The organism is Mucilaginibacter sp. (assembly GCF_041088075.1).
GTDB lineage: Bacteria > Bacteroidota > Bacteroidia > Sphingobacteriales > Sphingobacteriaceae > Mucilaginibacter_A.
On the sequence record NZ_JBGCVY010000044.1, the window covers coordinates 57672 to 113864 of the forward strand.

The window sequence follows — 56193 nt, forward strand, 5'->3', positions numbered from 1 at the left end:
CCGCTTAAATTTTCGGAAATCAATTTAAATTTAATGCGCGGCATCAAACAGGTTTTTGACCCCAACGGCATATTAAATCCAGGCAAGATTTTTTAGTGGGTAAAAACAGTATCAGGGTTTGATATTGAAAGGCTAAGCGCAGTTTAAGTTTTTTTGTTAAATGTATAAGTACCGTTAACTTGTATATCCAATTTAAAAATTGTATGAATCACATGAAACAACTTTTTACTTTGGTTATCATTTTTTTCAGTCTTAATTGCATTGGTCAAACTTATTCAAAAAACGACTTCTATCCTTATCCAATATCAAAAGTACCTGCCAAAGAATGGGAGAAGTTAGATATTGCAAAAACTAAATCTTTTTCGGTTTTTATAAATGCTGGTAAGTTGAAAATTGTGAAAGACAAACCATTGCCTGCTGGCATCGAATATGCTTTTGCAAACGGTAAACTTTTAGCTTTTGATTGTGGCGAATGGGGCGGTGGGCTGTATTACAAACCGTTTGATGCTTCTAACGGAAGCTTTGTTGTGAATGGTCAAAATAAAAAAGCAACTAATGAAATTGGCAGTTATGATTTTATACTACCCGCTAAGGATCCAACAAGAAATTTAATAAAGGACAAATATGTTCGCGTTGCATCAGGAAATACTAAAGCTATCATCCCTTATAAAGATTATTGTCTGTTTATTCAGGGACTTGCCCATATGTCTGAAAATTACGGCTCGCTATCCAAGCTTACTGTTCAAAAAGATTCTTTTACTGTTTCTAAAGTTTTGGATTTAGATGCTGCACCTACTACCATGACTGTTTATAAGGATAAGATTTTTATTCTTACTTATAATAGTTTTTATTGTATCAACAAACAGAAGAAAGAGTTAATATTGAACAATCTTTTTTGGAGAGGGTTGTATCCGCATTCTATTGCTGTAATAAATGAAAGAAACATTTACATTGGAATATACGGTGGTTACGCAAAAATTAATTTGCCAAAAAAAGAATTGAAGCTATTTATGTATAACAAGCAGTAATTTAAAATTTTTTCTGAAATGGGAAAAAACTGCATTAAGGAAATCAAGGAATTAACAATCATGTGATGTATCAAACAGGTTTTTGATCCCAACGGAATTCTAAACCCGGGCAAGATTTTTTTAGTGGGTAAAAACAGTATGCCGGTGCTGTTTCTTTTCAGGAAAAAAAACATACCGTTCAAGGCTTGGCGAAGGACTGGAAATAGAAATCCTTCAGCCGAAACCAAAGTTAAATTTATAATCAAATGTGATGCTTCTTTTACCGGCCAGTTTTGTTCCGTCTGCCGGAACTGAGACAAAATAGCAAAACAAAAGTTGATGTTTATTACGTCCGCCAGTTTTTTGCCAAACCAATGTTGGGCGACGCCTTTCTTTATGTTAGTTGAATATATTCGTTTTCAAGCTTGACGTTGAAATTTATTTCCGCTTTCAAAGCTTTAAACACTTTTAAAATAGTATCAATTGTTGCACTGTTTGCACTACTTTCAAGTTTAGATATTTGCGATTTTTGAACACCGATCAGTTTGCCTAATTGTTCCTGGGTCAGATTACGTTCTTGTCGCGCCATTTTTATCATTCGTCCCAAAACGTCCATGCGAAGTTCATACTCGTAATTATCCCTGTCAATAGTTCCAACTTGTCCGATATATCTGTCTTTCATTTCGGCAAGCGAATATGATTTCATTTCTTTTTTAGCCATAATTATTTTTTCTTTTTGTTGTTAAAATATTCTTCCCGAATTCGTTCGGCTTTATCAATTTCCTTTTGAGGAACTTTATTGTCTTTTTTTACAAACCCGTGAGTTGCCAACACTAACGTTTCAGTAGATCCAGTTTTGTCCCAAAATGCAAGAAGCCTGTTTTGATTGCCAAAATATTGACTTCTAAATTCCCAGATTTCATCTTTTAGTTTTTTAAATAGTTTTGGGTCATTCGTCTGTTCTGCCAAGTCAATATTGTAAAATACTTTGCTTGCAGATTTTTTGTCGAGTTTGGCAATAAACTCGTCAGCTTCTTCTAAAAATCTTGTTTCAAAATATTTCACTCAATTAGTTTTCACCAAAAATAACAAAAGTTTCTAAATTTAGAAACTTTAATAGTCGATTGTTTATTACGCTAGGTTCTTAAAAGGGACGCCCAACGGTTGCATTGCCAGTGCCGTTTGTGCTTAAAAATCATACGATAAAAGAAGCATCGCTAAAGCAACAACGTTTTGAGAAATTATTTAAACTTTTTTTCCGTGCCGATGCTTCTTTTACCGCCTAAAAATCTAACTGTTTAGTTTTCTGATTTATCATAAGCAGGCAAGCACCAATTTTTGCCTGGTAAAAGAAGCATTGGCATTTTGATTGTATAAATTTAAACTGTTGCGTAAATTTAAACAACTTCAGGGCAAACCGTTTTAAGCGGGTAGCAAGAAATGTAAAAATTGGATTACAATGATGGCCAAACAAGCTGATTTTCTAAAAAAGAAGTTAATATGTTAATCATATGATTAACTATTTTAAAACATATAAGTTATTTTGTGCTTAAATGAAGTAATACCTGATCCTGTTATGCATTTTAACATAAGTAAAATTTACTGCATCCTGTTCTTTACGTTCTGCTGCCCTTATATTTTAAAAGCACAAACAGCACGGGATTCCCTTTCGCCGGTTGTTTCTTTGCAGGAATGTATCCGATATGCTTTAAAAAACCAGCCTGTTTTGAGGCAAACACAGCTTGACCAGGAAATCAACGAACGCAACATTGATATTGCTTTGTCTGCCTGGTTGCCGCAGCTAAACGGGACTGGTAGTTTGCAGCATTATTTTGAGCTGCCTACCTCGGCTTTTCCAAATACCGCCGGCGGTACTACGGTTACGCGTTTGGGTTTGTACAATAACTCTACGCTTACGCTTGGTGCAAGCCAGGTTATCTACAACAACGATGTGCTGTTGGCTTCGCGCGGTGCAAAATATTCCAGGCGTTTCTACCAGCAAAACACACAAGTTAGCCAGGTTAATACTGTTGCCGATGTAAGCAAGGCTTTTTACGATGTGCTGCTTTCCCAAAAACAATTGGACATTATCAATGCGGATATTGCCCGTTTGCGGCTTGCTTTAAAAGATGCTTATGCGCAATACCAGGCCGGTGTGGTAGATAAAATTGATTACAAACAGGCCACCATCGCTTTAAACAATGCTTTGGCCAGTTACAAAGCCACCCAGGAAGCGGTAAAATCAAAGACGGCCGTTTTAAGGCAATTTATGGGGATTACGGCCGAACGGACAATTATGCCAGTTTATGACAGTGTTCGTTTGGAACAGGAAACCCACATTGATACTATGCAGATGCTGGATGTGCGGAACCGGCCGGAGTACCAGCAATTGGAAACCCAGCGCAACCTCCAAAACTTAAATGTAAGTTATTACAAGTGGGGGTTTTTGCCATCTGTGGGTGCTTTCGGAAACTACAATGTGAATTTTTTGAACAACCAGTTTTCCGACCTGTACAACAAAGGATTTCCTAACTCTTTGATCGGGCTAAATTTAAGCATCCCTATTTTTCAGGGAACGCGCCGTTTGCAAAATTTGCGCAAGGCCAGGTTGCAGGTAGATCGCGCCGATTTAGATATCGTAAACCTGCATACCCAAATCAACACAGAATATGAGCAGGCATTGAGCAACTATAAAAGCAGCTATTTTGATTTGCAGACTTTGAAACAGAACGTGGATTTGTCGCGTGATGTGTACAACGTCGTTTTTCTGCAATACCGGGAAGGCATCAAAACTTATTTGGATGTGATTGTGGCACAGTCAGACCTGCGCACTTCCGAATTAAATTATAACAATGCGCTTTTTACCTTGCTTTCCAGCAAAATAGATTTGCAAAGGGCTTTGGGTTCCCTTTCGGTTAATTATTAGAATTTATCTACCTCATGAAAAATAAATATACCACGCTTGTGCTGTTAGTTGTTTCAGCTACCTGGATATCCTGTTCCAAATCACAAAAAAAGAGCACGGCCATACCGCCAACGCCGGTAAACGTACAGGCTGCCGAAAAAACAGACGCTACTTATTACGACCAATTTGCAGGCACTGTAGTTGCTTTAAACAGTGTTGAACTGCGCTCTCAGGTTGCCGGTTTTATTACCGGTATTTTTTTTAAGGAGGGAGACGTAGTCCCGAAGGGGAAAATCTTGTACGAGATAGACCGCCGCTTGTATGAAGCCACGTACCAGCAGGCGCAAGCCAATTTGGTAAGCGCGCAGGCCAGCCTTAACCGGGCGCAAAAAGATGCAGACCGATATACACAATTGCTGAAACAAGACGCAGTTGCACGCCAGTTGGTAGATAATGCCATTGCCACTTTAGAAACCAGCCGGAGCCAGGTAGCTGCTGCTGCGGCAGGTGTGCGGTCGGCCAGGGCAAATTTAAGTTACTCCATTATCAAAGCCCCTTTTACCGGCCGCATCGGTATTTCGCAAGTGAGGTTAGGGGCTCAGATTAGCCCGGGCAGCACCTTGTTGAACACCATTTCATCCGAAAACCCGATTGCGGTAGATTTTGTGGTAGATGAAAGTAACATCAGCCGTTTTGACCAGTTGCTGAATAAACGCGTAAAACAGGATTCGACCTTTAAAATGGTTTTGCCTACCGGCGAAACGTATGCCTATCCGGGCAAAATAGCGGTTATAGATAGGGGCGTAAACAACCAAACCGGGACCATCAAAGTACGCGTACGCTTCCCAAACCCAAAAGACAAATTGGTTGACGGTATGAGCTGTTCGATCAATGTATTGAACAAAGCTTCCGGCGATCAGGTAGTTATCCCGAACAAAGCGGTGGTAGAGCAAATGGGCGAATACTTCGTTTACCTGGCCAAAGATACCATTGCCAAGCAAATCAAAGTAAAAACCGGGCCGAAAGTCAACAGCAACATTGTTATTTTGAGCGGCATCAAAGAAGGCGACAAGGTCATCACCGAAGGTTTGCAAAGGCTCCGCGATGGCGGCCATATCACTTTGGGTGCACCAAAACCGGCACCGCAAGGCCAACCAGGCAAATAATTTTTAAAAAAGACTTAGTAAAAGCATCAAATGATTGCAGAAACTTTTATACGCAGGCCCGTAACCGCTATGGTTATCTCCTTGGTTATCGTGATTGTGGGTTTATTGGCCATGAGTTCTTTGTCCATCGGGCAATATCCAGAAATTACCCCTCCAACCGTAAACATTACCAGTACTTACACCGGTGCCGATGCCCAAACGGTAGAGCAAACGGTGGCCACACCAGTGGAAGTGCAGGTAAACGGAACGCCTGGCATGACTTACCTGACCAGTAACAGTACCAGCAACGGGCAAATGAGCATGACAGCCAATTTTGAAGTAGGTACAAATATTGACATAGCCACGCTGGATGTACAAAACAGGGTAAGTATCGCCACGCCTACCTTACCGCAGGAAGTGCAGCGTTTGGGCATAACCGTGCGCAAAAGAAACCCAAGTATTCTGATGCTGGTTGCCTTGTTCTCACCAAAAGGGACACATAATGTTACTTTTTTGGACAACTACACCAATATTTTTATTAAAGATGCCTTGGGCAGAACCAAGGGTGTGGGCGATATTTTTACCCGTGCCGATGATTTTAGTATGCGTATCTGGCTAAAGCCCGACAAGCTTTCTCAATTGTCTATTACGCCGGCACAAGTTACGGCCGCTTTGCAGGAGCAAAACGTGCAGGTAGCTGCCGGAACGGTAGGGGCGCCCCCGCAAAAAAACTCTCAGGTGTATGAATATACTGTTTTTGTGAAGGGAAGATTGGTGAAACCGGAAGAATTTGGAAACGTCATCGTTAAAACTGATCCGGCTACCGGTTCTATTGTTTATTTAAAAGACGTGGCACGGGTAGAACTGGGCAAGTTTAACTATACGGGCAATTCCTTTGTGGATGGAAAAAGGGCTTCCTACCTCTTGGTTTACCAGGCACCGGGCAGCAATGCGCTTTCTACTGCCGAAGGTGTTTATGCCATGATGGCCCAGCTTAAAAAGCAGTTTCCTGCAGATGTGGATTACGTAGTGCCTTTCGAGTCGGTTTCAGTGGTGCAGGTTTCTGTAAAAGAAGTGGTTGAAACCTTAGTGATCGCTTTGGTCCTGGTGATTATTGTAGTGTACCTGTTCCTGCAAAGCTGGCGTGCCACTTTAATCCCGGTATTGGCCATCCCGGTTTCCATCATTGGCACTTTTATATTTTTTATACCGCTCGGCTTTACCATCAATACTTTAACCCTGTTTGGTTTTGTGCTGGCGATAGGTATCGTGGTGGATGATGCCATTGTGGTGGTAGAAGCCGTACAGCAACACATGGACGAGGAGGGCATGTCGCCAACGGATGCCACTTTACAGGCCATGAAGGATATTTCGGCCCCGGTAATTGCCATTGCTTTGATCCTTGCCGCAGTGTTTATACCGGTTGGTTTTATCCCGGGGATTGTAGGCCGCTTGTATCAGCAATTCGCCATTACCATTGCTATTTCTGTGCTGATCTCTGCTTTTGTTGCTTTGTCTTTAACACCTGCTTTATGTACGCTGATTTTAAAACCGACCAATAAGGACAAAAAGTCTTCGTCTTGGTTAGACAGATTTTTTAAGGTGTTTAACGATTGGTTTGAAAGCGTTACTTCCCGTTACCGCAACGGGGTTGACAAAGGTATCCATCATGCAAAATTTGTGGTGATTATATTAGTCTGTCTCATTGTTGGGGCCTTGCTGCTGTTTAAAAACAAACCTTCCGGATTTATCCCTACTGAGGATGAAGGCAGGATCTACATCACTTTTGATTTGCCGGAAGCTTCTTCTACCACCCGTACGGTTGCGGTGATTAAACGGATGATGGGCATACTGGACAGCATACCGGGCGTAGGGCATTACGCCGCATTGGGCGGGTTAAATGCGGTTACTTTTGCCAATAAATCAAACAGTGGTACTATTTTTTGCTCCCTTAAACCCTGGGACGAACGGAAAGACAAATCGTTGCAATTGACGGCAATGGTTGCCAAACTGCAGCAAAAATTATCGGTGATAAAAGAAGCAAGTATTGTGGTTATCCCTCCGCCAGCCATACCGGGCTTAGGCAATACGGCAGGTTTCTCTTTCATCATCGAACAAAAAGAGCCAAGTACGGATATCAAAGGCTTTGAAGGCGTAATCCAAAATTTTGTGGCCGAAGCCAATAAACGGCCTGAAATTTCCAGGGCTTTTACCTTTTTTACAGCCCGTACACCCAGTTACCAGTTGGAGGTTGACCGTGAAAAAGCCAAAAAAATGGGTGTGCTGGTTTCTGATATTTTTAGCGCATTAGGAACTTATTTGGGAAGTACTTACGTAAACGACTTTACCATTTACGGCCGTAATTTCCGTGTGCTGGAACAGGCAGATTCCACTTATCGTACCGATATAAAAAACCTGGGGCAATATTTTGTGCGGAATTCGGCAGGAACAATGGTGCCTTTAAGTACGCTTACTTCTTACAAAGTTATAGAAAGCGCCCCGCTTATTTCCCATTACAACCTGTTCCGGTCTTCAGAAATTGATGGCGGCTCGGCACCGGGCTACAGTAGCGGCGATGCATTAACTGCCCTAAAAGAAGTAGCGGCCAAAACTTTGCCGCAAGGTTATGGCTACGAGTTTTCGGGTTTAAGCCGGGAAGAACTGGCTTCCGGTTCCAAAACCATCTACATTTTCGGCCTGTCCATTATGTTTGTGTTTTTGTTCCTGGCCGCGCTATACGAAAGCTGGTCGGTTCCTTTTTCCGTTTTGCTGGCCGTACCGATCGGTGCTTTTGGCGCCATTTTGTTTCTAACGTTTGTGCCGCATATTGATAATAATATTTATGCCCAGATTGGGTTGATCACGCTGATCGGTTTGGCTGCCAAAAACGCGATCCTGATTGTGGAGTTTGCCAAAGAAAGGGTGGACAAAGGCATGGACCTGGAAGAATCAACACTGGAAGCCGTAAAGCTGCGTTTGAGGCCGATTATCATGACTTCGCTGGCTTTTATACTGGGCGTTTTGCCCTTGGTGTTTGCAAGCGGGGCAGGTGCCCAATCGCGGCAAACCATTGGTTTTACAGTTTTGGGCGGGATGTTGGCCGCAACCTTGCTTGGTATTTTTATTGTGCCGGTTTTATATGTAATTATTACCAAGTTTGCCTACGGGAAGAAAAAGCTGGAAGAAATGAAAGCCAATTACAAGCCCGAAGAGCATAAACACCCTTAAGCCACACCAATTTTTAGTGCATAAAAGGAGCATCAGGTTATGGTGCTCCTTTTTTATTTTGAAATCAAGTTGTCTGGTTTTTTTCCGGAAATCTGCTTTTCCATTGATGCTTCTTTTACCGGGTAAAATTTGGTTTTCTAATTTGAAGTTGTTTAAACTTAATTCTCTGGATGCTTCTTTTATGGCATAAAAATAAAGGACACACCCCTGGCCCCTCTCGAGAGGGGAACCTGTAAACGACGCCTTTCCAAACGTTGGAAAGATAATAAGCTATGCTTCCCCTCTCGAGAGGGGCAAGGGGTGTGTCTTTTAAAACCTACGTATGGATAAAGTAATTGATAACAAAAGTTTAAATAACTCATTTGTTAATTGCACACCAATTTTTACCCGATAAAAGAAGCATCTCATTTTTTATCGTACAAAGTCAAAACAGCGTCCTTAAAAGTATAAACAACTTCAATAACCCGTTTCATTTCTAATTAAATTCTGTTAGATTTATCAGGTCTGTTGGCCAGCCAATTACCAATTATCAGCAGCACGGTTTTACAGGTGGGGAGATGAAATTTCATACATTTTTTATACTTTTTTTCATTTTAACAACGGTCAAGGTAAAAGGCCAGGGTTCGGGCTGCCCGGAGAATATTGGTTTTGAAATGGGCACTTTGCAAAACTGGCAATGTTATATCGGGAGTATTGACAGGCTTAACGGTGCCATCACGGTAGCGCCTTCTGCCCCTGTTCCCGGCAGGCATACCGTACTTAAATATGCCCCCAACCAGCTCGACCCTTATGGCAAATTTCCGGTTACCTGCCCCAACGGAAGCATTTATTCGCTCAAATTGGGCAATGACAATACCGGTGGCCAGGCCGAAAGGGTAAGCTACACTTTTACAGTGCCCAACAATAGTATATACAGTATCATTTATAATTATGCTGTGGTGTTTCAAAACCCCGATCATGCCGTTTGGGAACAGCCCAAATTTACGGCCCGTGTTTTTGATGTCGCTTCTAACCAATACGTCAACTGCGGTTCTTTTGAATTTGTTGCCTCATCGGCCCTGCCTGGTTTTCAGCAAACTACAAACAGTGTTTTTTATAAACCCTGGTCGCCCATCACCATTAATCTTTTTGGTCTTCAGGGAAAAACGCTGCGTTTAGAATTTACAACCAACGATTGCAGCCGTGGTGGCCATTTCGGTTATGCTTATATTGACGTAAACGAGAATTGTGCATCGCCCATCACTGGAGAAACTTATTGTGCCGGCAACTCGTTTGTAAAGCTATCGGCACCGGCCGGTTTTAAAGAATATTACTGGTACACCAACGATTTTTCTAAAGTATTGGGGACTTCAAATGTGCTGACAATTTCGCCCGCGCCGCCAGACCAAACCCAATACGCGTTAAGGATAGTGCCTTTTCCGGGTTTGGGTTGCGAAGATACTTTGCATACCACCATCCATGCTTCGCCGGATATTCTCACTTTGAATGTTAAACCCTCTGTTTCCGGTTGCCAGTCCGGCATCAGTTTAAAAAACCCAAGTTTGACGGAGGGCAGCAGCCCGAACTTAACTTATTCGTATTTCAACGACCCGGATGCCACGGATTACGTACCTGACCCAACCCAAATCACCACCAGCGGGACTTATTATATCAAAGCGGTTAATGCGGCCGGTTGCTCTGATATTAAACCCATTGAAGTTAAGCTGGAAAACACGCCTTCGATTATCGTCAATGATCCCGGCCCGGTTTGCCAGCCTAATAAAGCAGATATTACACAAGCTAAAATAACTGCAGGCAGCAGTACAGCCCTCACTTACACGTATTGGAAAGATAAGGACGCAACGGTGCCTTTAAACACGCCTCAAGCCATTGATTCTGCCGGGACTTACTATATAAAAGGGACAAATACTATAGGCTGTGCAGCAATTGTACCGATAAAAATAGTGATCGGCATCCAGCCAAAGCTGGTTGTTAAAAATGTAGTGGCTTGTCTGTCGGTTGATTTAACCAATGCTACGCTGGTGGCCGGAAGCGATGCAAACCTGACCTATTCTTACTGGAAAGATGCCGCCGCTACAATCGCCTTGCCATCGCCCGACAAGGTAACCACCAGCGGCACTTACTACATCAAGGCAACCAATGCAACGGGCTGCCCGAAAGTAAACCCGGTTTCGGTGCAGGTTTATTCGCTGCCGGTTTTTACCTTAAATCCTGCTGTCAAGGTTGTTTTTCCGGCTTCGGCCGATCTTACAAAGGCACATACCGGCAGCGATAGTTTGGTTTACACGTATTGGAAAAACCTGGCCGCCACCGAGGTTTTAGACAATCCGGCCGAGGTTAAAAAAAGCGGTGTTTATTATGTTGAAGCCACCAATAAAGCAGGATGTACGTTGGTTTTGCCGGTATTGGTAACGATTGACCCGCCGCTGCCGGTCAAAATAGTTGCGCCCAATGTTTTTACCCCAAACAATGACGGAACGAACGACCTGTTCAAGATTAGTTACGAAGGCGCATTGCAATTGAAATATTTTAAGATTTACAACCGCTACGGCCAGCAGGTTTATGAAACCAAGCAGTTGACCGATTACTGGGATGGCAACTTTAACGGCAGCAAAACGCCAACCGGCACCTATTATTGGGTTTTGGAAGGCGTTGATACTTATCGGAAAGAACGTGTGCTGCGTTCGGGTTCGATAACCGTGATCCGTTAAAACAATTTTTGAGGCATGAACAAGATTGCTATGCTTCTTTTACCACCTAAAAATCATTGGGTATTTGGTTTTGGTTTTTTTTAAGCTGATGCAAACACACCAATTTTTACCGGGTAAAAGAAGCATCGTGCTGTCATCCTGAAATTTTTTTCAGGATCCCTCTTCCAAAATCGAACCTTTCTGATGGGATGCCGAAAAAATTTCGGTATGACAAAAAATATAAACGTTTGATTTTAAGGCGATAAAAGAAGCATTGAATTGTCATCCTGAACTTGTTTCAGGATTCCTCTTCCAAGATCGAAACCTTTCTGATGAGATGCCGAAAAAATTTCTGCATGACAAAAAATAAACGCTTGATTTTTATGTGGTAAAAGAAGCACTAAATTGTCATCCTGAACTTGTTTCAGGATCCCTCTTCCACGGTTGTAGCCTTTCTAGTGGGATGCCGAAAAAATTTCGGCATGACAAAAAATAAACGCACTGATTTTTATGTGGTAAAAGAAGCATTGAATTGTCATCCTGAACTTGTTTCAGGATCTCTCTTTCACGGTTGTAACCTTGCTTATGGGATGCCGAAAAAATTTCGGTATGACAAAAAATATAAACGTTTGATTTTAAGGCGATAAAAGAAGCATGGTATTATTCTCTTATATCAACAAAACAACTACCGAAACAATCTTTTATATTTGCACCAACACAACAGGAAATGGTGTCTTCCTGCATCGAACCGCCAATATTGGCTGATGGCGCCTGCAAACAATGCTTCTTTTATGAGGCAAAAAATTGATATGCAGGCATGTTTCCATTAAAAAAAAACCCTTCCGTTTATTTCATCCTTCGGCATTTATTAAAATGGACGGTTTTTATCACGCCATTGGCAGCCGCAATCGGTTCGCTGGTCGCGCTTTTTTTGTGGTTGATGGATTGGGCAACGCAGTTCCGTTTTCTGCACCCCTGGATACTGTTTTTACTGCCTGTTTCTGGTATTGTTATTTATTTTTTGTACCGCTTTGCCGGAAAAAATGCAGCGGCAGGCAACAATTTAATTATTGATGAAATACACCAGCCCGGCGGCGGCGTGCCTTTCCGGATGGCGCCTTTGGTATTGATCGGCACCATCATCACCCATTTATTTGGCGGCTCGGCCGGAAGGGAAGGCACGGCCGTACAAATGGGCGGCAGCTTGGCCGCTTTATTGGCCCGAAAAGCAAAATTCAGCGAAGCAGATGTGCAGATAATTTTGTCCGCTGGGATTGCTGCCGGTTTTGGCGCCGTTTTCGGTACGCCATTAACCGGTGCTGTTTTTGCCATGGAAGTTTTGGCCATCGGCCAGTTAAAATACAACGCTTTGCTGCCTTGTTTAATGGCTGGTATCATTGCGGATATCACTTGTTCGGCCTGGGGAATCCATCATACGCAATACCAAATCGCTGCTTTTGCGGCAACACACCAAATTGCTTTTATTAAAATTGATTTTTTGCTGACCCTGAAAGTCATCCTGGCCGGAATTGCTTTTGGGTTGGCCAGCCAATTGTTTGCCAAACTAACACACACTATCCAAAAAACGGCGGCCAGTTTTATCGCTGTTAAATGGCTTATTCCGGTTGTTGGCGGCGTACTGGTGATCGCGCTCACTTATCTTTTAGGCACCCGTGATTATCTGGGCATCGGTATCGTTTCCGATTATCCAAACGGTGTTTCTTTGGTTAACGCTTTCCATGCCGGCGGCGCAACTTCCTGGAGCTGGTTTTGGAAAATCCTTTTCACCGCCATTACTTTAGGCACCGGTTTTAAAGGCGGCGAAGTAACGCCTTTGTTTTTTATCGGGGCTACTTTAGGCAATGTTTTGGCTGTGTTTTTTGGCGTCCCCGTTGATTTGCTGGCCGGTTTAGGTTTTATTGCCGTTTTTGCCGGCGCCACCAACACGCCTTTGGCCTGTACCTTAATGGGTGTCGAACTTTTTGGCGGCGGCAATTTGTTGTATTATGCGATTGCTTGTTTTACGGCTTATTATTTTAGCGGGAAAAGTGGGATTTATAGTTCGCAAAGGATGGTGGTGGAAAAGGTGGGCGTGGAGGTTTGAAATAAGTATTTGATTGCCAATTTTGTCTCAACTATCAGTTTCTATCTTTATAATTTCCAATATCTGATTATGAAATTCGGGAATAATTTGCTCAACCACTCCCCATACTGCCCAGAGGTCAACACCAATATAATCATGAATCAATTTATCACGCATTCCTGCAATTTTCTTCCATTCAATCGCTGGATATTTTGATCGAAATTCTTGCGTTAAATGTTTAGTTGCTTCACCTATAATTTCTAAGTTTCTGATGACTGCATCTTGTATTAATGGTTTGTTCAAAAACTCATCTTTGTTTATTTGATAAGTATAGTTTCGAATCTTATTAACACAATCCAAGATATGGTTTAAATAAATAAGTTCGTCCTTCTTCATTTATTTAGAACTGGTAACGAAAGTAAAACTAAATCTTTTTCTATGTATTTCTTTAATTCCGGATTCAGCGATCTTAAAGTGATTAAATCAACTTCAATTCCAAGAACTTCTGTTAAGTCTTGTTCTAAACCAATTATTTCTAAAAGATTTAAGTCTTGTTCAAAATCAATTAAAATATCCAAGTCGCTGTCTGGTTGATTTTCTCCACGTGCAAACGAACCAAAAATACCAACCAGTTTAGGATTGAACTTTGATGTAATCTCTAGAATTTGATTTTGTTTAGTTACAGAAAGCATTGTTAAGGTTGTGTAAAGGTTTTATTATGAAATAAGATCTTGACCATGGGTTATAGCATACTTTATACTTTCAACAATAACTTGTTTTTTCGCCTCATTCAGAAAATCTTTTAAAAACCTTGTTCCTTGTTTAGTTAATTTAGCCCAGCTTTTAGATAAATTCTTTACGATCCAAGCTTTTGATTTATTAGTTAAATTTTCGCGTAATTCAATTATATCATTTTTTATTTCTTGAATTTGAGAAGCATTCGATTCGTTTTGATAGTTCTCAATATTATTTTCAATATATTCTAAATGTTCGTCTAACAAAAGTATTTGTCGAGGTGTAAGAGGATTACTATTAGCATCTTCATCAACTAGTTCAAATTCACTAAAGTAGCTTTCTGTATAAGAATTTATAATTGGATCATCAAAAAAAGATTTTACTTTATTGTAGCTGTTTAATAATTCTAACCATGCGTTAAAGTGAGGTTGTAAATCTTTTACTTCAATCCAAAATTGTTGATTTTGAGTGTTAGTTTTTGATATAGGTTTTTTGTCTAACAATATCTTATGTATTCCACTTTGTTGTTTTTCATATTTATCGATATTAAAATAAAAAGAAGATTTTTCATCGCTATCAATTATTTTTAATAATTTATCCTCAGGGTTGATGACATTAAAAGCATTCCCTTTAAGGTCAACAAAACTTTGCAATGATTCTAAAATTATTAACGGAAAGTCTTTTTTGTTCATCTTGATTAAATGTTTAAATATTTCACCCTTACCCCTTCACCACTTCCCCCCAAGCATGGGCCATTAATTGCGCACCGGCCAAACTTGGATGCACGCCATCACCAGTCCAGTAAGCGCCGGGGGCAGATTTAACCGCTTTATCAAACACCGATTGAAAGGGGATAAAAGCAGCATCAAAAGCCTGGGCCATATCGCGGGCGGCTTTTTGGTATTCCGGGAATTCGGGGTACCAGGTTTTGTCCACCGCTTTTACATCGGGCACGGCAAAAGGCTCGCAGATGATGAGTTTGACGTTGGGCAAAGCTTTTTTGGTGCGCTCCAGCAGGGCTTTAAAATCGTTCCGGTAAATTGCTACGGTGCCGTTGTAATGGCCGTCGTGCTTGTGCCAGTAATCATTTACGCCGATCAAAATGCTCAAAACATCAGGTTTCAGGTCGAGGCAATCGGCGTCCCAACGTTCGGCCAGTTGGTAAACTTTGTTGCCGCTGATGCCTTTGTTGTACACTTTCAGGCTTTTCTCGGGGTACTTAAACAACAGTTCCGAACCGGCAAACATGGCATAACCGTTGCCTAAAGCCGAAGGGTTGTTCGGGTTTGGGTCGTCTTTTTTCCGCCCCGAATCCGTAATCGAATCGCCCTGAAAAAGTAGGGTGTTGTTTTGCCCGATGGCAACTTTGCCCACTTTGGCTTCTGCAAAAGCGGACGTTACAATTTCCGTCATGGCCAAGGCCGAAACACCTGCAATGGTTCCGCCTTTAATAAAATTTCTGCGTGTGTAGTTCATGGTTAAATTTTAAAATTGGTTTATTTTTTGGTTCATGGTTGATAGACAATAGTTCATGGGTCATAGTTCATACACATTTGCAAAAACCATTAACCATGATCCATTAACCATGAATCAATGTCTCTCAACTTCCAAACACTTAAAAAAGGCCGATAAAAACAGTATGGCTGTTTGTGTTTTTAAAATTGCCAGAATTAAGTTTAGGTTTTGCTTACAATCATACAGAAATGTTTTTTAAGTTTTCTGATAATTTGGATCGAGTTGATCTTTGGATTAAGCGTTTTGTTGGGTTTCGTTTGCGTTATCCAATTAAAACCAGCGGTGGCATTGACTAAAATTTAGGTGCTAAAAGAAGTATGGGGAAGAAGTCGGGAAAGTCCGGAAGTCGGGAAAGTCCGGAAGTTTGGAAGCGCAAAACTCTAAAATTGCAGGTATTTGACAGGGGTTGTCATTTCGACCAACGGGAGAAATCTTATTTCAACCAGAAAAGCCGGACAACTTTGAAGAAGATTTCTCCCTGCGGTCGAAATGACAGCGCGCCTATCGGTCTTGCGGTTTGCCATGCTTCTTTTATGCCTGTTAATTTGGTAAGGCTTTGTTCTTTTGATTCGAAGAGAGAAACCTTTTTTCAACAAGAAAAGGTATTTTGCTTTGAAGAAGATTTCTCCTATCGTCGAAATGACAGCCATGTCGGTCTTTTCCGACTTTCCGACTTCCAGACTTTCCGACTTTTTTCTAACTAAAACCGCTCAAACGCAGAGAAAAAGAAGTTGCCTTCAATCTGTGCGTTTTCATCAGAATCAGAACCGTGGACTGCATTTTTTTCGATGGATTCTGCAAATTCTTTACGGATAGTCCCTTCTTCGGCCTGCGCCGGGTTGGTTGCACCGATCAGTTTACGGAAACTTGCCACCGCATCGTCCTTTTCTAAAATAGCTGCTACAATTGGCCCGGAAGACATAAAGCCAACCAGATCTTTATAAAAAGGGCGTTCAGCGTGTACCGCATAAAATTGGCCGGCCAGTTTGGGCGATAAAGCAGTGTATTTTAAGGCTACGATTTTAAAACCAGCCTGGGTTATTTTATTTAAAATAGCGCCAATGTGCTGGTTTGCAACCGCATCCGGCTTAATCATCGTAAAAGTTTTGTTGGTTTCCATAGGGTAAGTTTGTGTATTGAAGGGCAAAAGTAGGTTTTTCGGCAGGAAACCAAAACCAAGTTGGAATAAAAAAGCCGTGAATCCATTTATTTATTTAGCTTTGCGTTCCGTTTTAAAATAGTAGATGTTGAACCTTGCCGAGCTGAAGGAATTACTGGCCCAGCCCCAAAAAATTGTGATCACCACCCACCATAAACCTGATGGCGATGCGTTGGGTTCTTCGTTGGGTTTGTACCATTACCTTAAACAAAAACAGCATCAGGTACAGGTAATTACGCCAACGGATTATCCCGATTTTTTACAGTGGATGCCCGGAAACGATGACGTAATGATCTATACCGAAAAAAAAGAACAATCGGCCGCTTTGATCGAACAAGCTGATTTGATTTTTTGCCTCGATTTCAATTCCCTTTCCCGTATCAACGAAATGGGCGAATTGGTGCAGCTTTCATCAGCCAAAAAGATCATGGTTGACCATCACCTCGACCCTGAAAATTTTGACGATTTCCGGCATTGGCGCACTTCTGCCTCTTCTGCCGCGCAACTGGTTTATGAATTTATAGCCGAACTTTTAGGTGATAAAAACAGTATCACCGCCGATATTGCAACCTGCTTGTACACCGGCATCATGACGGATTCCGGTTCTTTCCGTTTTCCAACCACAACTTCAACTGTTCATCGCATTGCGGCTGATCTGATTGATTTGGGTGCAGATAATGCCACTATTCATGAATTGGTTTATGACCATGCCAGCGAGAACCGTTTGCGTTTTCTTGGTTTTTGTCTGAGTGAAAAACTTGAAATTCTGCACGAATACAATACCGCTTTAATTACCGTTAGCAAGGCTGACTTGAACCGTTTCAACATCAATACCGGCGATACGGAAGGCATTGTAAATTATGCTTTGTCCATTGAAGGCATCCGTTTGGCGGCTTTTATCATCGAGCGGCCGGACAAGATCAAGCTTTCGCTGCGTTCTTCCGGTACTTTTCCGGCAAACGAAATCTGCAAAAAGTACTTTCATGGCGGCGGCCACCGGAATGCGGCGGGCGGGCAATCAGAAAGTACTTTGGAGGAAGTCATCCATCAATTTAAAACCCTTTTACCCGAATATAAAAATCTTTTAACACAATAAACAATGAAGAAAAACTTAGTTTTTTTAACAGTTGCAGCACTTGCCTTTGCAGGCTGTAATGGTGGCTTTAAAAAAGGCGATAACGGTATGTTGTACAAAATTTATACCGATGCGCCAGGTCCAACAATCAAGGCCGGTGATTTTATAAGTGTGAATGTAATTGCCAAAACAGATAAAGATTCTTTGTTGGTTAGTTCGTACGATCAAGGCCGGGCATCTAATTTACTAGTACAAAAACCGATGTACAAAGGCGATTTATATACCGGTTTGATGATGCTGAGCCAGGGCGACAGTGCAACTTTAAAAATTGATGCCGATACTTTGGTTAAAAAAAGCGGCCAACCAAAACCTCCGGGCTTTAAAGGCAAATACTTCGTTTATACCTTAAAAATTGAGAAAGTAATACCGAGGGGCAATTTGGACGACAAAGCTTTCCAGGCAAAGGTTGGCGAGTATTTTAAAGCCGAAGGGGACAAAGCCAAGGCTGCAGAACCTGTAAAAATTAAAAAATACATTGCCGATAACAACCTGAAAACGATACAAACGCCTTCCGGGTTAAACTACGTGATAACACAAGTGGGCAGCGGCGAAAAATTGGTGCCGGGTGATACAGCGGTAGTTGATTACACCGGAAAACGTTTAAACGGAAAAGTGTTTGACACCAGCATCAAAGCAGTTGCAGAAAAAGTTGGCCCTCCGCTTTATGATAAAATGCGCCCTTATCAGGCTGCTAAAATCCCGGTTGGCCAAAAAGCCGTTATCCCGGGTTGGGACGAAGGCTTGCAGTTGCTGAACAAAGGCGAAAAAGCTACGTTCGTCATTCCTTCTTCTCTGGCTTACGGCGAGCAGGGTTACGGCCCGATTGCCCCTTTTACGCCTTTGGCTTTTGATGTGGAAATAAAAAACATCATCCACCCAAACCCGAATGCGCCAAAACCAGTGATGCCGCAAATGCCGGGGCAGCAGGCACCACAAAGCCCACCGGTAAGATAATTCAGTTTAAAAAACACTTTACCAGCCTCCGCCCAAAACGCGGAGGCTTTTTCAAAATATATGCAACTACGTTATTTCGTTTCCGCCTTTTTGATTTTTGCTTTTGGCGGATTATCTCAGGCACAAAACACTTTGAAAAACACGGCAAAAGGGGCAAGGTATCAAATTATTGATGCACATCCCGGCGACCGCATCAAGCTGAACGATGTCATCACTTTTAACCTCGCTATTAAAACCGAGCGCGATTCTGTTTTGATGAGCAGCTACCAGCGCGGCCAGCCTTTTACCACACAGGTTCAGCCTTCAAAAACCGTAGATGATTTGATGGACATTTTCCCGTTGCTGGCGGCAAAAGACAGTGTTCGGATTTTAATCCCTGCCGATTCTTTGTTCAAAGGCCACGAGCAAGACCGCCCGCCGTTTTTAAGCGGCAAAAATGCTTCGGTGGTTTATCTGCTTAAAATCGAAAAAGTACAATCTTTGGAAGAAGCCATTGCCGAGCGCAAAGCCGCCGAAGCTAAAGCCAAAGAAGCGTCCGAAAAGCTGAAAACAGAAGAAACCTCAAGGATTGCCAAATATGTTGCTGCTTTAAGTCCGGCTCCAAAAGCTACGGCTTCGGGTTTATATTATCAAATCATCACACCTTCTGCAAAACCAAAACCTTTGCCTGGGGATACGCTGCTGGTCAATTATATCGGCCGTACGTTGGATGGCAAAGTTTTCGACACCAACTTAAAAGACGAAGCGCAAAAAGCAGGCGTTTTACAACCCGGCCGCCCGTACGAAGCTTTTCAGTTTGTGGTAAAAGCCGGACAGGTTATCCCGGGTTGGGACGAAGGTTTTTTGTTGCTGAACCAGGGGTCCAAAGTGCGCCTCATCATTCCTTCCAAATTGGCTTATGCCGATCGTGGCGCGGGCAATGATATTCCGCCTTACAGTCCGCTGGTTTTTGATGTCGAATTGTTGAGCATCAAACCCGGCAAACATCCGGCGGTTGCTAAAAAAACACCGGTAAAAAAAGTATACGGCAAAAAATCGGTTAAAAAGCCGGTTTCAAAAAAGAAAAAATAAGCAAAACATGCCTTCTGCAAAAAACAGGAGGCATTTTTATTTAGTTTTGAAGCGATGGTTTTGACCGATACACACACCCACCTTTATTACGAAACCGATGCTGCCAAGCAAAAAGAAATGATGCAGCGTTGTTTGGATAACCAGATCACGCGCTTATTTTTGCCCAATGTGGATGCCGCTTCGGTGCCGATGGTTGCTCAATTAGTTCAAAATTATCCGCAAAACTGTTTTTCGATGTTGGGCTTGCATCCGTGCAGCGTTACCAAAAACTGGGAAACGGAGTTGGAAACGATTAAAGCATCCTGGAACCAAAACCAGAAAAGTTATGCCGTCGGCGAAATCGGGATTGATCTATACTGGGCGCAGGATTTGCTGGCCGAGCAGCAGCAGGCTTTTCGCACCCAAATTAAGTGGGCAAAAGAAGCATCGCTGCCCATCGTGATCCATTGCCGTAATGCTTTCGATGAAGTTTATGCCATTTTGAAAGAGGAACACGACGAAAAACTGCGTGGTATTTTTCATTGTTTTTCGGGAGATTTGCAGCAGGCCAACCAAATTATCGAGTTGGGTTTTTACCTCGGCATTGGCGGCGTGGTTACTTATAAAAACGCCGGTTTGGATAAAGTGGTGCAGCAAATTGCGTTGGAACATTTGGTGCTGGAAACCGATTCACCGTATTTGCCGCCCGTTCCTTTTCGCGGAAAACCCAACGAAAGCGCTTATTTAACTTATATTGCACAAAAAGTAGCCAATTTGCACCAGCAACCGGTGGAAATGATAGCCGAAACAACGACCTTTAATTCAAAGAAAATTTTTTGGGTTTAAGGTGGAAAAATTTAACCGAAATGAACACATCACGGGGCCAACGCTAAACATGACGAATATCCTCATCATTTATACAGGCGGAACGATTGGTATGGTTAATGATCCGGCCACGCAAATGCTGCGCCCGTTTGATTTTAACCAGATCATCCTTAACGTGCCCGAACTGGCGCGTTTAAATTACCGTTTAACTGTTCATTCTTTCAACCCAATTATTGATTCTTCCAACATGAAACCCGCAATTTGGGTAGAGATCGCTTCTTTAATTGAACAAAATTACAACGATTACGAAGGTTTTGTCATTTTGCACGGTTCTGATACCATGGCTTTTACGGCTTCGGCCTTGAGTTTTATGCTGGAAGGGTTAACCAAGCCGGTTGTTTTAACCGGTTCGCAATTGCCCATCAGCCAAATCCGTACCGATGCCAAAGAAAACCTGATCACATCTTTGGAAATTGCAGCTTCACAAAAAGACGGAAAAGCGTTGGTGCCCGAAGTTTGCATTTATTTTGATTCGCAATTGTTCCGCGGAAACCGTTCCTTCAAATACAATTCTTCTAAGTTTGAAGCTTTTCGCTCGCCCAATTATCCCGTTTTGGCCGAAGCTGGCGTTCACCTCAGCTTTAACGAAGCTTTTATTTTGAAGCCGGTAGAAAAGCCTTTTCAGGTTCATAAAAATATGTACACCGATATTGCCGTGCTAAAACTGTATCCCGGCATCAGCCAAAAAACGGTGGAAAGCATTTTAAAAGCCGATGCCAAAGCTTTTGTGATGGAAACTTTTGGCGCGGGCAATACCACAACAGATGATTGGTTTATCAAATCTTTAAAAAAGGCCATTAAAAAAGGTAAGATAATCCTGGATATTTCGCAATGCAAAGTGGGAACGGTTGAATTAGGCCGGTACGAAACCAGCACGCAGCTAAAAGATATGGGCGTTTTGAGCGGTTACGATATGACTTTTGAATCCGCCGTTACCAAACTGATGTACCTGCTTGGCCGGTATCAAAACCCTGCCGATATTACCCGTTTGGTAGAAACGCCTTTGTGCGGCGAAATTACCATTAGTTAAACGCCATGCTTCTTTTACCACCCTTTTTTTAGGCTGATAAAAGAAGCATGGCAAATCAAACTGAAAATCCATACTATTGTTAACAATTTTCAAAAACTTAAAAAAGATAAATTATGCGTTGGTTAGGACGTGAGGAAAGTAACGATGTTGAAGATGGCGGATCGGGCGGTGGCGGCGGCCGTGGGTTAGGTATTGGCGGCGGCATTATCGGTATTGTAGGTTTTGTGATTTACCTGTTTACCGGTTATAACCCTACACAATTGTTGAACCAGGTTGGCGGAGATCAGCAGCAAACCACAGAGCAATCTGCAGCACCATCAAGACTAAGCCAAAGTGATAGTACAAACCTGCACTTTACGAGAGTGATCTTAAAAGATGTTGATACTACCTGGATTAAAATTTTTGCTGGTATGGGAAAAACATTTGTAAAACCGAAATTAGTCCATTTTCAAAACGAAGTTGATGCTTCGGGCTGCGGCATGGCCAGTTCGGCAACCGGACCGTTTTATTGCCCGGCCGATCGTAAAGTTTACCTTGATTTTGGCTTTTTTGATGAATTGAGTAACCGTTTTCATGCAGGTGGCGATTTTGCAAAAGCGTATGTGATTGCGCATGAAGTTGGCCATCACGTACAAAATTTACTGGGCGTTTCTGCCAAGATGGACCAGATGCGCGAACAAATGAGCGAAACGGATTACAATAAAATGTCGGTCAAGCTGGAATTACAAGCTGATTTTTATGCCGGTGTTTGGGCGCATTACGAAGCGCAAATGAAAAACAGCGATAACCAAAGTGTGATTGAGCCCGGCGATATTGAATCTGCTTTGACCGCCGCGAATGCCATTGGCGACGACCGTTTGCAAGAAGAAGCCACCGGGCATGTTTCGCCGGATTCTTTTACGCACGGCACATCGGCACAACGGATGTACTGGTTTAAAAAAGGCTACGAAACCGGCGACATCAGGCAGGGAAACACTTTTGCCGAAGGTGCTTTGTAAGAAGTTCTACAAAAAATCAACAAGCACAAAAAAAGGATATTTCCAAACGGAAATATCCTTTTTTTAATTTTTAAAGCTACAATTACAATGGTGTAATGGTAGATGGATAAGGATGCGCCATCGAAGTTGCCGGTTCGTTGGTTTCGTCCATATCATCAATTATCTTTTTAATTTCACAGTTTCCGCTGATGCCGCGGTGCAACAATGCCGCGCCAATACCAACTTCGGTTAAAGCCAGTATCGGGTGAGAAAACAGGTTGAAAATACCTTTGATAAAGATATAACCACCAGTTCCAACAGAAATAATCCGGTCGGTTTTGCCTACGTTGGCATTTGGGTTTTCAGGTAATAACGTGTCTTTTAAAGTGCTTGTTACTTTTTTAAACTCGTCGTTTATAGGCGATATGGTGTCTTTTACCGTATCCGTTACTTTTTTAATCTCGTCGTTAATCATAATAAATGGTTTTTAATGATCTTATTTAACAACCTTAACAGCAGGAACGGTAGCAGGTTTTAATAAAAAGAAAAATAGTTAATATAGAAGTTGTTTAAACTTTTAGGGCTTCGTTTAAATTTGCAGGATAAAAAAACGCAATTCTTCTTTTACAGGGTAAAAATTGGTGTAGGCGTTGAATAACCAGAAACCTGATGACCCGAATTTTAGGTGATAAAAGAAGCATCAACCTAATTGTTGTTCAATCAAACCAATCAATTTTTGTGGCGTAATGTCCACACCGTTTGCAACTACCTGCGCTTTTAAATAAATTGGTTCGCGTTCGGTTAGTTTTTCGGTGATGTATTGCAGCAGTTCTTCGCCGGTTTTTTGTTGTAAAAGCGGCCGTTCTGTTTTGGCATTGTTCAGTCGTGATGCAATAACTTTTGGCGGAACCTGCAAATAAATTGTAGTGCCGTGCTGCTTCATCCAATCCAGGTTATCAAAAAAACAAGGCAAACCGCCGCCGGTAGAAATTACGGCATTTTCTGGATAATCGGTATTTTTTAGCAAAGCCGATTCTGACTGCCGAAATTTTTCTTCGCCATAAACTTCAAAATACTTCGCGATGGTTATTTCTTTTTGCTTTTCGAAAACCTCGTCCAGGTCAATAAAATCAACTTTTAAATGCGAAGCTAATTTGCGCCCATGCGTAGTTTTGCCCGAACCCATAAAACCGATGAGAAAAATAAGGCTCATTTTGGTTTTCTTCTTTTGTACATTACAACGGTGATGACAAGGATGATAAGCTCGCCGGTTACTGCGGGCAAAAAAAAGACTGTCCACATGGGTTGTGTGGGTTGCGGCCAGATGAACCAAAAAAGTAAAGCCAAAAGGTAAGAAAGCAGGAGCGAAACGATCAGGATAAAAAATATTTTTCTTCGGGGATGGCTTTTCCGCAGCAGCAACCATTGGATCAAACGGCCAAGCCAAAACGTGCAAATGCCCAACAGCAGCAACAGCACGAACATTTGGGGGAAATACATTTGAGCGGGTGCGTCCATCTTAATTTAGTTTTACATGAAGGAAAATATCCGCCACTTGATGATAATTAATATTATAAACCACTTCTTTTATCTACCCAAATGTAATATCTCCAATTATTATTAAATGTAGTATCTTTCATAATTGTAAGCGAATCCGGATCACCAAATACAATTATTTTTCTTTTGCGCCAGCTAAGTCTATGACTAATATCTGATTGGGTCTTTTTGTCAAAACTTCTTTTTAAAATGATTTCAATTGTACTGTCTTTTGTTATTGAAAATCCGTCTATTTTGTCTTTTCCTAATGTGGTAAATATTTTGTTGATGGAAGGATAGATATTCGAAGGCATATTTTCGAGTGATAATCCTTCGGCTAAATGACTCTTTGGTACGTAGTTTTTAAAGAATTCATATTGATAATCACCTTGCTGTTTTTTGGTTACTTTGTTCCCTTCGTGATAATCAATAATATGCTGACTGTTTCTAAACTTAAAAATTGTGTCTAAATTCAAAAAAACAATATTTTTTAGTTTTTCATATTGAGGCAGATTTGCAATCAGGGTTTTATCAAAAGGAGTTTGTTGGAGAAGAGTTCTTAAATCTTTTTTATTTTGTGCACAAGCTGAAAAAGAAATCAGAATAATAAATAACATGAAATATTTTATCTTTTTCATTTGATGTTTTGAATCGTGATGCTTCTTTTAGCAGATAAAAATTCAGTTTAGTTTTACCCTCGGGTCAATCCAAACATACAACAAATCAACCAGCAGGCTGATCACTACAAAAATAAAAGCGATAAACAAAATCGCGCCCATCACAACGGGAAAATCCGAAGTTTCCAGCGCATCAACCGTTGCTTTTCCCAAACCGTTGTAGCCGAAAATATATTCCACAAAAAAAGAACCGGCCAGTAGCGAAGCAAACCAGGTTGCAATGGCCGTAACCACCGGGTTCAAAGCGTTTTTTAAAGTATGTTTATAAATGATGCTGTTTTTATCTAGTCCTTTTGCTTTTGCCGTTCGGATATAATCCTGACCTAAAACGTCAAGCATAGCGTTCCTTGTAAGTTGCACAATAATGGCCAGCGGACGTAAACCTAAAGTTACCATCGGCAAAATGAGGTTTTTCCAGATGATCACTTCACCTTTAAACGGATCGTAACCGGTTAAACTGCCCGACATATTGAGGCCGGTATATTTGCTCAGCACAAAACCAAAAACCCAGGCGATGATGATCCCAGCAAAAAAAGAAGGCGCAGAAATACCGATGATGGAAAAACTGACAGCCAATTTATCAATCCAGGTATTTTGATGAACGGCAGCCATCACCCCTAAAAATATACCGATAAAAGAAGCAAAGGCCATGGCGGTTGTGGCCAGGATCAACGTGTTTGGAATGACACCCAGCAAAGTTTTGGCCACATCTTTTCGCGTTTGGTAGGAGCGGCGCAGGTAAGGCCATTTTAGCGCAATAACGTGGTTTTTGCTAATGCTGAACAACTTTATATAGCCATATTTTTGCTGCTCTTCTTTGTTGTTTAAATGAAAGCCAATTGGCGAAAGATCATTCAAATAATAAGCAAACTGTACAGGAATGGGTTTGTCCAAACCAAATTCTTTGCGTACGGCTTCTAAAGATTGCACATCGCTTCTTTGTCCCTGCGTCATCCGTGCCGGATCGGCAGGCAAAACATTGAACAGGAAAAACACCACCACAACCACGCCCAGCATCACGGCAAAACCGTACAGTAATTTGCGGAGGAGGTAGCTGATCATTTGGTTAAAACTTTCTCAATTTGTGTTTTAAACCAATTGGTTTTGGCGAGATCATTTTTGTTTAGATTTTGCCTTTCCGGGATTTGTTTTCCGTAATCCTTTGCCGGGAATACTTTGTAAAAAGTTTCAAAATCAGTAGAATCAAACATTTCCCTAATAGTTTGATTACTTGGTCTGATTGCTTTTAGCTTCGCGACATTCTCGTTTTCTCTGTAAAAAGGATAGCTGTCTCTGGCAACCATCAATCCCATCAATATATTGTCTCTTATTGTCTTGTTTTCGATTCTTATAGAATTCAAATAGTTGTCTTTGTTAAATTCTCTATCATTACTTTTGAAGTATTCTTCTAAATTCTCCGGATGGAATAATTAGATTTCAATTGAGTAATAATATAATATTAACAAGTTTTTATATCGATGAATTAAATCAAGTCTTTCCTCATCTGTTAAATAATCCCGGTCGATCAAACCCTTGTAACTTGGATTATTCTTAGTCTTGTAAAATACATCTGCTTTGTTTTGGGCATTGAAAAAAATTGTATCTGTAATATTTAAACTATTATAAATCGAAGTATCCGTATTTTCTGAAAAAACAATCCTTTTGCCTTCAAAAACTTTTGACAAAAACTCTTTGCTTACCGCAATTTCAAATACATCAAAGTTCTTTTTTGGCGAAGGCACAATCACTTGCGAAACATCAAAGTTTAAATTGTCAAAATCAATAATGGCTGCATGTTCCGCTTCGTTTGCATATTCTATAAAACCTAAAGAATGGCTGGCTGTCCACAATTGGCAATTTTCCGGAATCCAATTTTCGGTTACTTCTTTTAACAGGTTTTTTTGAAGTTGGGTGTTGAGGTGAAGGTCAATTTCATCTAAAAAATAGATTGTATCCTGGAAATATTCTTTTCTGGTTAAAAGATTGAGTAGAATATTGAAAATTTCTTTTTCACCGCTGCTAAGTAAATTATAAGGAATTGTTGAATATCCTTTTTTAAATAATATTTCAGCAGTATTTCCATCCAAAGGAGGTTTAAACGAAATTAACTCGATCTTTGTGTTGTCTTCGATTCCAAAAATATTTATAAAAGCTTTATTTATAGGATTAATATAACTTTCAATAATTTGCTCTGTTGAATAGTTACCTTTAAAAACATCTGTTAGAATTAAAGAAGCTACTTTTTCAATATCATTTTCGAATCTATCATCACGATCAATAAAAGTATCGGGGCGATCTCGGTCATTTTCGAAAGATATATTTCCTTGTCCTAAAGCTGTTCGTGTTAGTTTAGTAATTTGTCTATTGCTTGTTCTTCCATAAAAAGTATTGTAAGGAAATTGACCAACTTGCGATACTAACCTACTATTTGAAAATTTTAAACTATTATCAAAAAATATATTGATATAGTAATTTTCAGATTTATTCTTTTCATAATATCCATGAGGTGGTTTTGGGTTTGTAGGTTCGATATAAACATCATGTCTTATAACTTTATTAGCAAACTCAAACGCATCAAAAACAGAAGATTTACCGGAACCATTCGTTCCAATTAACAAAACCAATTTTACCGGTTCAACCAATGATGTCAAATCAATCGTTAAATCATCAAAACGTTTAAAGTTTTTTAATTCCAGTTTGGTAATCTTCATAATTCAAACTACTGTTTCCCAATATATTTATCCACCAACTCGTCATAACCAGGCAGATTGTGGTAATGCCATTTGCCAATCACCGTTCCGTTTTTTAGCAACAAAACACCGGGATTGGCACGGACCATGGTTTTAAGCGGAACGCCATCGGCATAAAAAATTTCCATAAACAACTTGTGTGCTTTGCTGAAAGCTTCTGCATCCTGCGCGGAATTGGAAGTGAGCAAAACAGTGCGCACATTAAAGTTTTGAGTGAGGTTTAAGGACAACGCATTGATTTTATTGATCGCATCGCTGTTGGTTTCATCCAGATTATAAGCAACCACAATCAGGTTGTAAAACGGGTTGTTCAGCAATTCTTTGGTGTAATCGTTTCCCTGCGCATCGCTGATATTCAGGTCTTTGATCTTCGCCTCAAAACCTTTTTTGATTAAAACGCTGGTTGGTTCGCCTGTAATTTCCCAGTTGTTGTCTTTCCAAATCCCCGATTTTAAATATTCTTTGTTGGTGATGCTTCTTTTATCGCCTGTTTTTTTGTTTTGGAGATTGTAGGTGATTTCGTATTCATCCGGCACCGCGTTCTCCGGGATCTTCATTTCATCCGGTAAGTTCGCGCCAACTTTATAAGGCAGAAAATCAATCACCGGCAAAAAATTATAAGTATAAATGCCCACGCCAAACGAAAAAATAGTGGCTAAAAGAAGCATCACGTTTTCTGTTTTTTTGTTGGATAAAGGCTGAATGAGGTTTCGGTTCAGGAAGATAAAAACGATCAGCAACAGCAAAACCAGATCCTTGCCGAACGATTGCCACGGCGTGAGCGGAATGGCATCGCCAAAACAACCGCAGCTTTGCACCACTTTAAACGCCGCCGAATAAAAGGTGAGGAACGTGAAGAAAACGATGAGCAAAAGTAAGCCCCAGGCCACTTGTTTTCCGCGTGCGCCAATTAGCAAGGCGAAACCAAAAAGCATTTCCAGCGCACATAAAAAAATGGCCAGAGCAAGTGCTAGTCCGTTTAAAAAAGTTAAGTGGAAAACCTCAAAATATTCAACCAGTTTGTACGAAAAGCCCAGCGGGTCATTTGCTTTGATCAACCCCGAAAAAATAAACAACAGGCCGACAGCGATACGGCAAAACCAAACTAAATTCCTTTTCATTTCACTCCTAATTTTATCAACGCAAAAACAGCATAGTTCAGCATGTCCTGGTAATTCGCTTCCACGCCTTCGGAAGCTAACGTTTTGCCCGCATTATCTTCAATTTGTTTTACCCGAAGCAGTTTCATTAAAATTAAATCTGTAAGCGAACTGGTGCGCATATCGCGCCAGGCTTCGCCGTAATCGTGGTTTTTGTCCAGCATCAGTTCGTAGGTTTCTTTGATTTTTTGGTCGTAAAAGAAGCTTACTTCTTCCACGTTTATTTCCATCGGTGCAGTTGGTTCCAGTTCCAATTGTAGGATGCCGATCACACAATAGTTCACAATGCCAATGTATTCGCCGGTAATGCCGTCGCCAACTTTGTTGATCCCGGTTTCTTCTAACGTCCTGATCCGTTGTGCTTTGATAAAAATCTGGTCGGTAATAGAAGCCGGGCGAAGGATGCGCCAGGCCGTGCCGTAATCTTTTGTTTTTTTGATAAACAGTTCTTTACAAACCTGGATCACAGCTTCGTATTCGGTTTTGGTGCGGTTCAAAACAAGGGAGTTCAATTTATTTCGATATTTGATGTGCAGTATTTTACGGATAAAAAGCTGCTTTAAGATGGCTAAAGATACATTTTTTCGGAAAAAGACGACGATCAATGCGGGCGGCAAACTGATTGACCTGGGCACGCCAAAAGTGATGGGCATTATCAACGTTACGCCCGATTCTTTTTTTGCCGGAAGCCGGAAGCCTGATGTTGGCGATGCTGTTTTTATGGCACAAAAAATGGTGAACGAAGGTGCGGATTTTCTGGATATTGGTGCTTATTCTTCCCGGCCTGGCGCTGCGGATATTTCTGCCGAAGAAGAAACTGACCGCTTAATGCCTATGGTTGAAGCAATTGCAAAAGCTTTTCCGGAAGCTATTATTTCGGTAGATACATTTCGGGCCAAGGTTGCAGAAGCTGCCATTCAAGCTGGCGCGCATATCGTCAATGATATTTCCGGCGGAAATTTGGACGAGCAAATGTTTGAAACCGTTGCCCGTTTGCAGGTTCCGTACATTCTGATGCACATGAAAGGAACGCCGCAAAACATGCAGGAAAAGGCGCAATACGAAGACGTTTTTGGCGAAGTGTTTGATTATTTTGCAGAGAAAATTTACCGGCTGAAGCAATTGCATGTACACGATGTGATCTTGGATCCGGGTTTTGGTTTTGCCAAAACACGCGAACAAAGCTTTCAATTGCTGCAACAAATGCCAGGTTTTGCGTTGCTTAACCTTCCCGTTTTGACCGGAATTTCCCGCAAAGGAATGATCTACAAAACTTTAGGCGAAACAGCAGAAACAGCCTTAAACGGAACTACGGTTTTAAACACGATGGCTTTGCTGAATGGCGCTTCGATTTTAAGGGTGCATGATGTGAAAGAAGCGGTGGAGGCTGTAAAGTTGTTTTTGGCTTATCAGGCATAATAATTGGCTAAATCAAAATATAAAAATGTACCATTCAGCCAATTTTTCGCACCAAAATTATAGCTTTAACTAATGCAAGTACTTAGCGCCAATCCGCACGTACCGGTTTATCATTTAGAACCAGACGAGGCGACCGGCAATAAACATTTCAGGGTATATAATTACGAAGGCAGTTTTCCAAACCAGTCCGATCTACTCATTCCGCACCGTAAAGACCATTACCTGATCGTTTTTATCAGGCGGGCCGGAGGCACCCGGCAATGGATAGACATGACGCCTTACATACTTCAAGACCATACGGTTTACTTTAACGGGCCAAATCAAATCATTGTTAAAGAAGAATTTAAACATTTATGGAGCACGGGTATTGCCTTTACGAACGAGTTTTTGTCCTATCAGGAAAACGCTTCATTGATGGAACTGCCTATCATCCAAAACCTTCAGCAGGGTTATGAATTGTTGCTGAACGAGGCCGACATTAATTTTGTAGAGGATATCCTGGCTAAAATCAATGTTGAATATCAAAGCCCCAGTGAATGGCAGCAAAGGATGCTGACCGCGTATTTGTCTTTGCTACTTACTTATTTAAGCCGCCTTTATACAGAACAATTTAAGGAGAACCATGCTTCGGTTGATAAGCTGTTGTTACAAAAGTTTCATGCTAAAGTAAACGAGTGCTTTCGCGAACTGCGTGAAGTGGGCGGTTATGCTTCCCTGCTAAATATTTCTGCCGGGCATTTAAGCGAAGTGGTGAAAATACAAAGTGGCAAACCGGCCATCAAGCACATCCATGAGCGGGTGGTACTGGAAGCGCGGCGCCTGCTTTTTCATACCCAAAACCCGTTAAAAGAAATTGCCTTTGACCTTGGTTTTGCAGATGCCTCTTATTTTAACCGTTTTTTTAAACGTGAAACCGGCGCAACGCCTGCCGATTACCGGGCCAACATCCGTAAAATGTACCATTAATACCGCCGGATGTGTTACAACCGGCCACAATGCAGGCCGTAGATTTGTACTGTTTAAAAAATATAATATGAAAACAGTACTGATAACAGGAGCAAACAAAAGCATTGGCTTGGAAACGGCCAGGCAATTATTACAGCAAGGGTATTACGTTTATCTGGGATGCCGGGATTTGCAAAAAGGGCAGCAAGCGGTTGGTCAGCTACAATCGGAAGGCTTAGACCAGGTAGAGCCAATAGAGATTGATGCAGATCAAACCGAATCAATAAAGGCGGCCCGTAGATTACTTGGCGGAAAAACCAAAGTGCTGGACGTACTGATCAACAACGCAGGGATTGCCGGCAGTTTTCCGCAAACCGCTTTAGCAACGGACGGCACCGTATTTAAGCAGGTATTTGAAACCAATTTTTTTGGCGTGATCGCAGTAACACAGGCATTTATGAACTTGTTAAAGCAATCGCCGGAACCAAGGATCGTTAACGTTACTTCAGGCTTAGGTTCGCTTACCTTGCAAGATGACCCTGCGTGGAAATATTACCAGGTTAAGCCGGCTGCTTATGTTGCATCTAAAGCTGCCCTCAATGCTTATACGATTGTATTGGCTTATGATTTGCGCGATACGCCCTTCAAAGTAAATGCCGTTGACCCCGGCTACACCGCCACAGACTTTAACAATCACAGCGGTCCGGGAACTGTGCCGGATGCCGCGGCCCGAGTGGTAAAAGCAGCCCTGTTAGGTTCAGACGGGCCGACAGGTCAGTTTTTTAGTGATGACAATGCTCCGGAAACAGGGGTTAGCCCGTGGTAAGGGTTTAATAACCGAGGATTGGTGGCAATGCTTCTTTTACCCTATAAAAATTGGTGCCTGCTTCAATTTAAATAAATTGAGACCGAATGGAGGCCATTTTTTAGGTGATAAAAGAAGCATTGCTATTTTAATCAAAAGCAAACTTCTCTTAATTAAAACTGGTAAACATACCGGAAAAAATTCTTTCCTAAAATCCCCAATCCTACTTCTCCTGAAAAATAAGTTATAAAACTTAAAAATAAGTTGCATAATTGAAAAATAAGTTATAGCTTTGGTTATGGAAGAATTGACCAAAACCGAAGAACGCGTAATGCAGATTTTATGGCAGTTGAAAAAGTGTTTCGTAAAAGACATTATTGATGCCCTGCCTGATGACCCGAAACCACCTTACAATACCATTTCTTCGGTAGTGCGTTTGCTCGAAAAAAAAGGTTATGCAAGTTTTAAAGCTTACGGCAAAACCTACGAATACTTCCCGCTCATTTCTAAAACCGAGTACCGGAAAAGTTCTTTTAAAAAGCTTTTCTCCGGTTACTTTGACAATTCTGCAGAAAGCCTTTTTTCATTTATTGTAAAAGAAGGACAATTAAGCGAGGAGGATTTAAACAAGGTTAAAGCAATTATTAATCAAAACAAAGGGCTATGAACTTTCTAATTTATCTGTTGCAAGTATCGGCTTGTACCGCCGTTTTTTATTTGTTCTATTATCTGTTTTTAAGCAAACTTACTTTTTTTGTATTAAACCGATGGTATTTGTTGGGCAGCATCTTTATAAGTTTTGTTGTTCCGTTGGTGCGCATTTCTGTCGCTCCGCAACTTCGGCAAATGCCGGTAATGCAGCAGATCGTTTATGTAAATACCTTACAAACTACACCTCAAAATTTGCCAAACATTCAGATTCCTGTTGCAACGGAAAATCCAATTGATTGGTTATCGTTATTCAAGATCAGCTATCTTTTAATTGTATCAGTGCTGGCTTTTCATCTGCTTGTTACTTTGATCATTTTGTTTAAAAAGCTTTCTACCAAAAAAATTACCAAAATTGGAACTGTAAATATTTTATACAATCAGCCTAAACTGCCTAACGGTTCCTTTTTTAATTATATTTTTTTAAACGATCAGGAATTGTCTGCTGATGAACGGCAACAGATCATTGCACACGAAATGCTGCATGTTAAATTGTATCATTCTATTGACCGGCTAATTGTAAAAATTGCACAAATTATCTTATGGTTTAACCCGTTTATTTACTTCTTTTCAAAATCAATTGAAGAAAACCATGAGTTTGAAGTGGACCGTGCGATGGCTAATTCAACGGATAAAAGCATGTACGCCGATTTGCTTTTGCATTTGTCAGTAGCCGGGCAAGGTATGCTCTATCACAACTTCAGTAAAATACCACTTAAAAAGCGCATTACAATGTTGTTTAATAAACCTTCAGCAAAAATGAGAAAAGCAATTTATGTACTTATCGTACCGGTGGTATTGGTAAGCTGTCTGGCTTTTACCAAATTAAAAAATGATTTGAAACCTGTAGAAAAGGAAAACAAAGCAAAATTAGTTTCCAAGTCAAAGCCTGATGATCGTTTGCGTTTGAATAAGCAAGATAAAAGTGAGCGTCCAAACAAAAGTAATTCTTCAAGTTCAACTATTAAATTAGATACTGTAAAATATCGTCAAAAAGTTAAACGTACGCCTGAAGAAATAAAGCAGAATGAAAAATTTAAAGCTTACCAACAAACAGATGAATTTAAACAAAAAAAGAAGTTGGCAGAAGATGTTATGGGGAAAACCATAACTGTTAAAGTTATAGAGATTGTAAACAGAGATGGTGTTAAAGATTTGGATATTTTAAATACAGGTAATCATAAAACTCAAGGTTATACAATTTCTTATAATGGGAAAAAATATTTGATGAGAACCATGTTTGGACAGGAAAAAGAATTAAACAATTTGCTTAAACTTGGCGACGAAATTACAATGAAAGTTTTCGGAAGTGCTTTTGGAAAAAACTCTCCAGTTATAATTCAACCTGCTTTTATCTACAAAAATAACGTAAAAATATTCCAATTAGCCGAAGCAGACAAGATACCATCATATCCATTTTCGTATGAAAGAAACAAAGTGCGTTTTGCAGACGGACAAATAACACATATCCAAAAGTATCCAAACGGAAAATGGAAAAGTGCAAGATTGGAAATTGTAAATGGCTATCAGTTTACTTTAAACTTTAAACCAACCGCACCCAGTTTTGATCAAATTGAAGATAGCGACCACGTGCGTTTGCGTTTTGTACACGAAGTTAAAACCGGCGCTAAAAGCTATCACATAAACGATTGGGTTGCACTTAGTACAGACAATAAAGGTTACGGTATTAAAAACCCTGATTTCTTCTATAAGTTCTATACGCCCATTTAAAATTGATGATGCTTCTTTTATCACCTAAAAATTAGTGAGACTTTGATTTTTGGCCGATAAAAGAAGCATCATTATAAAACAAACAAGAAGGATTTAATAATTAAATTGCAATCAATCAAAATATTATCAAAACTCATTAACCGCATTTCCCAAATCATAAACCGTTACATTTTGCGCAAGCTGGTTTTCCAAAATGCTGCTTCCGGCTGCGCTGCGGTAGCCACCGGCGCAATGCACTACAATTGGTTTTTCCGTTGGGATTTCATTTGCCCTTTCCCGAAGTTCGGGCAAAGGGATTTTTAAAGAATTTTGAAAGATGGGATGTTCTGCAACTTCGTTTGGGTTGCGGATGTCAACAATCTGGTAATTTGAAGTTTCTTTTTTGAAGTTTTCTATATCCAGCAATGCTGTTTTTATCGCCCCAAAATTGGACACAAAAGCTGCTTTGATCAAAGTTTCATAGCCGATTTTTGCCGTCCGTTTGATCATTTTCTGTAAAACCGTTTCATTTTCGGCCGTCAGGTAAAATTTTTCTTCGGGAGAAATGATGCTGCCCAGCCAGGTTTCAAACTTACCATTTTCCATTAAATTGATAGAATATGGCAAATGTCCCGATTTAAATTGTGAGGCCGGCCGTGTATCAATGATAACTGTATTTTCTTCCAAGTTGATCAAATCTTCAGGTTTTAATAATTGAACTTTTTGGATGGACGAAGCCAAACCTGGCGCGCCTTTTTTGTTCAGTCCTACATCAAAAGAAAAATACTTGGGCACAAACGGCTGGTCTTCGATTAAAGCTTTTACAAATTGTTCTTCCGTCATTTTTTGTAGTGACCAATTGCTCTGCTTTTCTGCATAAATGGTGCTGCTGTTGGCATCGCTCAAAGCTTTTCCGCACAAAGTTCCGGCACCGTGTGCAGGATAAACCAGCACGTCATCAGCCAAAACCATTAATTTTTCTCGGAGGGAACGGTACATTTGTGCAGCCAGTTCTTCGCGTTTGGCGGTGATGTTTCCTGCGTTTTCCCGCAAATCCGGACGGCCGCAATCGCCGATAAACAAAGTATCACCGGTAAAAACAGCATGGTCTTTTCCTTCGTGTTCTAAAATTACGCTGATGCTATCGGGTGAATGGCCGGGCGTGTTGATTGCTTTTAATTTGATTTTTCCGAATGCAATTACGTCGCCGTCATCAAAAGTTTGGTGCGGATAAGCGGCATCTACCAACTTGGAACAATAAATCGTGGCACCCAAATTTTGGTGCAATTCTAAATGGCTGCTCACGAAATCGGCGTGTGGATGTGTTTCGATTACGCCGATAATTTTTGCTTCGTTGGCTTTTGCAAAATCAAGATAAGGCGCAATATCCCTGGCCGGGTCAATCAAGACAACTTGTTTTTCACAGTCGCTCAAAATCGCGTAAGCATAATGCGACAGGCTTTTATCTTCAAATTGTTCAATTTTCATAATTTGTTTTATTTCAGGTCCGATTGCTTTCATCTAATTTTCAGATGCTTCTTTTACCGTATAAAATTTGGTTGGAATAAAAACAGTATTTGCAGTAAAAGTAGGTTAAAGCCAACGTTTAAAAGTTATGCTGATGTCATTACAAAAAATCATTCCTTTGTTTAAATGTTGGTGCTTAAAATCCTGACAACTTTTGCATAATTTTATTTCGCATGAAAACAAAACTTTTATTATTTCTTTGCCTGCTGGCAACAATCCCTGGTTTTGCCCAAATGGGCACTATTGATAAGCAAAACTTTAAAACGGTTGCGCTTTCTAAAGACCAGGCCGGCAATCTGATTATCAAAAAATGGGTGGTGCCGATCCGTTATAAAGTTTACACCGGAAAAGTAGCTTATTCTTCTACCGAAATTGATTCCATTTTCAGCCAGGTAAAAGCATTGACCAGTTTGGATATCGCTCCTGCAAAATCCGAAGATGAAGTTAATTTTTCTGTTTTTCTCGGTGGTAAAAACGATTTTGGCGCCCAGATACCTTCGGCTATTGCGCAGTCTTTCAGCCAGCTTGGCGGCACGTATTACAAGTTTAACGGAAAAGGGGAAATTTACCAGGCCATTGATTTGATTACCGTTCCCAATTTTTCAGACCAGCTTGCCGCACGCAGTGCCATCCGGAAAAGTATAATCAAGCTTTTTGGTTTTTTTACACCGCTGGAAAATTACCCGACCAGTGTTTTTTATTCACAAAACAACAATGTGGTGAAGTTTGATAGTTATGATATTTTCCTGATCCGTTTGCTTTACGGCCCGCGTTTTACGCCGGGCATGACGGCAGAACAACTGGACGAAGTGTTGGGAAAGATGTAGAATTTATGCCGATAAAAGAAGCATCACGATTTTTCAAAATCCAACAAAAAAAACGTCCCGCAATTTGCAGGACGTTTTTTTGTTCACCAATTTTTACCCGATAAAAGAAGCATTTAAGTTGAAAGAAGATTTTTCCCTTCAGTGGAAATGACAGCGCGGCAAATTTTTACCCGGTAAAAGAAGCATCACTCGTTTGTAGTTGCTTTTGGTGTTGTGGCCGCCGCCGCTTCGGCTTTTTCTTTTTTCTTAAAAAATCCGCGGAGCAAAAAATTATGCTGCACGGCTTCCAAATCGTCGTTCAGTTTTTGAGAGCTTTGCTCCAAATTGCCCATTGTGGTTTTAACCTGGTTGGCCGTTTTGGCATCGTTCAGCAACAAACCCATTGCGTTGTCGGTACTGTTTAATTTGTTGCTGGCTTTGGTCAGGTTTTCGGTGATTGCCGAAGCGTTTCCGGCCGTTTTTTGCAGTTGATTGGCTGTTGCCTGCAGTTTGTTAAACACGGTTGTATCGGTCATTACTTTATCTGCCAAACCACCTTTCGTGTTCAATTTTGCTGTAAACACGCCTAACTGTCCGGCCAATTTTGCCGAAGTACGCGTTGTTTTTTGCAAATTGTTAACGATGGCGCGAAAACTCATCGCCAAACTCGAATCGGCCAATAAGGCACCTGCAGTCCCTTTTCCTTTTACAATATCTGTACTTAATTTTTTAAAGTTTGTGGTAATCCCGATCAAATTTTCATTGTTTTGCTGAAAAGTTTTCATGATGTCATCGGTAGAAAGCTCTTTTTGCACCTGTAAAATATCGCCGTCTTCAATTTCCGGCATTTTCGGGTTTCCGCCAAAAAGCACAATGATTTTGTTTCCGATCAAACCATCAGAACTTAATTTTGCACTTGCATCTTTCCGAATGTATTGCTGCGCCGATTGCTCAATGCTCATATTTACCTCAACCTGAGAGCGGCCATAAAATTTGATGGTTTTTACCGTGCCGATCTTCACGCCCGAAAACCAAACATTGTTGCCTGGTTTTAAACCGCCGATATCGTTAAAAACGGCATTGATACGCAGCGATTTCACAAAGGATTTTTGCTGGCCGCCCAACGTAAATATGCCTACGATAAAAATAACCAGGCCAAAAAATATAAATAAGCCTACCAATATGTTTCGTTTAGTTTCTGCTGTTTGCATAATTTATTGGATAAAATTGTAATTGTAAAATGTTTTCACGCGTTCGTCATTGGTGTTAAAAACTTCTTCGAAAGTGCCGGTACGCTCAAATTTGCCATCAAGCAGCATGGCTACGCGGTCGCCGGTTTCTTTGGCGCAGGTTAAATCGTGTGTAATGATGATGGAAGAAGTGTGGTAGTTTTTTTGCACTTCGTTTATCAGGTGGTTTATTTCGATGCAGGTAATTGGGTCGAGGCCGGCCGTAGGTTCGTCATACAACATAATTTCGGGTTTCAAAATCAACGTACGCGCAATACCGATCCGTTTGCGCTGCCCGCCCGAAAGTTCGGAAGGCATTTGGTTGATGGTTTGCAGCAGGCCAACCGCGTCCAGTACGCTTTCTACCTCTTTGTTTACTTCGGCTTTGGTTAAGTTCCGCTGGTTGCGCACCAAGGGAAATTCCAGATTTCCGCGCACCGTCATGCTATCGTACAAAGCACTGTTTTGAAAAGAAAAACCGATGCGCAAACGAAGTTGCTCCAGTTCTTTTGAGTTCAGGCTGTTTACATCTTCGCCCAATACAATTACTTTTCCTGCATCCGGTTTTAGCAAGCCCGAAATAATTTTGATCAACACGGATTTCCCGGTGCCGGAACGGCCTAAAACCACCACGTTTTCGCCCTGGTAAACTTCCAGGTCTATCCCGCGCAGCACCTCATAATCACCAAAAGATTTCTCCAACCCTTTAATGTCAATTACCGCTTTGCTTCTGTCAATCTCTACTTTTTGCTTTTCCATTTCTTTTCGACTTAAACCCGGAAAAAGCCGGAAATTTGTACAATTACAATTTCTTCCACAAAAACCAAAAACATGCCCATAACCACAGCCGAGTTTGCGGCTTTGCCAACGCCTTCTGTGCCTTTCGACGAGTTATAGCCCTGATAGCAGCCCACCATCCCGATGGTAAAACCAAAAACGATGGATTTGATCAGCGAGGTATTAAAATCCAAAAAAGAAATAGGTTCAAAAGCATCTTGGAAAAAAGCGCTGAAACTCGTCCCTTCGTTTTGACTAACGTTTAAATAAGCGCCCAACATTGAAACGAAAGCTGTGTACATCACCAAAATTGGAATGCTAACGGTTGTGGCCAAAACCCGCATACAAACCAAAAATTTAAAGGGTTTGGTGGCCGATACTTCCATCGCATCAATCTGTTCGGTTACTTTCATGGAAGCCAGTTCGGCACCAATACTCGAACCTATTTTTCCGGCACCAATTAAAGCGGTAACCAAAGGCGCCAAAGCGCGGAAAATAGCAATAGAAACCAGCGAAGGCAGCCAGGAAGTTGCGCCAAACTCAGACAAAGAAGGCCTCGATTGCTTGGTAAAAACGATGCCGGTGATAAAACCAGTCAGCGTAATCAAGGGAAACGAACGGTAGCCAACTTCGTAACATTGGCGTATAAACTCTTTAAACTCGTAAGGCGGCAAAAAAGCTTCTTTAAAAAAACGAAGTATAAAACGGTAAACGTTGTATATATCTTCAAAAAACACAGAAACACGTTGCCACAAGTTTGGCTTTACGGTTTCGGGTTCTTCTAATGTAGTGCTGTTGTCAAGCTTCATTCAAATGGTTCAAAAATTTTGGCTGCCCTTTTCGATTGTACATTTAGCATAAACTGCTTGTTATTAGCTAAAAGCTTAAACCTTAATTTGTTTTAAACAATAATGTTTGACCAAAGATAGAAAGAATTAAAGAAGTTAATCGTTTGATTAACTAATTAGACGTTTGCGTGATAAAGCAACTTAACCTTGCCCGGCCCGATGCTTCTTTTACCGGCAAAAATTTGGTGCGAGGTTTTGAAACATAAATAAAAGCGCGGTGTTGCACCTGTGTTTGAACTTTTGGTGTGAAAATTGTTCATCACCTCAACATAACAACAAAAAAATTACTTAACCTTAAAATTTAACCCATGAAAAGTGAATCAAAATTAATTGCCGGAATCCTGATTGGCGTAGCAGCCGGTGTTTTGGCCGGAATTTTATTAGCGCCGCAAAGCGGAGAAGACACACAGGAAGCCGTTGCCGATGCAGCTTCTGATTTCAGCGACAAATTCAAAGATAAATTTACAGATTTGGTAGATGAAGCCGAAGGTTTAAAAGAATCTTTGACTGATAAATTGTCTTCTAAACTGGATCAACTGATTAGTTTGGTTTCTGCCAAAACCGGCGATGCCAAAGATTGGGCAGAAGATAAAGCAAGTGAAGCAAAAGATAAAGCTTCTGATTTAAAAAGCAAGTTATAAGATTAGTTGCGGGTTTTCAGTTGCCGGTTGTAAGTTCTGGTTTTTATTGCAAGCGTCATGCTTCTTTTATCGGCATAAAATTTATATGATAAAAGAAGCATGTTGTTTATGTATCGAACATAGAACCGGCAACTGAAAACCGGCAACCAAATCACCCAAACAAATCACTGCTTAAATAGCGGTCGCCACGGTCGCAGGCGATAAAAACGATCAAACCGCTTTTTAGTTCCTGCGCTATTTTTAGCGCAACGGTTAATGCACCGCCGCTGCTCATGCCGGCAAAAATCCCTTCTGTTTTGGCCATTTTCCGTGTCATTGCGGTGGCATCAGCTTGGGAAACATCAACAATCCGGTCAACACGTTTGGCATCAAAAATTTCGGGCAGGTAAGTCGCAGGCCAACGACGAATGCCGGGAATAGAAGATTCTTCTGTTGGCTGGCAACCGATAATTTGTATGTCAGGGTTTTGCTCTTTCAAAAACATTGAATTTCCCATGATGCTGCCGGTGGTGCCCATCGCGCTTACAAAGTGCGTGATTTTGCCGTTGGTATCGCGCCAGATTTCAGGTCCGGTGGTTTTATAATGCGCCAGATAATTATCCGGGTTAGAGAACTGGTTCATCAAAAAATAATCGCCTTGCGCTGCTTTTTCTACGGCATAATCGCGACATTTTTCAATCCCTTCCAGCAACGTAACTTTCGCGCCAAAAGCTTCCATCGTTAAAACGCGCTCTTTGGTAGAGTTGGAGGGAAGCACGATCTCGATTTCCAGATCAAACAAACGGGCAATCATGGCCAAAGCAATGCCGGTATTTCCGCTTGTTGCCTCAATTAATTTGGTTCCCGCTTTTATTTCGCCGCGCTCTAAAGCGCTTTTAATCATGTTTAAAGCAGCGCGGTCTTTCACGCTTCCGCCAGGGTTATTCCCTTCCAATTTTGCAAAAACCTGAACATTTGGGTTTGGGTTGAGCCTGGTAATTTCAACCAAAGGCGTATTTCCGATCAAATCAATAATTCCGGCCATAATGCTTCTTTTATCGTATTAAATTGTGGTTTGTGCCACCGTAATGCTGGGTTTATGGTAAACCACCGAGCCTGGCGGAACACTTTTGGTGAGCCAAACGTTGCCGCCAATAATGCTGTTTTTGCCAATAACGGTATCGCCGCCCAAAATGGTGGCGCCCGAATAAATCACCACGCCGTCTTCTATCGTTGGATGCCGTTTTACATCGGCCATACTTTTATCCACACTTAAAGCGCCCAACGTTACGCCTTGGTATAGTTTAATGTTATTGCCCAGGATGCAAGTTTCGCCAATGACAATTCCGGTTCCGTGGTCAATGTGCAAGTATTCGCCGATAATTGCACCGGGATGGATGTCAATTCCTGTTCTTGCATGAACATATTCAGTCAAAATCCTCGGTAGCAGCGGCACATTCAGTTGCAACAAAGCGTGGGCAATGCGGTAAAAAGAAACGGCCGTAAAACCAGGATAACTTCGGATGACTTCAAAACGGCTTCTGGCTGCCGGGTCGTTGTTAAAAATGGCTTCGATATCGGTATTTAAAACACGGTAAAGTTCGGGAACGGTATCAAAAAAAGCAGCCGCAATTTGCCGGTTATCGCAATCCTGGCAGGCGCCGGTTGCTTCCATCATTTTAAAAAGCTGCTTTTGGGATGCGGCAACTGCTTCTTTTAAGGCATCAATATCGGTAAAAGTACGTTCGGATTTTTCGGGGAACAGCAAGCCGATCAGTTGCAAGGCCCATTCGGCAATTTCCTGGTTGGAAGGAACAATATCCGTCCCTTGCCTTTGCTCAAATAAATGCTGGTAAAATTGCTGCTCCATAAACATACTTTAGCTGATCAGGCTATAAGATTTAAATATGCAATTGTAGGAAATTGTATTTGATCTGATTGTAATTTAAAAAATTTGAGCGGGCAGCAACAGATCAAACCTCAGCAGAAAATAGTTAGTTTAAAGCAGAAGTATTGCCAGCCAGTTCCGGAGCGACAACACTAATGGCCTGAAGCAAAACTTCGTAAGGGCGATAACCTGTTAAAATAACGCCGGTTTGTCCTGGTTTATGAATGGTTAAAGTAGGAAAACGGCCAATACGGTTATAACGGACGTTTTGCAGGTCATTTCTAAATAATTGCAGGCTTTTTTCGCCGCTGATATCTTCTAAAAACTGATTGTAATTTAAAAGATCGGGATTTATCTCAGAAAAATTTCGGGCAATTGCTGCCAATACTTCGGGCTTTGCAATGTTTTGTTTGTTTGTCATTACGGCTTCCCGCAGCTTGTACAAATATTTTTCGCCTGCTGCTTTGGATTGCATTTCGGCACTTTTTACGGCAATACAGGCAGGATAAGAGGAAGTTGGCGGATCTTCTGCCCAAATGGCAGGATCAATTATCGTTTGTGTAACCTGGCCTGCCTCCATCCACAACGGCCCTAATTGGCCTGGCCGGTTGATGGAATTCATCGGATCCTGATAATTTTGCCAATTTGGTATCAGTCCTCCCATAAAATAGGAGTAAGTGATATAATCTTTAAATTCATGCAGTAACTTTTGCCAATGCGGTTCTAATGCCCAGCTCCAGCAACAAAGCGGATCGGTGTAGTATTCTATAACTATCCGATCTGCTTCTTTTACCGGCAAAAAATTATTTTTTTGTTCTGCTTGATTTAACATGAACAAAACTACTTAGAATAAGTGCTCCATTGGTTTTCACCTTTTGGCAATGCGCTAGTAACTTCTTCACTTCGCTCTTCACTTAAAGCTTTGTTCATTTTTTCTACCGTTTTTTCTGTACGGTCTGTACCGGTTGGCTTCAATCCTTGCAGTCCGCTTGTTTCACGAACATATTGGATCGGATCAGCAATATATTGCCAGGTTTCGCCCAATTGAGAGCTTTCACCGCTGTTCCATGGGCCCCTTACTTCTGCACCGTTAGACATATTGTAGTACGTATTACTGTGCCTTGGGTCGCTTTGTAGTATTCCCGGAGGAAAGTTAGGCTGAATGGTGCTTAAAGCAGCTTCAAATTGCTGATAATGTGCTACTTCGCGTGTCATTAAAAACCGCAGCGTTTCTTTAACATAAGGGTCTTCTGTAAATTTTATCAAATACTCGTACACAATTTTTGCACGGGATTCTGATGCGATATTAGAACGAAGATCTACCGTTAAATCACCATTGGCCGTTACATAAGCAGCAGTCCAGGGCGTTCCGTTACTGTCCGTTAAAGTTGGGCCGCCTCCGCTTAAAACTGCAAATTGCGGGTTGAACATGGCTTGGTGCATAAAACTTTCTTTTGCTGCTTTGCCATCCAGCAACTGCATAATTTCTGATTCTTCGGCAGCATCTTTTAATTCGCCGTTTATACCGCCTAACAGCATTTGGATGGTTGCGCCTACAATTTCCAGGTGGCTAAATTCTTCTGTAGCAATGTCCATCAGCAAATCGTATTTATCCGGATAAGGTTGCTTGCAGGTAAAAGCTTGTGTAAAATATTGCATGGCCGCTTTTAATTCGCCATTACTGCCGCCAAATTGTTCTAACAGCAGGCGTGCAAACACTGGGTCTGGTTTTGATACCCTGGCATTAAATTGAAGTTCTTTTACGTGATAAAACATATGATTTTAGTTTTAGTAAAAATGAAAGGAATTGAATAATAAACACAGTAATCAGATAAGCGTTTTATTAAATCAGAATAAATAATTTTTACTGAAAATCAAGTTTGGTTTACGCCATTTTTACAGATGCTTCTTTTACCGCCCTAAAATTACAGGCATAAAAGAAGCATCTGAAATTTGGGCAGGATTGACCGGATGGATTTTGCCGGTTATAAATTCACAATTAAAATTTTATATTTGGTCGTCAACCTAAATGATTATGAAAGACCAACTGTTAGAAGAATTATCCCTGCTGCACGAAAAAGTGGCTGCCTTAAAAGTGTATGATGCTGAAAACGCAGGGCTGCTGCGCCATTACGGACAAGAATTTGAAGCGTTGTTAACCAAATTGCTGACTTTTAATTCCGAAAAGTTTGCAGCTATTTCCGCTTCTTACCTTGATACTTCGGCACAAAACGGCAACAAGGTTTTGGATGTGCACGATGATACCGACAACAGCGGCGGGTTTTACAACAGTGTAGAAAACCTCAACAACAGTATCAACGATTCTATCGAAACTGTAAACGGGCTTTAATCAATCTTCGGATGCTTTTTAAGGATATTTTCCAAGTCTTGAGGTGTATCAACCGCCAAAGTTTCGATGTTGGTTTCGGCAACTTTAATGCGGTAACCGTTCTCGATCCAACGCAATTGTTCTAAACTTTCTGCTTTTTCCAAAGTAGAAACAGGCAGTTTTGTAATTTGATGCAAAACGGCCGAACGGTAACCATAAATGCCAATGTGTTTGTAAAAAGTTTGGTGCTGCAACCAGTTTTGTATTTCCCGGCCTCGGATGTGAGGAATGACGGAACGGGAAAAGTAAATCGCTTCGGAAAAATTGTTCAATACAACTTTTGGCGTGTTGGTATTTTGCAATTCTTCCTCGGTTTCAATTTTTTTTACCAGCGTGGCCAATGCTGTTTTTACATCGGTAAAAAGAGCGGCCACTTTGGCAATTTGTTCGGGGTTGATAAAAGGTTCATCGCCCTGGATATTAATTACGACATCAAATTCCGGTAACGCGGCGGCAACTTCAGCGCAACGGTCAGTCCCGCTTTGGTGCATTTTAGAGGTCATCATTACTTTTCCGCCAAAAGCTTCCACGTGACTGAATATCCGCGCGTCGTCTGTCGCCACTACAACTTCGCTTAAAGAGGCACATTTTTTGGCCTGCTCGTAAACGCGCTGTACCATGCTTTTGCCATGAATATCAACCAAAGCCTTGGCCGGAAAACGGGTTGAAGCGTAGCGGGCAGGAATAATGCCGAGGATTTTCATTTCTTTCAGTTGTTTGTCCTTTATTTTTATGCCATAAAAGAAGCATCCGGAATTAAGTTTAAACCACTTCGTATTGTTAAAAATATGCCGATAAAAGAAGCATCCAAAACTTGCTGTAATCGCTTTAAACCCGCAATCGGCAAGATGCAACCTACAACTTCCTCCTAAAACAACCCGTTAATTTCCACTTCAATCTTCTCGATTACCGCTGCCAAATCTTCGGTTTTGTTGGCAAAATCCAGTTTATCTTTATCCAAGATCAATAGTTTGCCGCTTTTGTAATTTTTGATCCATTCCGAATATTTATCGTTCAGTTTCGACAAATAATCTAAACGGATGCCGCTTTCATATTCGCGGCCGCGGCGTTGAATGTTGTTCACTAAAGTCGGAACGGAAGCTTTCAAATAAATCAGCAAATCCGGCGGTTTGATAAACGAAGTGATGTTATCGAAAATTTTGCGGTAATTTTCGTAATCGCGTTCGGTCATCAAATCCATGTCGCGCAGGTTGGCCGCAAAAATAAAAGCATCTTCATAAATCGTCCGGTCCTGAATGATGTTCGCCTTACTTTTCTGGATTTCCATAATCTGCTGGAAACGGCTGTTCAAAAAGAAAATTTGCAGGTTAAAACTCCAGCGTTTCATGTCGCTGTAAAAATCTTCCAGGTACGGATTGTTTTCTACCGATTCGTACTGCGGCTGCCAGCCATAATTTTTGGCCAGCAACTCGGTCAGCGTGGTTTTTCCGGCACCAATATTTCCAACAACGGCGATGTGCATTTGGTTAATGGTTTTTAGTTAATGGTTCATGGAAAGAAACTGCGATTGGATTTGGTTAATAGTTTTTTAGTTAATGGTTCATGGAAAGAAACTGCGATCGGATTTGGTTAGGGCTATGAACAATAAACTATTATCTATCAACTTCCTTAAATCCGCTTAAAACCAATAATCTCCCGTACTTCTTTCAGCGTTTTTTGGGCGCTTTCGCGGGCTTTTACGGCACCAAAACGGTTTACCTGGCGTAAATACGCTTCGTTTTTGGCGATGTCTTCAATCCGTTCGCGGATTGGCGTGGTTGCCACGATCATATCTTCGGCCAATTGCTTTTTAAAATCGCCGTAGCGGATTTGGCATTTGTTGTACAATTCTTCAAAATGTGTTAAGGTATCTTCCGAAGAAACCACTTGCATCAAATCAAACAGGTTTTGTATTTCGGTTGGTTTAAGCTGGTTTTCTTCCGTCGGCCCGCTATCCGTAACGGCGCGCATCACTTTTTTGCGGATCGTTTCCGGCGAATCTGAAAGAAAAACTGCATTTCCTTCGCCTTCCGATTTGCCCATTTTCCCTTTTCCATCCAAGCCCGGAATTTTTACCAAATTTTCGCTGAAGTTGAAAGCATAAGGCTCGGGAAAATAATCATGTTTGTACAAACGGTTGAAGCGGTTGCCAAACGTTCGCGCCATTTCCAGGTGTTGTTCCTGGTCTTTTCCCACGGGAACTTTGGTGGCGCGGTGCATCAAAATATCGGCAGCCATCAAAACCGGATAAGTCAATAAACCGGCATTCACATTTTCAGGGTTCGCCCTGATTTTATCCTTAAAAGAAGTACTGCGTTCCAGCTCTCCCACGTAAGCATTCATGTTCAGGTACAAATACAGTTCGGTAACTTCCGGCACTTCCGATTGAATGTAGATTGTTGCTTTTTCCGGGTCAATTCCTGCGGCCAGATATTCCACCAAAACTTGTTTAACATTGCTGTGAAGATCAACAGGCGTTGGATGTGTGGTCAGCGAATGCAGATCGGCAATAAAAAAAAAGCAGTTGTATTCGTGCTGCATTTTCACGAAGTTTTGGATGGCGCCGTAATAATTTCCCAAATGCAGTTTCCCGGTAGAGCGGATGCCGCTGACAACAGTTTCCATAGCTGGCGAAAGTAAGGAATTTTTATATTTTTGATGCTGATGAAATTGTTCCGAAAGCTGCACGCATACCTTTATATGTTTTCCGTGCTTCTTTTATACACCTTTTTTTATCCTCTTTTTTATTATTTCTCCCGAAAACCAAACCGTTACCAAACGCTGAACAAGTTGCGTACCAAGTGGGCAAAATGGAGTTCGGCATTGTGCGGTATTTTCTACAAGTTTGAGTTTGAAACGGAAATTGACTGGCAAAAAACGTATGTGATTTGCCCCAACCACACTTCTAATTTGGATGTTTCCTGGGCAACCATCCTCGCCAAAAATAATTTTAGTTTTATGGGGAAGGAGGAACTGCTCAAAAACCCAACCACTCAACTGTTTTTTAAAACGATTGATATTCCAGTGAAACGCGACAGCAATATTTCGGCTTTCCGGGCTTTTAAACGTGCTTCCGAATATTTGAAGACCGGTATCACGATGATCATTTTCCCCGAAGGAAAAATTGCCGACGTTTATCCGCCGGTTTTGCAGGAGTTTAAAAACGGCCCGTTCCGTTTGGCCATCGAACAACAAGTTCCTATTATTCCGGTTACTTCTTTTAACACCTGGAAATTGTTGTGGGACGATGGTTTGAAATACGGCAGCCAACCGGGAACTTGCAAAATTTTTGTACATAAACCGATAGAAACCGTAGGTTTGAAACTAGCCGATGCCGATGCTTTGCGCGAAGAAGTTTCTCAAATCATCCATCAAAAATTAAAGGAATATGAAGATAGACACCAACACGGTAGATAAAATAGCCAAGCTGGCACGGCTGGAAATTGCGCCCGGAGAAAAGGAAAACGTGATCAAAGACCTCAGCAAAATCCTGTCTTTTATGGAGAAGCTGAACGAGCTGGACACCAGTGGTGTTGAGCCTTTGGTTTACCTCAGCCCTGGCGTAAACATCACCAGAAATGATGTGGTAAAAGAAGTAATCACGCACGAAGAAGCGCTGCAAAACGCACCCGACCATGATGCGGATTATTTTAAGCTACCGAAGGTGATTGAGCGATAGCTTTTAGCTGTCAGCAATCAGCTGTCAGCTTCTGACAATCGGTGCTTAACTACCAATTTAGAAAACATGCTATTCGCTGAGTGCTGACAGCTCACACCCTACTCATACGCCTGCATCTTCTCGCAAGTGCAAACGCAATTGGCATCAGTAACATTTAATTTTTTTAGAAAAGCCTGGTAAAAACCGGCTCGGTCTGCCGGGCCAAACTGGTTTGCGCGGCCACATTCTACTTCACCATTGATGATGTTGGTGGTCATGCCAAAACCTGCCGTCCTGCCTTTTGCCGCGTCGGCAGCAGTTGGTTTCCAGTTTCCGGCCATCACGTCGTGGGCAGACGGTTTTTGCTCCTGCGGCATCATCCAAAAGTAAATAGCTGTTTTAAAAGCTGTTACGGCATCGGTGGTAATTAAATCCGGGTTTTGCAGCAGTTTGTTCTTATCGCCAAAAATACAATCGCTTGCAAAACCATAATTGCCGTTGTAACTGATCTGCATCGGTCCGCGGCCATAGTATTTTTTCCCGGCAACGGCCGGATAAACATCGTTTTGGTCTACATAAGGCAAACTGGTGTTCACTTCGTGCAAAAACATCAGCCCGTCGTCGTATTGTCCGTTCCGGCCGTGCCGCGTTTCGTGTGCAACTTGTGCTAAAAAAGCGGCCAGTTCGCGCTTGCTGGTTGCCATATTTTTATCGGCACAGAAAGCACCAAAATCAACGGTAAATTGGGTGTACGTTTTAGCTTTTGCCCAGGGTTGGTTCCAGTCCGCATCCTGACGAACCACAACAGATTTTCCGGTTGCCCGGTCTGTCCGCGTAATCCGAAACATATAAGTATCCCGTTTTTCAACTTTAATTACAACCGTTGACAACGCTTTAATTGCACCGGTAAAAGAAGCATAGGTGTAAAAAGGGTCGCGCTGCGGAAACATTTCTTCAAAAGTTTTTTGGCTGAGCATAGTAGTAAAAGGAACTTTTGAGATTACTTTAGTTTGTTCAATTTCGGTTGATGACGGGCATTTAAAACTTGTCATCAACACAAAACTTAAAATTAAGGTGCTAAAAGAAGCATATCTTTTCATGGATTGAGGAGGTAAAACAGTGGCAAAAAGCAAAACATAATTTTTAGATGATAAACAAAGTAAGGTTTATTTAATTGTATCAGCATGAAGATTTATACCAAAACCGGCGATTCTGGTTACACTTCTTTAATCGGCGGGACTCGGGTTCCAAAACATCATTTGCGCATCGAAAGTTATGGCACGGTGGACGAACTGAACAGTTACATCGGTTTGATTTGGGGCCAGGAAATTGATGAGCAAGACCGTTTGCTGCTGAAAGAAATACAGGACCGGCTGTTTACCATTGGCGCTTCGCTGGCTGCCGACCCGGAAAAATCAACCATGAAAATCCCTGATCTTCATTCAAAAGATATTGAATTGCTGGAAACAGAAATGGACAGGATGGAAGCTGTGTTGCCGCAACTGAAGCACTTTATTTTGCCGGGCGGCAACAATGCAATTGCCTTTTGCCATTTGGCACGATGCGTTTGCAGGCGTGCAGAAAGGATTACAATTGCTTTGTCCGAAGAAAGTTTTGTAGAAGAAAAGGTGAAAATTTACCTGAACAGATTGAGCGATTACCTGTTTATGCTGGCACGGAAGATTGGGCACGATCAAAATATTGCAGAAAATAGTTGGGTTCCGCGTATTTAATCCGGCAAAACATTTCCATATTAAAACTAAAATATTATACTTTTGCAAACTTTTAAATAACAGAAATTTATTTATGTATTGGACACTCGAACTGGCATCGCACTTAGAAGATGCACCATGGCCGGCAACTAAAGATGAACTGATTGATTATGCCATACGCTCCGGGGCACCGGTTGAGGTGATTGAAAACTTGCAGGCTTTGGAAGACGACGGCGAGCCATATGAAAATATCGAAGAGATTTGGCCTGATTACCCTACAAAAGACGATTTCTTTTTTAACGAAGACGAGTATTAGCAACTCAATTATTTGCGGTTTATTGCATATGTAAAGCAGCATAACTTCTTTTTTTAAGATTATTGCTTTAAGTTGACTTTTTGGAACGGTTTTCGCTGATAAAAACCAAAATAACCACTTAAACTTTAAAACTTAAACTTAGAAATTATGGGAAATCTACTGTATCTCATTGCTGTAATCCTGATTATCTTATGGGTAGTCGGATTTTTATTTCATGGACTTGGAACTTTTGGTGACGGAGGAATAATACACGTATTGCTTGTGATTGCCATCATCATGATCCTGTTAAAAGTGATCAGAAGGGCATAAGTAAACTCTTGATAACGATAAAAGCCGCTACATGCGGCTTTTTTCGTTTAATAACATTTCTGCAATTCGCAGGTCAGCCGGAAACGTAATTTTAAAATTTTCCGGGTTTCCTTCGATCAAATTGATTTTTTCTCCAGATCGTTCTACCACGCTGGCATCATCGGTAAACTCCTGCGAATATTCCTGTTCGTAAGCTTTTTTTAGCTGTTTCGATTGAAACGTTTGAGGCGTTTGCACTAAAAAAACCTCGCTCCGGTTTAAATTTTGCGTCTCGCCATTGGTTTTTTGCCAACGTACAGAATCTTTGCTTGGCACGGCAACCACGGCATTTCCTGTTTTTAATGCCTGCTGATAAGCGTTTGAAATAATTGCTGTGTTGATCAAGGGCCGGACTGCATCATGAATGGCCACAACAGCATCTTCATCTATTTTTTCTAATGCGTTTTTTACACTATGAAACCTGGTTTCTCCGCCTGCAACTAATTGATGCGGAACTTTGAATTGATGCAGTTCGCACAAATCTTCCCAATACGAAAACTGCTGCCGGTTCAAAACAACCAAAATTTCCGGTTTTTCTATGGAAGCAAAAAAAGCCGCGATCGTGTGCATGATCACCGGCTTTCCGTTCAATAACAAAAATTGTTTCGGGATTTCGCTGTTCATCCTTGTGCCAGAACCTCCTGCAACAATCACCGCAAAAAATTTCATCCGCACCAGAATCCTAAAATTTATGTGCTAAAAGAAGCATTTAAATAATCAGCATGGCATCGCCGTAACTGTAAAAACGATATTTTTCTTTAATGGCAACTTCGTAAGCGTGCATCACATGCTCGTATCCGCCAAAAGCGGCAATCATCATCAGCAAAGTAGATTCAGGCGTGTGGAAATTGGTGATCATACAATTGGCGATACTAAAATCGTATGGCGGGAAGATGAACTTGCTCGTCCAATCGTTTGCCGCCTTTAAAGTATGGCTTGCAGAAACTGCCGATTCAATGGCACGCATCGAAGTTGTCCCAACGGCGCAAATCCGTTTTTTGGCAGCAATGCCGCGATTTACAATATCGGCTTGTTTTTGCTCGATGATAAACTGTTCGGAATCCATTTTGTGCTTGGTCAAATCTTCCACCTCGACCGGACGAAAAGTGCCCAAACCAATATGCAAAGTTACTTCGGCAAATTCTACACCTTTTAGTTCCAGTCGTTTCATCAGTTCGCGGCTGAAATGCAGGCCAGCGGTAGGAGCGGCAACTGCGCCTTCGTTTTTGGCAAAAATAGTTTGGTAACGGTCTTTGTCTTCGGCTGTGGCTTTGCGTTTGATATATTTCGGAAGCGGGGTTTCGCCCAAAATTTCTACGTTTTTTCTGAATTCTTCGTCCGTTCCGTCAAACAAAAAACGGATGGTGCGGCCACGGGAAGTGGTATTGTCAACAACTTCGGCAATCAGCAAATCGTCATCGCCAAAATATAGTTTGTTGCCCACTCGGATTTTACGTGCCGGGTCAACCAAAACATCCCACAAACGAAGCTCTTTGTTCAGTTCGCGCAGCAAAAACACTTCAATGGTGGCACCGGTTTTTTCCTTGTTGCCATACAAGCGGGCCGGAAAAACCTTGGTGTTGTTCAAAATCATTACGTCTTTTTCATCAAAATACTCCAGCACATCTTTAAATATTTTGTGCTCGATTTTGCCCGAATCACGGTGCAGCACCATCAGCCTGGATTCGTCCCGCTTTTCGGAAGGCGAATGGGCAATCAATGATTCTGGCAGGTTGAACTTAAATTGGGATAATTTCATGGTTCGGCGTAATAAATTTAAGGGCGCAAATGTACAAATTTATTACCTTAAACGAACAGCTTAAACGGTTGTTTTTGCGGGAGGATAAAAGGTGGTTTCAGGGCTTGTTTTTAATTTTACCTGCCATGCTTCTTTTATCGCCTAAAAATTGGTAACTGCCAGGTTTCGGTTTATTTAAACAGGTGCAACACCAATTTTTATAGGGTAAAAGAAGCATTGCTATTTTTTGTGTAAATTTTAACAGGTTCTTAAAAAGAAGAATAGCCCGGCTGTTTGCGCCGATGCTTCTTTTATGCCTGTTTTTTTGGTGTGTCCTTTATTTTTTTCAAACCAAAGAAGTTTTATTGATTTTTAAAACAGCCCTGCAAGTACAAATTTTACAGAAAAATATAAGCCGCGCTATCGTTTAACTACCAAACAATTGTACTTTTATCGGCTTATAAAGCAAGCTGGTTAAATCTTGTACTTAAACAGGTTTTCATCCGCACAAACCTGGTTATACGTTTATTATAAATTTTATTTTCATGTCAGAAACAGCACAAATAAAGCTTTCCGAAAACACATACGATTTCCCTGTCATCACCGGGACCGAAAATGAAAAAGCAATTGATATTTCAAAACTTCGTGATTTAAGCGGTTATATTACCTTAGATACCGGTTATAAAAACACCGGCGCCACCAAAAGTGCCATTACGTTTTTGGATGGCGAAAAAGGCATTTTGCGGTACCGCGGTTATTCGATTGAGCAATTGGCCGAAAAATCAAATTTTATAGAAGTTGCTTTTTTGCTGATTTATGGCGAATTGCCAACGGAAAAACAGGTTGCCGATTTCCAGAACGAGATCAGCCACCACACGTTGGTGCACGAAGACATGAAGAAGTTTTTCGATGGTTTTCCAAGCCATTCGCACCCGATGGGGCAGTTGGGTTCGTTGGTTTGCTCGCTTTCGGCTTTCTATCCCGAATCTTTGAAACTTAACCAGACCGAAGAGGAAATCAACCAAACGATCATTAAAATGCTGGCCAAGATGAGCACGATCGTTTCCTGGATCTACAAAAAATCATTCGGCCACCCGGTTATCTATCCCAAAAACAAATACGATTATGTAAGCAATTTTTTGCACATGACTTTTGGCCAGCGTACCGAAGATATCGAAATTGACCCGGTTTTGGTGGATGTGATGAACAAGCTGCTGATTTTGCATGCCGACCACGAGCAAAACTGTTCTACCTCGACTGTCCGTATGGTTGGTTCTTCGGATTGTAATATGTACGCTTCTATTTCTGCCGGCATTTCTGCACTTTGGGGGCCGCTGCATGGCGGTGCCAACCAGGCCGTGATCGAAATGCTGGAGCAGATTAAGGAAGACGGCGGCGATACGCAAAAATGGATTGCCAAAGCCAAAGACAAAAACGACCCTTTCCGTTTGATGGGTTTTGGGCACCGCGTTTATAAAAACTTTGACCCGCGCGCCAAGATCATAAAAAAAGCTTGCGATGATGTACTGGAGAAATTAGGCGTGAACGATCCGGTTTTGGAAATTGCCAAACAATTGGAAGAAGTGGCTTTGAAGGATGATTATTTTGTGCAGCGGAAACTGTACCCGAACGTAGATTTTTATTCGGGCATTATTTACCGCGCTTTAGGTTTCCCAACGGATATGTTTACCGTGCTGTTTGCTTTAGGCCGGTTGCCGGGATGGATTGCGCAGTGGAAAGAAATGAAAGAAAACAAAGAACCGATTGGCCGCCCACGCCAGGTTTATACTGGTTATACCGAACGGGATTATGTTGAAATGCAGGCACGTTAAATTTTTACACTGATTTTTATGCGGTAAAAGAAGCTTCCGGAAAACGGAGGCTTTTTTTGTGCGGTTGTTTTTGCTGTCATCCCGACCGCAGGGAGGGATTTTCTTTGAAGCGATTGAAGCAAAGTTGAAAGAAGATTTCTCCCGTTGGTCGAAATGACAACGCCACCAATTTTGCATGGTAAAAGAAGCATGTGCTTATCTACTGCTTCGAATAAGATTTCTCCCGTTGGTCGAAATGACAACGCCACCAATTTTTGCATGGTAAAAGAAGCATGTGCTTATTTACTGCTTTGAATAAGATTTCTCCCGTTGGTCGAAATGACAACGCCACCAATTTTTGCATGGTAAAAGAAGCATGTGCTTATCTACTGCTTTGAATAAGATTTCTCCCGTTGGTCGAAATGACAACGCCACCAATTTTTTACCCGATAAAAGAAGCATTGGCCCAAGAAGAAAATTCTCTTTAATTTTTACCCGGAAAATTAGCGGCAAAACCACTTTTATCCGAATAAATTCCCTTTGTTTACAATCCATCTAAAATAACCCGCATGATCAAAATTGGCATCATTGGTTTGGGCGATATTGCCACAAAAGCGTACCTGCCGGTTTTAAGCAGCAAAGCAGGTTTCGATTTTCATTTGTGTTCGAGGAATGAAAACCGTTTGCAGCAGTTGGGCAATCAATATCGAATTTCAAACTTACATACAAATTTGGCTTCGCTGGTTACAAGCGGTATTCAAGCTGCTTTTGTACATGCCGCCACCGAAGCGCACTTCAATATAGTGAAGCAATTGCTGGAAGCCAACGTTGCCGTTTTTGTGGACAAACCTTTGACGATGGATTACCATTTATCCAAAGAGTTGGTAGAACTGGCCGAAGCGCGAAACGTATTGCTGATGGTTGGTTTTAACCGCCGCTATGCGCCTGTATATCAGCAATTAAAATTAGAAGAACCAATGTTGGTTTTGATGCAGAAAAATCGAAAGTCATTGCCGGATTTTACCCGGCGGTTTGTGGTGGAAGATTTTATTCACGTAGTTGATACCCTGCGTTATCTTTTTCCGTATCCAATTCAGGATTTGCTGGTTCATGGCATTAAAAAAGGCGGGTTGCTGCATCAGTTAGTGGTTCAGTTTGTTGCTGAAAATGGCGCCGTTGCCATCGGCATCATGAACCGAGATACGGCAACAACCGAAGAAAAAGTGGAAGTGATGACGGCCAAACACAAACGCGTAGTTTATAATGTATCCGATTTGGTGATCGAAGAAAACCGGAACAGTATCCGCACCGCAACAAACGATTGGGAACCGACCTTGCACAAACGCGGTTTCAAACAAATGGTGGATGATTTTTTGCAGGCCGTTGTGCACAAAACTTCAACCCAAATTTCCGCACGCGATGCTTTGTTTACCCATGAAATTTGCGAGCGTATTGTGGAAGATTTGGAGGCAGACTTGTAAAGTTGTTAAACCATAACCCCAATTGCCTTTTTTGGAATATTTCCTGCCTGTTTTTCATGCTTCTTTTATGCCATCAAAATTGGTATCTTAAATTTTGGCTAAAGCCAATCCTTATTCGATCTTATCCACGGCCTGAAGGCCATGGCAATGAAGAAGCGATAACTGCATAAATTCGTAGGATTAGTTGTTACGGGGGGCTTATAAATTTGTAAAAAATCCGGCCAAATTGCCACGGCCTTCAGGCCGTGGGATATGTAGATTTAGGTTTGGCTTTAGCCAAAACATCACGAAATGAAACTTAATTAGGCCCTTAAAGAAATATATCAATTAAAATGTAACCATTGTGAAAATGAAAACGTACAATTGCACCAGCTATCAAAAACTAAAACCGTTTTAAGGTAGTCCATTCCTGCTGATCCTTGCCCGTTGCAAAACGGGCTTTTTGTTTTTCGGACAAAAAAAGCCGGAAAATTTTCCCGGCCTTCACCAATTTTTAGGTGGTAAAAGAAGCATTGGCAATTTTAGTTCTCGCCGCGCTTCAACCCAAACTTTTCAATTTTACTGTACAAATGGCTGCGTTGGATGTCAATATCATCGGCGGTTTTAGAAACGTTCCAGCCATTTTTTTCAAGCTTGAATTTGATGTATTCGCGCTCGGCAAAATCCTTGTATTCCTGGAAGCTTTTGAAGTTGTCGAAATCCGGCTGTGCAGAAACGGCTTGATGCGCAACCGCAACCGGGGCCGATGGGTTGGCAAAAGCTTTTACATCTGCATCGGTAATTGTTTTGTCGCTCAGGATGATCAAACGCTCGATCATGTTGCGCAGTTCGCGGATG

The 56193-nt window shown here is 41.4% G+C and carries 62 protein-coding genes and 1 riboswitch (2 of these 63 running past the window's edge); of the genes, 30 read left to right on the plus strand and 32 right to left on the minus strand.

Annotated features, from left to right (window positions below; genetic code table 11):
- The 3 genes from V5804_RS10480 to V5804_RS10490 all read left to right on the plus strand — a co-directional run.
- Positions 1–96: the end of an FAD-binding oxidoreductase gene (locus tag V5804_RS10480; RefSeq protein WP_369591336.1), read on the plus strand. Its footprint begins 1302 nt before the window's first position; the window shows 96 of its 1398 coding nt (coding positions 1303–1398); its start codon lies off the left edge, out of view; the stop codon is at positions 94–96.
- A gap of 116 nt (positions 97–212) precedes the next feature.
- Complete coding sequence (locus V5804_RS10485; protein WP_369591337.1) at positions 213–1028, plus strand: hypothetical protein; 816 nt, start codon at positions 213–215, stop codon at positions 1026–1028.
- Positions 1029–1097: 69 nt separating this feature from the next.
- On the plus strand, positions 1098–1322 hold the full coding sequence (locus tag V5804_RS10490; protein WP_369591398.1) for a hypothetical protein: 225 nt from the start codon (positions 1098–1100) through the stop codon (positions 1320–1322).
- Between the two features lie 79 nt (positions 1323–1401).
- Here the strand turns inward: V5804_RS10490 and V5804_RS10495 are convergent, their stop codons facing one another.
- The gene (locus tag V5804_RS10495) at positions 1402–1728 is read right to left on the minus strand and encodes a helix-turn-helix domain-containing protein (protein WP_369591338.1); all 327 of its coding nucleotides are present in this window, start codon (positions 1726–1728) and stop codon (positions 1402–1404) included.
- A gap of 2 nt (positions 1729–1730) precedes the next feature.
- Positions 1731–2072 (minus strand): type II toxin-antitoxin system RelE/ParE family toxin, encoded by a 342-nt coding sequence (locus V5804_RS10500; RefSeq protein ID WP_369591339.1) that lies wholly within the window; start codon positions 2070–2072, stop codon positions 1731–1733.
- Positions 2073–2583: 511 nt separating this feature from the next.
- Here V5804_RS10500 and V5804_RS10505 point away from each other — a divergent pair.
- The 5 genes from V5804_RS10505 to V5804_RS10525 all read left to right on the plus strand — a co-directional run bounded on the left by V5804_RS10505 (position 2584) and on the right by V5804_RS10525 (position 13079).
- On the plus strand, positions 2584–3933 hold the full coding sequence (locus tag V5804_RS10505; RefSeq protein ID WP_369591340.1) for a TolC family protein: 1350 nt from the start codon (positions 2584–2586) through the stop codon (positions 3931–3933).
- 14 nt (positions 3934–3947) lie between these two features.
- Complete coding sequence (locus tag V5804_RS10510; RefSeq protein WP_369591341.1) at positions 3948–5078, plus strand: efflux RND transporter periplasmic adaptor subunit; 1131 nt, start codon at positions 3948–3950, stop codon at positions 5076–5078.
- Positions 5079–5108: 30 nt separating this feature from the next.
- Positions 5109–8285 carry an efflux RND transporter permease subunit gene (locus tag V5804_RS10515; protein WP_369591342.1) on the plus strand — a complete coding sequence of 1059 codons (3177 nt, stop codon included), beginning with the start codon at positions 5109–5111 and terminating at the stop codon, positions 8283–8285.
- A gap of 557 nt (positions 8286–8842) precedes the next feature.
- Positions 8843–10996 (plus strand): gliding motility-associated C-terminal domain-containing protein, encoded by a 2154-nt coding sequence (locus tag V5804_RS10520; RefSeq protein WP_369591343.1) that lies wholly within the window; start codon positions 8843–8845, stop codon positions 10994–10996.
- A 693-nt stretch (positions 10997–11689) separates the two neighbouring features.
- Positions 11690–11756: riboswitch (Fluoride riboswitch) on the plus strand.
- A 36-nt stretch (positions 11757–11792) separates the two neighbouring features.
- Complete coding sequence (locus tag V5804_RS10525; RefSeq protein WP_369591344.1) at positions 11793–13079, plus strand: voltage-gated chloride channel family protein; 1287 nt, start codon at positions 11793–11795, stop codon at positions 13077–13079.
- Positions 13080–13106: 27 nt separating this feature from the next.
- Here V5804_RS10525 and V5804_RS10530 read toward each other — a convergent pair whose 3' ends face one another.
- From V5804_RS10530 to V5804_RS10545, 4 genes are read right to left on the minus strand one after another with little or no spacing between them, the layout of a single operon-like run.
- Positions 13107–13454, minus strand: coding sequence for a DUF86 domain-containing protein (locus V5804_RS10530; RefSeq protein ID WP_369591345.1), 348 nt, complete (start codon positions 13452–13454; stop codon positions 13107–13109).
- Positions 13451–13750 (minus strand): nucleotidyltransferase family protein, encoded by a 300-nt coding sequence (locus V5804_RS10535; RefSeq protein WP_369591346.1) that lies wholly within the window; start codon positions 13748–13750, stop codon positions 13451–13453. The genes V5804_RS10530 and V5804_RS10535 overlap by 4 nt, the downstream gene beginning before the upstream one ends.
- A gap of 24 nt (positions 13751–13774) precedes the next feature.
- Positions 13775–14485: a hypothetical protein gene (locus V5804_RS10540; protein WP_369591347.1), complete on the minus strand. Its 711-nt coding sequence runs from the start codon at positions 14483–14485 to the stop codon at positions 13775–13777.
- A gap of 28 nt (positions 14486–14513) precedes the next feature.
- Positions 14514–15269 carry an SGNH/GDSL hydrolase family protein gene (locus V5804_RS10545; protein ID WP_369591348.1) on the minus strand — a complete coding sequence of 252 codons (756 nt, stop codon included), beginning with the start codon at positions 15267–15269 and terminating at the stop codon, positions 14514–14516.
- A gap of 356 nt (positions 15270–15625) precedes the next feature.
- On the opposite strand from V5804_RS10545, the gene V5804_RS10550 reads away from it, so the two are divergent.
- Complete coding sequence (locus V5804_RS10550; RefSeq protein WP_369591349.1) at positions 15626–16012, plus strand: hypothetical protein; 387 nt, start codon at positions 15626–15628, stop codon at positions 16010–16012.
- Here the strand turns inward: V5804_RS10550 and V5804_RS10555 are convergent.
- Positions 16009–16428, minus strand: coding sequence for a nucleoside-diphosphate kinase (locus V5804_RS10555; protein WP_369591350.1), 420 nt, complete (start codon positions 16426–16428; stop codon positions 16009–16011). The two genes, V5804_RS10550 and V5804_RS10555, sit on opposite strands and share 4 nt — an antisense overlap.
- A 124-nt stretch (positions 16429–16552) precedes the next feature.
- Here V5804_RS10555 and V5804_RS10560 point away from each other — a divergent pair, with 124 nt between their 5' ends.
- The 6 genes from V5804_RS10560 (at position 16553) to V5804_RS10585 (ending at position 22519) form a co-directional block, all read left to right on the plus strand.
- Complete coding sequence (locus tag V5804_RS10560; protein ID WP_369591351.1) at positions 16553–17563, plus strand: bifunctional oligoribonuclease/PAP phosphatase NrnA; 1011 nt, start codon at positions 16553–16555, stop codon at positions 17561–17563.
- A gap of 3 nt (positions 17564–17566) precedes the next feature.
- On the plus strand, positions 17567–18556 hold the full coding sequence (locus tag V5804_RS10565; RefSeq protein ID WP_369591352.1) for an FKBP-type peptidyl-prolyl cis-trans isomerase: 990 nt from the start codon (positions 17567–17569) through the stop codon (positions 18554–18556).
- A 60-nt stretch (positions 18557–18616) separates the two neighbouring features.
- Positions 18617–19627 carry an FKBP-type peptidyl-prolyl cis-trans isomerase gene (locus V5804_RS10570; protein WP_369591353.1) on the plus strand — a complete coding sequence of 337 codons (1011 nt, stop codon included), beginning with the start codon at positions 18617–18619 and terminating at the stop codon, positions 19625–19627.
- Positions 19628–19681: 54 nt separating this feature from the next.
- The gene (locus V5804_RS10575) at positions 19682–20452 is read left to right on the plus strand and encodes a TatD family hydrolase (protein WP_369591354.1); all 771 of its coding nucleotides are present in this window, start codon (positions 19682–19684) and stop codon (positions 20450–20452) included.
- Positions 20453–20501: 49 nt separating this feature from the next.
- Positions 20502–21521 carry an asparaginase gene (locus V5804_RS10580; RefSeq protein ID WP_369591355.1) on the plus strand — a complete coding sequence of 340 codons (1020 nt, stop codon included), beginning with the start codon at positions 20502–20504 and terminating at the stop codon, positions 21519–21521.
- A gap of 113 nt (positions 21522–21634) precedes the next feature.
- Positions 21635–22519, plus strand: a complete 885-nt coding sequence (locus tag V5804_RS10585) for a neutral zinc metallopeptidase (protein ID WP_369591356.1) — start codon at positions 21635–21637, stop codon at positions 22517–22519.
- Positions 22520–22601: 82 nt separating this feature from the next.
- Here the strand turns inward: V5804_RS10585 and V5804_RS10590 are convergent, their stop codons facing one another.
- The 9 genes from V5804_RS10590 to V5804_RS10630 all read right to left on the minus strand — a co-directional run bounded on the left by V5804_RS10590 (position 22602) and on the right by V5804_RS10630 (position 29118).
- Positions 22602–22973, minus strand: a complete 372-nt coding sequence (locus tag V5804_RS10590; protein ID WP_369591357.1) for a DUF2892 domain-containing protein — start codon at positions 22971–22973, stop codon at positions 22602–22604.
- 225 nt (positions 22974–23198) lie between these two features.
- Positions 23199–23711 (minus strand): shikimate kinase, encoded by a 513-nt coding sequence (locus V5804_RS10595; RefSeq protein ID WP_369591358.1) that lies wholly within the window; start codon positions 23709–23711, stop codon positions 23199–23201.
- Positions 23708–24016, minus strand: coding sequence for a hypothetical protein (locus V5804_RS10600; protein ID WP_369591359.1), 309 nt, complete (start codon positions 24014–24016; stop codon positions 23708–23710). Before V5804_RS10600 ends, V5804_RS10595 begins: the two co-directional genes overlap by 4 nt.
- Positions 24017–24069: 53 nt before the next feature.
- The gene (locus tag V5804_RS10605) at positions 24070–24672 is read right to left on the minus strand and encodes a hypothetical protein (protein ID WP_369591360.1); all 603 of its coding nucleotides are present in this window, start codon (positions 24670–24672) and stop codon (positions 24070–24072) included.
- Positions 24673–24714: 42 nt separating this feature from the next.
- Positions 24715–25773, minus strand: coding sequence for an ABC transporter permease (locus tag V5804_RS10610; protein ID WP_369591361.1), 1059 nt, complete (start codon positions 25771–25773; stop codon positions 24715–24717).
- A complete protein-coding gene (locus V5804_RS10615) occupies positions 25770–25922 on the minus strand; it encodes a hypothetical protein (RefSeq protein ID WP_369591362.1) in 153 nt (50 codons plus the stop codon). Before V5804_RS10615 ends, V5804_RS10610 begins: the two co-directional genes overlap by 4 nt.
- Before the next feature lie 219 nt (positions 25923–26141).
- Positions 26142–27422, minus strand: a complete 1281-nt coding sequence (locus V5804_RS10620) for an AAA family ATPase (RefSeq protein ID WP_369591363.1) — start codon at positions 27420–27422, stop codon at positions 26142–26144.
- A gap of 8 nt (positions 27423–27430) precedes the next feature.
- A complete protein-coding gene (locus tag V5804_RS10625; RefSeq protein WP_369591364.1) occupies positions 27431–28582 on the minus strand; it encodes a BT_3928 family protein in 1152 nt (383 codons plus the stop codon).
- Positions 28579–29118 (minus strand): DUF1599 domain-containing protein, encoded by a 540-nt coding sequence (locus V5804_RS10630; RefSeq protein WP_369591365.1) that lies wholly within the window; start codon positions 29116–29118, stop codon positions 28579–28581. Before V5804_RS10630 ends, V5804_RS10625 begins: the two co-directional genes overlap by 4 nt.
- Before the next feature lie 67 nt (positions 29119–29185).
- Here V5804_RS10630 and folP point away from each other — a divergent pair, with 67 nt between their 5' ends.
- The 5 genes from folP to V5804_RS10655 all read left to right on the plus strand — a co-directional run bounded on the left by folP (position 29186) and on the right by V5804_RS10655 (position 34229).
- A complete protein-coding gene (folP, locus tag V5804_RS10635) occupies positions 29186–30040 on the plus strand; it encodes a dihydropteroate synthase (RefSeq protein WP_369591366.1) in 855 nt (284 codons plus the stop codon).
- Positions 30041–30112: 72 nt separating this feature from the next.
- Positions 30113–31006 carry a helix-turn-helix domain-containing protein gene (locus V5804_RS10640; RefSeq protein ID WP_369591367.1) on the plus strand — a complete coding sequence of 298 codons (894 nt, stop codon included), beginning with the start codon at positions 30113–30115 and terminating at the stop codon, positions 31004–31006.
- A gap of 67 nt (positions 31007–31073) precedes the next feature.
- A complete protein-coding gene (locus V5804_RS10645) occupies positions 31074–31811 on the plus strand; it encodes an SDR family oxidoreductase (protein WP_369591368.1) in 738 nt (245 codons plus the stop codon).
- Positions 31812–32088: 277 nt separating this feature from the next.
- Positions 32089–32457: a BlaI/MecI/CopY family transcriptional regulator gene (locus tag V5804_RS10650; RefSeq protein ID WP_369591369.1), complete on the plus strand. Its 369-nt coding sequence runs from the start codon at positions 32089–32091 to the stop codon at positions 32455–32457.
- 146 nt (positions 32458–32603) lie between these two features.
- Positions 32604–34229, plus strand: a complete 1626-nt coding sequence (locus V5804_RS10655) for a M56 family metallopeptidase (protein WP_369591399.1) — start codon at positions 32604–32606, stop codon at positions 34227–34229.
- Between the two features lie 126 nt (positions 34230–34355).
- Here V5804_RS10655 and V5804_RS10660 read toward each other — a convergent pair whose 3' ends face one another.
- Entirely contained in the window at positions 34356–35696 is a 1341-nt protein-coding gene (locus V5804_RS10660; RefSeq protein ID WP_369591370.1) for a rhodanese-like domain-containing protein, read from the minus strand.
- Positions 35697–35908: 212 nt separating this feature from the next.
- Between V5804_RS10660 and V5804_RS10665 the strand changes: the two genes are divergently transcribed.
- Positions 35909–36562 carry a DUF2927 domain-containing protein gene (locus V5804_RS10665; protein ID WP_369591371.1) on the plus strand — a complete coding sequence of 218 codons (654 nt, stop codon included), beginning with the start codon at positions 35909–35911 and terminating at the stop codon, positions 36560–36562.
- A gap of 185 nt (positions 36563–36747) precedes the next feature.
- On the opposite strand, the gene V5804_RS10670 is transcribed toward V5804_RS10665, so the two are convergent.
- Genes V5804_RS10670 through V5804_RS10680 form a run of 3 tightly spaced genes read right to left on the minus strand, consistent with a single transcriptional unit; the run spans position 36748 to position 39356 of the window.
- Positions 36748–37752 (minus strand): MlaD family protein, encoded by a 1005-nt coding sequence (locus V5804_RS10670; RefSeq protein WP_369591372.1) that lies wholly within the window; start codon positions 37750–37752, stop codon positions 36748–36750.
- Between the two features lie 3 nt (positions 37753–37755).
- Positions 37756–38529: an ABC transporter ATP-binding protein gene (locus V5804_RS10675; protein ID WP_369591373.1), complete on the minus strand. Its 774-nt coding sequence runs from the start codon at positions 38527–38529 to the stop codon at positions 37756–37758.
- Positions 38530–38540: 11 nt separating this feature from the next.
- The gene (locus V5804_RS10680; protein WP_369591374.1) at positions 38541–39356 is read right to left on the minus strand and encodes an MlaE family ABC transporter permease; all 816 of its coding nucleotides are present in this window, start codon (positions 39354–39356) and stop codon (positions 38541–38543) included.
- Positions 39357–39703: 347 nt separating this feature from the next.
- On the opposite strand from V5804_RS10680, the gene V5804_RS10685 reads away from it, so the two are divergent.
- Complete coding sequence (locus V5804_RS10685; RefSeq protein WP_369591375.1) at positions 39704–40036, plus strand: YtxH domain-containing protein; 333 nt, start codon at positions 39704–39706, stop codon at positions 40034–40036.
- 151 nt (positions 40037–40187) lie between these two features.
- Here V5804_RS10685 and cysM read toward each other — a convergent pair whose 3' ends face one another.
- The 4 genes from cysM to V5804_RS10705 all read right to left on the minus strand — a co-directional run bounded on the left by cysM (position 40188) and on the right by V5804_RS10705 (position 43679).
- Positions 40188–41060 (minus strand): cysteine synthase CysM, encoded by an 873-nt coding sequence (cysM, locus tag V5804_RS10690; protein ID WP_369591376.1) that lies wholly within the window; start codon positions 41058–41060, stop codon positions 40188–40190.
- Positions 41061–41078: 18 nt separating this feature from the next.
- Positions 41079–41885 (minus strand): serine O-acetyltransferase EpsC, encoded by an 807-nt coding sequence (gene epsC, locus V5804_RS10695; protein ID WP_369591377.1) that lies wholly within the window; start codon positions 41883–41885, stop codon positions 41079–41081.
- A gap of 124 nt (positions 41886–42009) precedes the next feature.
- Positions 42010–42735, minus strand: a complete 726-nt coding sequence (locus tag V5804_RS10700) for a DsbA family protein (RefSeq protein ID WP_369591378.1) — start codon at positions 42733–42735, stop codon at positions 42010–42012.
- Positions 42736–42743: 8 nt separating this feature from the next.
- Entirely contained in the window at positions 42744–43679 is a 936-nt protein-coding gene (locus tag V5804_RS10705; protein ID WP_369591379.1) for a manganese catalase family protein, read from the minus strand.
- A 259-nt stretch (positions 43680–43938) separates the two neighbouring features.
- Here V5804_RS10705 and V5804_RS10710 point away from each other — a divergent pair, with 259 nt between their 5' ends.
- A complete protein-coding gene (locus tag V5804_RS10710) occupies positions 43939–44253 on the plus strand; it encodes a hypothetical protein (protein WP_369591380.1) in 315 nt (104 codons plus the stop codon).
- On the opposite strand, the gene kdsB is transcribed toward V5804_RS10710, so the two are convergent.
- The 3 genes from kdsB to trpS form a co-directional block, all read right to left on the minus strand.
- Entirely contained in the window at positions 44250–44996 is a 747-nt protein-coding gene (gene kdsB / locus V5804_RS10715) for a 3-deoxy-manno-octulosonate cytidylyltransferase (RefSeq protein ID WP_369591381.1), read from the minus strand. The two genes, V5804_RS10710 and kdsB, sit on opposite strands and share 4 nt — an antisense overlap.
- Before the next feature lie 164 nt (positions 44997–45160).
- Positions 45161–45775, minus strand: coding sequence for a deoxynucleoside kinase (locus tag V5804_RS10720; RefSeq protein WP_369591382.1), 615 nt, complete (start codon positions 45773–45775; stop codon positions 45161–45163).
- Positions 45776–45921: 146 nt separating this feature from the next.
- Positions 45922–46917 (minus strand): tryptophan--tRNA ligase, encoded by a 996-nt coding sequence (trpS, locus tag V5804_RS10725; protein ID WP_369591383.1) that lies wholly within the window; start codon positions 46915–46917, stop codon positions 45922–45924.
- Positions 46918–46992: 75 nt separating this feature from the next.
- Here trpS and V5804_RS10730 point away from each other — a divergent pair, with 75 nt between their 5' ends.
- The gene (locus V5804_RS10730; RefSeq protein WP_369591384.1) at positions 46993–47709 is read left to right on the plus strand and encodes a lysophospholipid acyltransferase family protein; all 717 of its coding nucleotides are present in this window, start codon (positions 46993–46995) and stop codon (positions 47707–47709) included.
- Entirely contained in the window at positions 47681–47971 is a 291-nt protein-coding gene (gene gatC, locus V5804_RS10735) for an Asp-tRNA(Asn)/Glu-tRNA(Gln) amidotransferase subunit GatC (protein ID WP_369591385.1), read from the plus strand. The genes V5804_RS10730 and gatC overlap by 29 nt, the downstream gene beginning before the upstream one ends.
- Positions 47972–48069: 98 nt before the next feature.
- On the opposite strand, the gene V5804_RS10740 is transcribed toward gatC, so the two are convergent.
- A complete protein-coding gene (locus V5804_RS10740; RefSeq protein WP_369591386.1) occupies positions 48070–49050 on the minus strand; it encodes a chitinase in 981 nt (326 codons plus the stop codon).
- Positions 49051–49134: 84 nt separating this feature from the next.
- Between V5804_RS10740 and V5804_RS10745 the strand changes: the two genes are divergently transcribed.
- From V5804_RS10745 to V5804_RS10755, 3 genes are all read left to right on the plus strand, one after another.
- Complete coding sequence (locus tag V5804_RS10745) at positions 49135–49683, plus strand: cob(I)yrinic acid a,c-diamide adenosyltransferase (protein WP_369591387.1); 549 nt, start codon at positions 49135–49137, stop codon at positions 49681–49683.
- 73 nt (positions 49684–49756) lie between these two features.
- Entirely contained in the window at positions 49757–49978 is a 222-nt protein-coding gene (locus tag V5804_RS10750) for a DUF2795 domain-containing protein (RefSeq protein ID WP_002996718.1), read from the plus strand.
- A gap of 147 nt (positions 49979–50125) precedes the next feature.
- Positions 50126–50287 carry a lmo0937 family membrane protein gene (locus V5804_RS10755; RefSeq protein WP_299284857.1) on the plus strand — a complete coding sequence of 54 codons (162 nt, stop codon included), beginning with the start codon at positions 50126–50128 and terminating at the stop codon, positions 50285–50287.
- Between the two features lie 27 nt (positions 50288–50314).
- Here the strand turns inward: V5804_RS10755 and V5804_RS10760 are convergent, their stop codons facing one another.
- Both V5804_RS10760 and queA read right to left on the minus strand, forming a co-directional pair.
- Positions 50315–50995, minus strand: a complete 681-nt coding sequence (locus V5804_RS10760; protein WP_369591388.1) for a 2-C-methyl-D-erythritol 4-phosphate cytidylyltransferase — start codon at positions 50993–50995, stop codon at positions 50315–50317.
- Between the two features lie 40 nt (positions 50996–51035).
- Positions 51036–52085 carry a tRNA preQ1(34) S-adenosylmethionine ribosyltransferase-isomerase QueA gene (queA, locus tag V5804_RS10765; protein ID WP_369591389.1) on the minus strand — a complete coding sequence of 350 codons (1050 nt, stop codon included), beginning with the start codon at positions 52083–52085 and terminating at the stop codon, positions 51036–51038.
- A gap of 524 nt (positions 52086–52609) precedes the next feature.
- Here queA and V5804_RS10770 point away from each other — a divergent pair.
- Positions 52610–53896, plus strand: a complete 1287-nt coding sequence (locus V5804_RS10770; RefSeq protein ID WP_369591390.1) for a citrate synthase — start codon at positions 52610–52612, stop codon at positions 53894–53896.
- Here the strand turns inward: V5804_RS10770 and V5804_RS10775 are convergent.
- Positions 53893–54156 carry a hypothetical protein gene (locus tag V5804_RS10775; RefSeq protein WP_369591391.1) on the minus strand — a complete coding sequence of 88 codons (264 nt, stop codon included), beginning with the start codon at positions 54154–54156 and terminating at the stop codon, positions 53893–53895. The genes V5804_RS10770 and V5804_RS10775 overlap by 4 nt on opposite strands.
- 288 nt (positions 54157–54444) lie before the next feature.
- Here V5804_RS10775 and V5804_RS10780 point away from each other — a divergent pair, with 288 nt between their 5' ends.
- Entirely contained in the window at positions 54445–55356 is a 912-nt protein-coding gene (locus tag V5804_RS10780) for a Gfo/Idh/MocA family protein (protein WP_369591392.1), read from the plus strand.
- A 521-nt stretch (positions 55357–55877) separates the two neighbouring features.
- Here V5804_RS10780 and V5804_RS10785 read toward each other — a convergent pair.
- On the minus strand, positions 55878–56193 hold the final stretch of the coding sequence (locus V5804_RS10785) for a sigma-54-dependent transcriptional regulator (RefSeq protein ID WP_369591393.1). 1064 nt of this gene lie beyond the right edge of the window; the window shows 316 of its 1380 coding nt (coding positions 1065–1380); the start codon falls outside the window, past its right edge; it ends in the stop codon at positions 55878–55880.

Excerpts from the sequence above, each read along its gene's own strand:
- V5804_RS10485 (WP_369591337.1), top strand. The coding sequence starts at position 213 with ATGAAACAACTTTTTACTTTGGTTATCATTTTTTTCAGTCTTAATTGC.
- V5804_RS10495 (WP_369591338.1), bottom strand. The coding sequence starts at position 1,728 with ATGGCTAAAAAAGAAATGAAATCATATTCGCTTGCCGAAATGAAAGAC.
- V5804_RS10505 (WP_369591340.1), top strand. The coding sequence starts at position 2,584 with ATGCATTTTAACATAAGTAAAATTTACTGCATCCTGTTCTTTACGTTC.
- V5804_RS10510 (WP_369591341.1), top strand. The coding sequence starts at position 3,948 with ATGAAAAATAAATATACCACGCTTGTGCTGTTAGTTGTTTCAGCTACC.
- V5804_RS10515 (WP_369591342.1), top strand. The coding sequence starts at position 5,109 with ATGATTGCAGAAACTTTTATACGCAGGCCCGTAACCGCTATGGTTATC.
- V5804_RS10520 (WP_369591343.1), top strand. The coding sequence starts at position 8,843 with ATGAAATTTCATACATTTTTTATACTTTTTTTCATTTTAACAACGGTC.
- V5804_RS10525 (WP_369591344.1), top strand. The coding sequence starts at position 11,793 with ATGTTTCCATTAAAAAAAAACCCTTCCGTTTATTTCATCCTTCGGCAT.
- V5804_RS10530 (WP_369591345.1), bottom strand. The coding sequence starts at position 13,454 with ATGAAGAAGGACGAACTTATTTATTTAAACCATATCTTGGATTGTGTT.
- V5804_RS10535 (WP_369591346.1), bottom strand. The coding sequence starts at position 13,750 with ATGCTTTCTGTAACTAAACAAAATCAAATTCTAGAGATTACATCAAAG.
- V5804_RS10540 (WP_369591347.1), bottom strand. The coding sequence starts at position 14,485 with ATGAACAAAAAAGACTTTCCGTTAATAATTTTAGAATCATTGCAAAGT.
- V5804_RS10545 (WP_369591348.1), bottom strand. The coding sequence starts at position 15,269 with ATGAACTACACACGCAGAAATTTTATTAAAGGCGGAACCATTGCAGGT.
- V5804_RS10550 (WP_369591349.1), top strand. The coding sequence starts at position 15,626 with ATGGGGAAGAAGTCGGGAAAGTCCGGAAGTCGGGAAAGTCCGGAAGTT.
- V5804_RS10555 (WP_369591350.1), bottom strand. The coding sequence starts at position 16,428 with ATGGAAACCAACAAAACTTTTACGATGATTAAGCCGGATGCGGTTGCA.
- V5804_RS10560 (WP_369591351.1), top strand. The coding sequence starts at position 16,553 with ATGTTGAACCTTGCCGAGCTGAAGGAATTACTGGCCCAGCCCCAAAAA.
- V5804_RS10565 (WP_369591352.1), top strand. The coding sequence starts at position 17,567 with ATGAAGAAAAACTTAGTTTTTTTAACAGTTGCAGCACTTGCCTTTGCA.
- V5804_RS10570 (WP_369591353.1), top strand. The coding sequence starts at position 18,617 with ATGCAACTACGTTATTTCGTTTCCGCCTTTTTGATTTTTGCTTTTGGC.
- V5804_RS10575 (WP_369591354.1), top strand. The coding sequence starts at position 19,682 with ATGGTTTTGACCGATACACACACCCACCTTTATTACGAAACCGATGCT.
- V5804_RS10580 (WP_369591355.1), top strand. The coding sequence starts at position 20,502 with ATGACGAATATCCTCATCATTTATACAGGCGGAACGATTGGTATGGTT.
- V5804_RS10585 (WP_369591356.1), top strand. The coding sequence starts at position 21,635 with ATGCGTTGGTTAGGACGTGAGGAAAGTAACGATGTTGAAGATGGCGGA.
- V5804_RS10590 (WP_369591357.1), bottom strand. The coding sequence starts at position 22,973 with ATGATTAACGACGAGATTAAAAAAGTAACGGATACGGTAAAAGACACC.
- V5804_RS10595 (WP_369591358.1), bottom strand. The coding sequence starts at position 23,711 with ATGAGCCTTATTTTTCTCATCGGTTTTATGGGTTCGGGCAAAACTACG.
- V5804_RS10600 (WP_369591359.1), bottom strand. The coding sequence starts at position 24,016 with ATGGACGCACCCGCTCAAATGTATTTCCCCCAAATGTTCGTGCTGTTG.
- V5804_RS10605 (WP_369591360.1), bottom strand. The coding sequence starts at position 24,672 with ATGAAAAAGATAAAATATTTCATGTTATTTATTATTCTGATTTCTTTT.
- V5804_RS10610 (WP_369591361.1), bottom strand. The coding sequence starts at position 25,773 with ATGATCAGCTACCTCCTCCGCAAATTACTGTACGGTTTTGCCGTGATG.
- V5804_RS10615 (WP_369591362.1), bottom strand. The coding sequence starts at position 25,922 with ATGTTTGATTCTACTGATTTTGAAACTTTTTACAAAGTATTCCCGGCA.
- V5804_RS10620 (WP_369591363.1), bottom strand. The coding sequence starts at position 27,422 with ATGAAGATTACCAAACTGGAATTAAAAAACTTTAAACGTTTTGATGAT.
- V5804_RS10625 (WP_369591364.1), bottom strand. The coding sequence starts at position 28,582 with ATGAAAAGGAATTTAGTTTGGTTTTGCCGTATCGCTGTCGGCCTGTTG.
- folP (WP_369591366.1), top strand. The coding sequence starts at position 29,186 with ATGGCTAAAGATACATTTTTTCGGAAAAAGACGACGATCAATGCGGGC.
- V5804_RS10640 (WP_369591367.1), top strand. The coding sequence starts at position 30,113 with ATGCAAGTACTTAGCGCCAATCCGCACGTACCGGTTTATCATTTAGAA.
- V5804_RS10645 (WP_369591368.1), top strand. The coding sequence starts at position 31,074 with ATGAAAACAGTACTGATAACAGGAGCAAACAAAAGCATTGGCTTGGAA.
- V5804_RS10650 (WP_369591369.1), top strand. The coding sequence starts at position 32,089 with ATGGAAGAATTGACCAAAACCGAAGAACGCGTAATGCAGATTTTATGG.
- V5804_RS10660 (WP_369591370.1), bottom strand. The coding sequence starts at position 35,696 with ATGAAAATTGAACAATTTGAAGATAAAAGCCTGTCGCATTATGCTTAC.
- V5804_RS10665 (WP_369591371.1), top strand. The coding sequence starts at position 35,909 with ATGAAAACAAAACTTTTATTATTTCTTTGCCTGCTGGCAACAATCCCT.
- V5804_RS10670 (WP_369591372.1), bottom strand. The coding sequence starts at position 37,752 with ATGCAAACAGCAGAAACTAAACGAAACATATTGGTAGGCTTATTTATA.
- V5804_RS10675 (WP_369591373.1), bottom strand. The coding sequence starts at position 38,529 with ATGGAAAAGCAAAAAGTAGAGATTGACAGAAGCAAAGCGGTAATTGAC.
- V5804_RS10680 (WP_369591374.1), bottom strand. The coding sequence starts at position 39,356 with ATGAAGCTTGACAACAGCACTACATTAGAAGAACCCGAAACCGTAAAG.
- V5804_RS10685 (WP_369591375.1), top strand. The coding sequence starts at position 39,704 with ATGAAAAGTGAATCAAAATTAATTGCCGGAATCCTGATTGGCGTAGCA.
- cysM (WP_369591376.1), bottom strand. The coding sequence starts at position 41,060 with ATGGCCGGAATTATTGATTTGATCGGAAATACGCCTTTGGTTGAAATT.
- epsC (WP_369591377.1), bottom strand. The coding sequence starts at position 41,885 with ATGGAGCAGCAATTTTACCAGCATTTATTTGAGCAAAGGCAAGGGACG.
- V5804_RS10700 (WP_369591378.1), bottom strand. The coding sequence starts at position 42,735 with ATGTTAAATCAAGCAGAACAAAAAAATAATTTTTTGCCGGTAAAAGAA.
- V5804_RS10705 (WP_369591379.1), bottom strand. The coding sequence starts at position 43,679 with ATGTTTTATCACGTAAAAGAACTTCAATTTAATGCCAGGGTATCAAAA.
- V5804_RS10710 (WP_369591380.1), top strand. The coding sequence starts at position 43,939 with ATGAAAGACCAACTGTTAGAAGAATTATCCCTGCTGCACGAAAAAGTG.
- kdsB (WP_369591381.1), bottom strand. The coding sequence starts at position 44,996 with ATGAAAATCCTCGGCATTATTCCTGCCCGCTACGCTTCAACCCGTTTT.
- V5804_RS10720 (WP_369591382.1), bottom strand. The coding sequence starts at position 45,775 with ATGCACATCGCCGTTGTTGGAAATATTGGTGCCGGAAAAACCACGCTG.
- trpS (WP_369591383.1), bottom strand. The coding sequence starts at position 46,917 with ATGGAAACTGTTGTCAGCGGCATCCGCTCTACCGGGAAACTGCATTTG.
- V5804_RS10730 (WP_369591384.1), top strand. The coding sequence starts at position 46,993 with ATGTTTTCCGTGCTTCTTTTATACACCTTTTTTTATCCTCTTTTTTAT.
- gatC (WP_369591385.1), top strand. The coding sequence starts at position 47,681 with ATGAAGATAGACACCAACACGGTAGATAAAATAGCCAAGCTGGCACGG.
- V5804_RS10740 (WP_369591386.1), bottom strand. The coding sequence starts at position 49,050 with ATGAAAAGATATGCTTCTTTTAGCACCTTAATTTTAAGTTTTGTGTTG.
- V5804_RS10745 (WP_369591387.1), top strand. The coding sequence starts at position 49,135 with ATGAAGATTTATACCAAAACCGGCGATTCTGGTTACACTTCTTTAATC.
- V5804_RS10750 (WP_002996718.1), top strand. The coding sequence starts at position 49,757 with ATGTATTGGACACTCGAACTGGCATCGCACTTAGAAGATGCACCATGG.
- V5804_RS10755 (WP_299284857.1), top strand. The coding sequence starts at position 50,126 with ATGGGAAATCTACTGTATCTCATTGCTGTAATCCTGATTATCTTATGG.
- V5804_RS10760 (WP_369591388.1), bottom strand. The coding sequence starts at position 50,995 with ATGAAATTTTTTGCGGTGATTGTTGCAGGAGGTTCTGGCACAAGGATG.
- queA (WP_369591389.1), bottom strand. The coding sequence starts at position 52,085 with ATGAAATTATCCCAATTTAAGTTCAACCTGCCAGAATCATTGATTGCC.
- V5804_RS10770 (WP_369591390.1), top strand. The coding sequence starts at position 52,610 with ATGTCAGAAACAGCACAAATAAAGCTTTCCGAAAACACATACGATTTC.
- V5804_RS10775 (WP_369591391.1), bottom strand. The coding sequence starts at position 54,156 with ATGCAAAAATTGGTGGCGTTGTCATTTCGACCAACGGGAGAAATCTTA.
- V5804_RS10780 (WP_369591392.1), top strand. The coding sequence starts at position 54,445 with ATGATCAAAATTGGCATCATTGGTTTGGGCGATATTGCCACAAAAGCG.